The organism is Flavobacterium fryxellicola (assembly GCF_900143245.1).
GTDB classification, from domain to species: domain Bacteria; phylum Bacteroidota; class Bacteroidia; order Flavobacteriales; family Flavobacteriaceae; genus Flavobacterium; species Flavobacterium fryxellicola.
The window spans coordinates 115,344-173,014 of the sequence record NZ_FRDK01000008.1; the positions used below are offsets into that span (position 1 = coordinate 115,344).

General features: G+C 35.1%; 57 protein-coding genes and 1 tRNA gene (1 of these 58 only partly in view). 29 read left to right on the forward strand and 29 right to left on the reverse strand.

Going from position 1 to position 57,671, the window contains the following annotated elements:
* Positions 1-475: the start of a tetratricopeptide repeat protein gene (locus tag BUA03_RS12245; protein WP_066082578.1), read on the reverse strand. The gene continues 2,540 nt to the left of window position 1, outside the view; the window shows 475 of its 3,015 coding nt (coding positions 1-475); the start codon lies at positions 473-475; its stop codon lies beyond the left edge, outside the window.
* A 246-nt stretch (positions 476-721) separates the two neighbouring features.
* Between BUA03_RS12245 and BUA03_RS12250 the strand changes: the two genes are divergently transcribed.
* The gene (locus tag BUA03_RS12250) at positions 722-1,408 is read left to right on the forward strand and encodes a cell division ATP-binding protein FtsE (RefSeq protein ID WP_066082580.1); all 687 of its coding nucleotides are present in this window, start codon (positions 722-724) and stop codon (positions 1,406-1,408) included.
* A complete protein-coding gene (locus BUA03_RS12255; RefSeq protein ID WP_066082582.1) occupies positions 1,408-2,298 on the forward strand; it encodes a glycosyltransferase family 2 protein in 891 nt (296 codons plus the stop codon). The genes BUA03_RS12250 and BUA03_RS12255 overlap by 1 nt, the downstream gene beginning before the upstream one ends.
* Here BUA03_RS12255 and BUA03_RS12260 read toward each other — a convergent pair.
* Genes BUA03_RS12260 through BUA03_RS12270 form a run of 3 tightly spaced genes read right to left on the reverse strand, consistent with a single transcriptional unit; the run spans position 2,295 to position 4,620 of the window.
* Complete coding sequence (locus BUA03_RS12260) at positions 2,295-3,395, reverse strand: glycosyltransferase family 4 protein (RefSeq protein ID WP_066082584.1); 1,101 nt, start codon at positions 3,393-3,395, stop codon at positions 2,295-2,297. The two genes, BUA03_RS12255 and BUA03_RS12260, sit on opposite strands and share 4 nt — an antisense overlap.
* Entirely contained in the window at positions 3,392-3,799 is a 408-nt protein-coding gene (locus BUA03_RS12265; protein ID WP_066082585.1) for a sugar 3,4-ketoisomerase, read from the reverse strand. Before BUA03_RS12265 ends, BUA03_RS12260 begins: the two co-directional genes overlap by 4 nt.
* Positions 3,796-4,620 (reverse strand): glycosyltransferase, encoded by an 825-nt coding sequence (locus tag BUA03_RS12270; RefSeq protein WP_066082588.1) that lies wholly within the window; start codon positions 4,618-4,620, stop codon positions 3,796-3,798. The genes BUA03_RS12265 and BUA03_RS12270 overlap by 4 nt, the downstream gene beginning before the upstream one ends.
* A 44-nt stretch (positions 4,621-4,664) precedes the next feature.
* On the opposite strand from BUA03_RS12270, the gene BUA03_RS12275 reads away from it, so the two are divergent.
* Positions 4,665-5,801, forward strand: a complete 1,137-nt coding sequence (locus BUA03_RS12275; RefSeq protein WP_066082590.1) for a glycosyltransferase family protein — start codon at positions 4,665-4,667, stop codon at positions 5,799-5,801.
* Here the strand turns inward: BUA03_RS12275 and BUA03_RS12280 are convergent.
* From BUA03_RS12280 to BUA03_RS12300, 5 genes are read right to left on the reverse strand one after another with little or no spacing between them, the layout of a single operon-like run.
* Positions 5,764-7,062, reverse strand: coding sequence for an O-antigen translocase (locus BUA03_RS12280; protein ID WP_066082591.1), 1,299 nt, complete (start codon positions 7,060-7,062; stop codon positions 5,764-5,766). The two genes, BUA03_RS12275 and BUA03_RS12280, sit on opposite strands and share 38 nt — an antisense overlap.
* A complete protein-coding gene (locus tag BUA03_RS16960; RefSeq protein ID WP_066082593.1) occupies positions 7,062-7,631 on the reverse strand; it encodes an acyltransferase in 570 nt (189 codons plus the stop codon). The genes BUA03_RS12280 and BUA03_RS16960 overlap by 1 nt, the downstream gene beginning before the upstream one ends.
* Positions 7,632-8,768 carry a DegT/DnrJ/EryC1/StrS family aminotransferase gene (locus tag BUA03_RS12290; RefSeq protein ID WP_066082595.1) on the reverse strand — a complete coding sequence of 379 codons (1,137 nt, stop codon included), beginning with the start codon at positions 8,766-8,768 and terminating at the stop codon, positions 7,632-7,634.
* A complete protein-coding gene (locus BUA03_RS12295) occupies positions 8,765-9,715 on the reverse strand; it encodes a GNAT family N-acetyltransferase (RefSeq protein WP_066082597.1) in 951 nt (316 codons plus the stop codon). Before BUA03_RS12295 ends, BUA03_RS12290 begins: the two co-directional genes overlap by 4 nt.
* Positions 9,716-9,750: 35 nt before the next feature.
* On the reverse strand, positions 9,751-10,353 hold the full coding sequence (locus tag BUA03_RS12300) for a trimeric intracellular cation channel family protein (RefSeq protein ID WP_066082598.1): 603 nt from the start codon (positions 10,351-10,353) through the stop codon (positions 9,751-9,753).
* A gap of 177 nt (positions 10,354-10,530) precedes the next feature.
* Here BUA03_RS12300 and BUA03_RS12305 point away from each other — a divergent pair, with 177 nt between their 5' ends.
* The 7 genes from BUA03_RS12305 to BUA03_RS12335 all read left to right on the forward strand — a co-directional run bounded on the left by BUA03_RS12305 (position 10,531) and on the right by BUA03_RS12335 (position 18,804).
* Positions 10,531-11,316 (forward strand): TrmH family RNA methyltransferase, encoded by a 786-nt coding sequence (locus BUA03_RS12305; RefSeq protein ID WP_066082655.1) that lies wholly within the window; start codon positions 10,531-10,533, stop codon positions 11,314-11,316.
* 90 nt (positions 11,317-11,406) lie between these two features.
* Positions 11,407-12,954: a serine hydrolase gene (locus BUA03_RS12310; RefSeq protein WP_066082600.1), complete on the forward strand. Its 1,548-nt coding sequence runs from the start codon at positions 11,407-11,409 to the stop codon at positions 12,952-12,954.
* A 92-nt stretch (positions 12,955-13,046) separates the two neighbouring features.
* Positions 13,047-15,269 (forward strand): RelA/SpoT family protein, encoded by a 2,223-nt coding sequence (locus BUA03_RS12315; RefSeq protein ID WP_066082656.1) that lies wholly within the window; start codon positions 13,047-13,049, stop codon positions 15,267-15,269.
* Between the two features lie 120 nt (positions 15,270-15,389).
* Complete coding sequence (locus BUA03_RS12320) at positions 15,390-15,857, forward strand: Fur family transcriptional regulator (protein WP_066082602.1); 468 nt, start codon at positions 15,390-15,392, stop codon at positions 15,855-15,857.
* A 43-nt stretch (positions 15,858-15,900) separates the two neighbouring features.
* Entirely contained in the window at positions 15,901-17,172 is a 1,272-nt protein-coding gene (locus BUA03_RS12325) for an adenylosuccinate synthase (RefSeq protein WP_066082603.1), read from the forward strand.
* 169 nt (positions 17,173-17,341) lie between these two features.
* Positions 17,342-17,923, forward strand: a complete 582-nt coding sequence (nudK, locus tag BUA03_RS12330) for a GDP-mannose pyrophosphatase NudK (protein ID WP_066082605.1) — start codon at positions 17,342-17,344, stop codon at positions 17,921-17,923.
* Positions 17,923-18,804 carry a DMT family transporter gene (locus BUA03_RS12335; protein ID WP_066082607.1) on the forward strand — a complete coding sequence of 294 codons (882 nt, stop codon included), beginning with the start codon at positions 17,923-17,925 and terminating at the stop codon, positions 18,802-18,804. The genes nudK and BUA03_RS12335 overlap by 1 nt, the downstream gene beginning before the upstream one ends.
* Positions 18,805-19,071: 267 nt before the next feature.
* Here BUA03_RS12335 and BUA03_RS12340 read toward each other — a convergent pair whose 3' ends face one another.
* The 3 genes from BUA03_RS12340 to BUA03_RS12350 all read right to left on the reverse strand — a co-directional run bounded on the left by BUA03_RS12340 (position 19,072) and on the right by BUA03_RS12350 (position 22,128).
* Positions 19,072-19,710: a peroxiredoxin gene (locus tag BUA03_RS12340; protein WP_066082609.1), complete on the reverse strand. Its 639-nt coding sequence runs from the start codon at positions 19,708-19,710 to the stop codon at positions 19,072-19,074.
* A 255-nt stretch (positions 19,711-19,965) separates the two neighbouring features.
* Positions 19,966-21,177 (reverse strand): MFS transporter, encoded by a 1,212-nt coding sequence (locus tag BUA03_RS12345; protein ID WP_066082612.1) that lies wholly within the window; start codon positions 21,175-21,177, stop codon positions 19,966-19,968.
* Positions 21,178-21,219: 42 nt separating this feature from the next.
* Positions 21,220-22,128 carry an AEC family transporter gene (locus tag BUA03_RS12350; protein ID WP_066082614.1) on the reverse strand — a complete coding sequence of 303 codons (909 nt, stop codon included), beginning with the start codon at positions 22,126-22,128 and terminating at the stop codon, positions 21,220-21,222.
* A 601-nt stretch (positions 22,129-22,729) separates the two neighbouring features.
* Here BUA03_RS12350 and meaB point away from each other — a divergent pair.
* The gene (meaB, locus tag BUA03_RS12355) at positions 22,730-23,821 is read left to right on the forward strand and encodes a methylmalonyl Co-A mutase-associated GTPase MeaB (RefSeq protein WP_066082657.1); all 1,092 of its coding nucleotides are present in this window, start codon (positions 22,730-22,732) and stop codon (positions 23,819-23,821) included.
* 5 nt (positions 23,822-23,826) lie between these two features.
* Here the strand turns inward: meaB and BUA03_RS12360 are convergent, their stop codons facing one another.
* The 3 genes from BUA03_RS12360 to BUA03_RS12370 all read right to left on the reverse strand — a co-directional run bounded on the left by BUA03_RS12360 (position 23,827) and on the right by BUA03_RS12370 (position 25,773).
* Positions 23,827-24,057 carry a hypothetical protein gene (locus BUA03_RS12360; RefSeq protein WP_066082617.1) on the reverse strand — a complete coding sequence of 77 codons (231 nt, stop codon included), beginning with the start codon at positions 24,055-24,057 and terminating at the stop codon, positions 23,827-23,829.
* Positions 24,058-24,129: 72 nt separating this feature from the next.
* Positions 24,130-24,360 (reverse strand): hypothetical protein, encoded by a 231-nt coding sequence (locus BUA03_RS12365; RefSeq protein WP_066082618.1) that lies wholly within the window; start codon positions 24,358-24,360, stop codon positions 24,130-24,132.
* A 30-nt stretch (positions 24,361-24,390) separates the two neighbouring features.
* Positions 24,391-25,773, reverse strand: a complete 1,383-nt coding sequence (locus tag BUA03_RS12370) for an MATE family efflux transporter (RefSeq protein ID WP_066082658.1) — start codon at positions 25,771-25,773, stop codon at positions 24,391-24,393.
* Between the two features lie 145 nt (positions 25,774-25,918).
* Between BUA03_RS12370 and BUA03_RS12375 the strand changes: the two genes are divergently transcribed.
* On the forward strand, positions 25,919-26,581 hold the full coding sequence (locus BUA03_RS12375; protein WP_245792642.1) for a hypothetical protein: 663 nt from the start codon (positions 25,919-25,921) through the stop codon (positions 26,579-26,581).
* A gap of 56 nt (positions 26,582-26,637) precedes the next feature.
* On the opposite strand, the gene BUA03_RS12380 is transcribed toward BUA03_RS12375, so the two are convergent.
* The 3 genes from BUA03_RS12380 to BUA03_RS12390 all read right to left on the reverse strand — a co-directional run bounded on the left by BUA03_RS12380 (position 26,638) and on the right by BUA03_RS12390 (position 31,022).
* Positions 26,638-28,413: a cytochrome-c peroxidase gene (locus tag BUA03_RS12380; RefSeq protein ID WP_066082619.1), complete on the reverse strand. Its 1,776-nt coding sequence runs from the start codon at positions 28,411-28,413 to the stop codon at positions 26,638-26,640.
* Between the two features lie 93 nt (positions 28,414-28,506).
* Positions 28,507-29,955: a PhoX family protein gene (locus BUA03_RS12385; RefSeq protein ID WP_066082620.1), complete on the reverse strand. Its 1,449-nt coding sequence runs from the start codon at positions 29,953-29,955 to the stop codon at positions 28,507-28,509.
* A gap of 185 nt (positions 29,956-30,140) precedes the next feature.
* Positions 30,141-31,022 (reverse strand): PPK2 family polyphosphate kinase, encoded by an 882-nt coding sequence (locus BUA03_RS12390; RefSeq protein ID WP_066082621.1) that lies wholly within the window; start codon positions 31,020-31,022, stop codon positions 30,141-30,143.
* A gap of 138 nt (positions 31,023-31,160) precedes the next feature.
* On the opposite strand from BUA03_RS12390, the gene BUA03_RS12395 reads away from it, so the two are divergent.
* The 3 genes from BUA03_RS12395 to BUA03_RS12405 all read left to right on the forward strand — a co-directional run bounded on the left by BUA03_RS12395 (position 31,161) and on the right by BUA03_RS12405 (position 34,885).
* Complete coding sequence (locus BUA03_RS12395; RefSeq protein WP_066082622.1) at positions 31,161-32,012, forward strand: DUF6929 family protein; 852 nt, start codon at positions 31,161-31,163, stop codon at positions 32,010-32,012.
* Positions 32,013-32,088: 76 nt separating this feature from the next.
* Positions 32,089-33,957 (forward strand): M61 family metallopeptidase, encoded by a 1,869-nt coding sequence (locus BUA03_RS12400; RefSeq protein ID WP_066082623.1) that lies wholly within the window; start codon positions 32,089-32,091, stop codon positions 33,955-33,957.
* 217 nt (positions 33,958-34,174) lie between these two features.
* Positions 34,175-34,885: a DUF4369 domain-containing protein gene (locus BUA03_RS12405; protein WP_066082624.1), complete on the forward strand. Its 711-nt coding sequence runs from the start codon at positions 34,175-34,177 to the stop codon at positions 34,883-34,885.
* Positions 34,886-35,022: 137 nt separating this feature from the next.
* Here BUA03_RS12405 and BUA03_RS12410 read toward each other — a convergent pair whose 3' ends face one another.
* The 6 genes from BUA03_RS12410 to idi all read right to left on the reverse strand — a co-directional run bounded on the left by BUA03_RS12410 (position 35,023) and on the right by idi (position 37,980).
* Positions 35,023-35,487, reverse strand: coding sequence for a hypothetical protein (locus BUA03_RS12410; RefSeq protein WP_066082625.1), 465 nt, complete (start codon positions 35,485-35,487; stop codon positions 35,023-35,025).
* 135 nt (positions 35,488-35,622) lie between these two features.
* Positions 35,623-35,696, reverse strand: a tRNA-Thr gene (locus tag BUA03_RS12415).
* Between the two features lie 78 nt (positions 35,697-35,774).
* Positions 35,775-36,041 (reverse strand): hypothetical protein, encoded by a 267-nt coding sequence (locus BUA03_RS12420; protein WP_066082626.1) that lies wholly within the window; start codon positions 36,039-36,041, stop codon positions 35,775-35,777.
* A 496-nt stretch (positions 36,042-36,537) separates the two neighbouring features.
* The gene (locus BUA03_RS12425; RefSeq protein ID WP_066082627.1) at positions 36,538-36,996 is read right to left on the reverse strand and encodes a peroxiredoxin; all 459 of its coding nucleotides are present in this window, start codon (positions 36,994-36,996) and stop codon (positions 36,538-36,540) included.
* A complete protein-coding gene (locus BUA03_RS12430) occupies positions 36,996-37,406 on the reverse strand; it encodes a 6-pyruvoyl trahydropterin synthase family protein (protein WP_066082628.1) in 411 nt (136 codons plus the stop codon). Before BUA03_RS12430 ends, BUA03_RS12425 begins: the two co-directional genes overlap by 1 nt.
* 13 nt (positions 37,407-37,419) lie before the next feature.
* A complete protein-coding gene (idi, locus tag BUA03_RS12435) occupies positions 37,420-37,980 on the reverse strand; it encodes an isopentenyl-diphosphate Delta-isomerase (RefSeq protein WP_066082629.1) in 561 nt (186 codons plus the stop codon).
* A gap of 166 nt (positions 37,981-38,146) precedes the next feature.
* On the opposite strand from idi, the gene BUA03_RS12440 reads away from it, so the two are divergent.
* The 6 genes from BUA03_RS12440 (at position 38,147) to BUA03_RS12460 (ending at position 43,149) form a co-directional block, all read left to right on the forward strand.
* Positions 38,147-38,608 carry a GNAT family N-acetyltransferase gene (locus tag BUA03_RS12440; RefSeq protein ID WP_066082630.1) on the forward strand — a complete coding sequence of 154 codons (462 nt, stop codon included), beginning with the start codon at positions 38,147-38,149 and terminating at the stop codon, positions 38,606-38,608.
* A 307-nt stretch (positions 38,609-38,915) separates the two neighbouring features.
* Positions 38,916-40,235 (forward strand): amidohydrolase, encoded by a 1,320-nt coding sequence (locus tag BUA03_RS12445; RefSeq protein WP_066082631.1) that lies wholly within the window; start codon positions 38,916-38,918, stop codon positions 40,233-40,235.
* Positions 40,236-40,658: 423 nt separating this feature from the next.
* Positions 40,659-41,444, forward strand: coding sequence for a CHAD domain-containing protein (locus BUA03_RS12450; protein ID WP_066082632.1), 786 nt, complete (start codon positions 40,659-40,661; stop codon positions 41,442-41,444).
* 72 nt (positions 41,445-41,516) lie between these two features.
* Positions 41,517-41,885: a glycoside hydrolase family protein gene (locus BUA03_RS16965; protein ID WP_245792643.1), complete on the forward strand. Its 369-nt coding sequence runs from the start codon at positions 41,517-41,519 to the stop codon at positions 41,883-41,885.
* Positions 41,882-42,622, forward strand: coding sequence for a glycoside hydrolase family 130 protein (locus BUA03_RS16970; RefSeq protein ID WP_245792645.1), 741 nt, complete (start codon positions 41,882-41,884; stop codon positions 42,620-42,622). Before BUA03_RS16965 ends, BUA03_RS16970 begins: the two co-directional genes overlap by 4 nt.
* Positions 42,623-42,663: 41 nt before the next feature.
* Positions 42,664-43,149, forward strand: a complete 486-nt coding sequence (locus BUA03_RS12460) for a nuclear transport factor 2 family protein (RefSeq protein ID WP_066082633.1) — start codon at positions 42,664-42,666, stop codon at positions 43,147-43,149.
* A gap of 63 nt (positions 43,150-43,212) precedes the next feature.
* On the opposite strand, the gene BUA03_RS12465 is transcribed toward BUA03_RS12460, so the two are convergent.
* Positions 43,213-44,775 carry an NAD(P)/FAD-dependent oxidoreductase gene (locus BUA03_RS12465; protein WP_066082634.1) on the reverse strand — a complete coding sequence of 521 codons (1,563 nt, stop codon included), beginning with the start codon at positions 44,773-44,775 and terminating at the stop codon, positions 43,213-43,215.
* A gap of 215 nt (positions 44,776-44,990) precedes the next feature.
* Between BUA03_RS12465 and BUA03_RS12470 the strand changes: the two genes are divergently transcribed.
* Complete coding sequence (locus BUA03_RS12470) at positions 44,991-45,230, forward strand: hypothetical protein (RefSeq protein WP_066082635.1); 240 nt, start codon at positions 44,991-44,993, stop codon at positions 45,228-45,230.
* 76 nt (positions 45,231-45,306) lie between these two features.
* Here the strand turns inward: BUA03_RS12470 and recQ are convergent, their stop codons facing one another.
* Positions 45,307-47,502, reverse strand: a complete 2,196-nt coding sequence (recQ, locus tag BUA03_RS12475) for a DNA helicase RecQ (RefSeq protein WP_066082636.1) — start codon at positions 47,500-47,502, stop codon at positions 45,307-45,309.
* An 85-nt stretch (positions 47,503-47,587) separates the two neighbouring features.
* Here recQ and BUA03_RS12480 point away from each other — a divergent pair, with 85 nt between their 5' ends.
* The 5 genes from BUA03_RS12480 (at position 47,588) to BUA03_RS12500 (ending at position 50,890) form a co-directional block, all read left to right on the forward strand.
* Positions 47,588-48,553 (forward strand): KpsF/GutQ family sugar-phosphate isomerase, encoded by a 966-nt coding sequence (locus BUA03_RS12480; protein ID WP_066082660.1) that lies wholly within the window; start codon positions 47,588-47,590, stop codon positions 48,551-48,553.
* On the forward strand, positions 48,553-49,368 hold the full coding sequence (gene tatC / locus BUA03_RS12485) for a twin-arginine translocase subunit TatC (protein ID WP_066082637.1): 816 nt from the start codon (positions 48,553-48,555) through the stop codon (positions 49,366-49,368). Before BUA03_RS12480 ends, tatC begins: the two co-directional genes overlap by 1 nt.
* A complete protein-coding gene (locus tag BUA03_RS12490) occupies positions 49,361-49,714 on the forward strand; it encodes a carboxymuconolactone decarboxylase family protein (RefSeq protein ID WP_066082638.1) in 354 nt (117 codons plus the stop codon). The genes tatC and BUA03_RS12490 overlap by 8 nt, the downstream gene beginning before the upstream one ends.
* A gap of 142 nt (positions 49,715-49,856) precedes the next feature.
* The gene (lptB, locus tag BUA03_RS12495) at positions 49,857-50,597 is read left to right on the forward strand and encodes an LPS export ABC transporter ATP-binding protein (protein WP_066082639.1); all 741 of its coding nucleotides are present in this window, start codon (positions 49,857-49,859) and stop codon (positions 50,595-50,597) included.
* A gap of 56 nt (positions 50,598-50,653) precedes the next feature.
* The gene (locus tag BUA03_RS12500) at positions 50,654-50,890 is read left to right on the forward strand and encodes a DUF5808 domain-containing protein (protein WP_066082640.1); all 237 of its coding nucleotides are present in this window, start codon (positions 50,654-50,656) and stop codon (positions 50,888-50,890) included.
* 9 nt (positions 50,891-50,899) lie between these two features.
* On the opposite strand, the gene BUA03_RS12505 is transcribed toward BUA03_RS12500, so the two are convergent.
* Both BUA03_RS12505 and BUA03_RS12510 read right to left on the reverse strand, forming a co-directional pair.
* A complete protein-coding gene (locus BUA03_RS12505) occupies positions 50,900-51,763 on the reverse strand; it encodes a glycoside hydrolase family 25 protein (RefSeq protein ID WP_066082641.1) in 864 nt (287 codons plus the stop codon).
* A gap of 9 nt (positions 51,764-51,772) precedes the next feature.
* Entirely contained in the window at positions 51,773-52,489 is a 717-nt protein-coding gene (locus BUA03_RS12510) for a CDP-alcohol phosphatidyltransferase family protein (protein ID WP_066082642.1), read from the reverse strand.
* Positions 52,490-52,964: 475 nt separating this feature from the next.
* Between BUA03_RS12510 and BUA03_RS12515 the strand changes: the two genes are divergently transcribed.
* Both BUA03_RS12515 and BUA03_RS12520 read left to right on the forward strand, forming a co-directional pair.
* Complete coding sequence (locus tag BUA03_RS12515; RefSeq protein WP_449403956.1) at positions 52,965-54,035, forward strand: putative type IX sorting system protein PorV2; 1,071 nt, start codon at positions 52,965-52,967, stop codon at positions 54,033-54,035.
* Between the two features lie 224 nt (positions 54,036-54,259).
* Positions 54,260-55,399 (forward strand): lipoprotein N-acyltransferase Lnb domain-containing protein, encoded by a 1,140-nt coding sequence (locus tag BUA03_RS12520; RefSeq protein WP_066082643.1) that lies wholly within the window; start codon positions 54,260-54,262, stop codon positions 55,397-55,399.
* A 412-nt stretch (positions 55,400-55,811) separates the two neighbouring features.
* Here the strand turns inward: BUA03_RS12520 and BUA03_RS12525 are convergent, their stop codons facing one another.
* On the reverse strand, positions 55,812-57,206 hold the full coding sequence (locus BUA03_RS12525; protein WP_066082644.1) for an exopolysaccharide biosynthesis polyprenyl glycosylphosphotransferase: 1,395 nt from the start codon (positions 57,204-57,206) through the stop codon (positions 55,812-55,814).
* Between the last annotated feature and the right edge of the window lie 465 nt (positions 57,207-57,671).

The window sequence follows — 57,671 nt, forward strand, 5'->3', positions numbered from 1 at the left end:
CTTCTTTTTTCTTTTTGGCATTAAAAAAACTATACCCTTTTTGGAAATTGAATTTATCTTGATCCTTTCTACTCAAACTACTTTCATCCACTTTGTCAAACCATTGCAATGCCTGTGGATAATTTCCTTGAGTAAAATGATACTGTGCTACTTCAATATAAGCTTGATTTTGCTTTACGCTCGTAGGGTAATCTGCAACAAATTGCTCCATCAACGCATCTGCATTTGCCTGATTGGTTCGAATGGCACAATTAGCAGCGTAATAAGCACAATCCGATTTCAATTCCTCTGTAGTGGCCGTTTCCTTTACTTTGTTAAAAATTAGTTGTGCCGATGCATATTGCGCATCTTTAAATAAAGAAACTGCTTTATTAAAATCTTTTGAATCGTGCGTGTAAATAGCCGATTTTTGTGCTGAAAGCACCGCCGTTATTATAAAGAAAGAAAAGAAGTAGATCCAGGATAATTTACGCATTGTGATTTTATTTTAATAATTCAAATATATTATATTCTGAACTCTATAACGAATCACAATTGGTTTTTATTATGAATATTTATTCTCTAAGGCATAATTTGACGTTCTTTCGATACTATTCGTAAAATCTGACATTCTAAAAATACGCCAATATTCCTATTTTCTCTAATTCTGTTTAATACAACAGAATTTATTTTGAATAGAAGCGTTATCTTATTACTTTTACCCCATAAACAAATGCAAATTATGTCACAATCCGTACTGTCTTTAAAAAATGTAACTATTTATCAAGAAGGAAAATCTATTTTAACAGAGGTGAACTTGGAGGTAAATCATGGAGAATTCCTTTACATCATTGGAAAAACAGGATCAGGAAAAAGCAGCTTAATGAAAACTTTATACGCTGATTTGCCGTTAACCGAAGGAGAGGGAAACATTGTAGACTTTGATTTAGCTTCTTTAAAAGAAGATGACATTCCTTTTTTAAGAAGAAAAATTGGAATCGTTTTTCAAGATTTCAAACTGCTTCCAGACCGCACTGTGAATGACAACATGCTTTTTGTACTTAAAGCAACGGGCTGGATCAACAACATAGACATGCAGCATAAAATTGAAGAAGTATTGAATAAAGTAGGGATGAAAGATTTTGGTAAAAAAATGCCTCATCAACTTTCTGGAGGTGAACAACAACGAGTGGCCATCGCTCGTGCTTTACTGAATGATCCCGAATTAATTCTTGCAGATGAACCAACAGGGAACTTGGATCCACAAACGAGTGCTGAAGTATTGGAAGTATTAAAGAAAATCAATGCCAATGGAAAAACCATCATTATGGCGACACACGATTATGCCTTATTGATGAAATTCCCTTCCAAAACATTAAAATGTGAAGACGCTAAAATTTTCGAAGTGATTCAGCAGAGAACAGCGTAATGCTTTCTATTCTGGTGCCAATATACAATTATAATGTATATCCTCTCGTTGTTGAGTTGCACAAGCAATGCATCGAATGCGGAATAGCATTTGAGATTTTATGCCAGGATGATGCGTCACAATCTACCTTGAATGCGATTAATGAGAATGTAAACACTCTATCCAATTGCAGTTTTATTTCCTTAAAACAAAACATTGCGCATCGTACAAACAGAAATTCACTTGCCGAAAAAGCTAAATATGATTATTTGCTTTTTATTGACGGTGACTCGATCATAATTAGTAACGATTACATCAATAAATTCATTTCTAATTTATATGATAATGACGTTGTTTATGGTGGACGGCAACATCCCGCCAAGTGTCCTTCAGACAATCAAAAACTACGTTGGAAATACGGAAAATTTATTGAAGATAAAGCTGCCGAAAACAGAAAGAAAAAACCATATCCATCCGTGCTCTTTAACAACACTATAATTAAAAAAGAGTGTTTCAACCAAGTAAAGTTTGATGCCCATTTAAAAAAATACGGTCACGACGACACCCAAGTTTCGTATCAATTGAGTTTATTAAAATCTAAAGTAAATCACATTGAAAATGCTGTTGAACACGGAGATATCGATTCAAATATGATTTACTTAAACAAAACAAAAGAGTCATTAGAAAATTTGATGGCGCTGTACGAAGCCAAAAAAATTGACGTTGCGTTTGTGAAACTGCTTCGATTCTATGACTTTTTGCGAAGAACAAAATCTACTTTTATTATTGCAAAAATACATTCTGTGTTGGAACAACATCTCTTTCGGAATTTAACCGGAAACCAACCTAATTTATTGCTGTTCAATTGGTTTCGAGTTGGCTATTTATGCTCCATAAATCAGAAGAGTTAATTCTTTTTTATTCCAATGAATAATTCATTCCACGTTTGCATAATAACATCGATGTTGTATTTTTCGCTGGATAATTTTGCCTTTTCACCCATCTGTTGTCTTAGTGTCACATTTTCAATTAGAGCCTCCACGGCTTGAACATAATCAGATTCATTGCCATTTTCGATCAAAAAACCATTTTCGTTCGGAGTCACTATCCCTCTTGGGCCACTGGGGCAATCATAAGCAACGATTGGCAATCCAGCCGCCATCGCTTCAATTAATACCATCCCAAAAGCTTCAAAGCGAGACGTCATTAAATAAAAAGAAGCCTCTAAATACTTCTCTTCAATATTTTGAACTGGCTCAAGAAAAGAAATAGTATTACAAATATCTAGATTTTTAGCGATTAAGCGTAAATCTAGATTTTCAGTTGATTTCCCGTAAATATCCAACGACCAATCCGGATGGTTAATTAGTACTTTTGACCAAATTGCCAGCATCCTGTCAAATCCTTTTTCATAGGTATGTCGACCAACAGCAATTACTTTTTTGTTTTGTAGAGCATTCTGTTTTTCTGTCGTAAACCATAATGGATTTGGAATCACCAGCGTGTTTTTGACATTCCACTCTTTTACACTTTCGCTAGTTAAGACTACAAATTGATCATACTTTTTGATACCCCTAGTTTTCAAAATACTCCTAAAAATCGAAGTGACTTTTGTGAAAATGTTTTTTTTAACTTCTCTTTCCTCAATAAATCTGGAGCTGTGCATTTCTAGAATAAGCGGAATTTTATTTTTTAAAACAAAAGGAATTAAATAGGCTTTTAGACCGTTATCACAAACAATAATAACATCTGGTTGAATGGTTTTTACTTTCGTTTTTAATGCATTTTGGTACAAATTAAAAAAACCAATAGCAGTGCCTGTTAACAGCATATCATGAAAAATAATAGTCTTATTGAAAGGATAAAACAAAGGAGAAAAGCCATCATTTTGGGTTAAAATATGCACTTCATACCCTAACTGTTCTATAAGATAATTCGTTTTGACCGAAAGCACTCTGGCGACTCCGCCCTCGTTATTTATGTTGGGAATTATATAGAGAAGTTTCATTTTTTTGACTCCAAAAATTGATCAAAATCACGTATATAATCGGCTTCTTCAAAAACATCTGAGGCAAAAACCAAACAAACGGCTCCTGAAGAAAAGTTTTGCAATTCTCTCCAAATGCCGATTGGAATAAGTAATCCAACATTTGGTTTATTCAATTGAAAGGACTTTTTTTCAAATCCATCGTGAAGAACGACCTCAAAACTTCCACTCAAAGCAATCAAAACTTCTTGTTGAACAATATGTGAATGACCCCCTCTAAAAGCAGTACTAGGAACATCAAAAAGGTAGTACACCCGTTTGAATTCGAATGGTAAAACGCCTTTTTGAACAAATGCTAGGTTTCCACGCGTATCTTCCACAACGGGAATCTTTAATAATTGAATGGAATTTACAGTTGTTTTCATTTCTTCATTTGTATAAAATCTATCTTGCCTTTATTTGCTGATTTTAGCGCTGCATACAGCTGCTTTATTTTAATTTTATTCTGTTTAAGATCGAAAAAAAGTTTTAAAAAAACACCTTTATAATAACCGTGTTTTGAAACTCTGGTTAAGAAAGCGCCTTGCACGTAATACCTTTGTTTAAAATTTAATTTATCGTCTGTTGACAACCTCGAATGACTTGCAATAACTTTTGGTACACTAATTACGATTTGTTTTTGCTGCTTCCAATCAGATAAAAAAATAGCTTCTTCACCCATCATAAAGGGACTTCCTAAACCAAAATTAGTGTCAAACATACTATTCAATTGGTCGAAAGTTGCTTTTTTAAAACTTATTTCAATTGACAAAATGCTACAAATATCTAGAAAACTCAATTGCAATTTTGTCTTAGAAGGATATTTTTTCAACAAGAAACCATTAAAATCCTCGAGTGCAAAACAAATACTAACTGCTTCAGGATATTTGTTATATGCTTCCAGAATAGTATTCTCGAAACCTTCCTTAAATACTTCATCGTCATCCGCGATTAAAACAATTTTCCCTTTTGCATTTTTGATTCCTGTATTTCTGCTTTTTGACAACCCTTTTTCAAATGAATTGACTATTCGAATTGACGGATAATTGGAAACTACTAGTTTATCTGGTTGGGTTTGATTGACAATTAAAATAGAAAAATTTGAAAAATGAGAGAACGGAAACATCGGAATCAAAAAATCCAAAGAATCTCTATTCATCGTTGATAATACTATTTCCAGGTCTCCTTTTATAAATTCTTTTATCAATTTGTACTTATATTTACACAAATATAAATAATTCAGATTTGTAAATGAAAATACTTTTGATAGGCGAATACAGTCGATTACATAATTCTTTAAAAGAAGGATTATTAGTCCTGGGACATGACGTAATGCTGTTATCCTCCGGTGATCATTTCAAAAAGTTAGACACGGACCATTCCTTTCATTCCTCTTTTTTATCCGATTATTGGTTACCGTTAAAAATAAAAAATGCTTTTTACAAACTCACGAATATTGATTTAGCGAAAGCGGAAAGAGGACTTCGTTTTCACTTTTTAATACAACAATTAAAGCACTTCGATCACGTACAACTTATTAACTCTGATGCCGTTGAAACCTTCCCTTTTCTATCTCGAATACTGTATAAAAAGATATTCAATAAAATTAAAAATCGAAGCTTATTAATCTGTGGTGACGACACCCCAATTATAGATTATTTATTAAAAAAAGAGACAGAGTATAGCATTTTGACTCCTTATTTCGAGAACAAAACTTTAAAAAAACATTTTGAATATCCATTAAAATACACTGGTAAAAACTATCGAAAAACTTTTGAATGGTTATCCAAAAATTGTCAAAATCTTATTACCTCCGATTTAGATTATAAAATTCCAATGGAAAAAATGAAATATAATGCACATTTTATTCCAAATCCTGTTAATATCAATAGAATTGAATTTAAAGAACAAAAAATCGATGACAAGATTGTTATTTTTTTAGGGATAAATCGCTCCAGTTACATCAAAAAAGGAATTCCTTACTTTGAAAAAGCATTGCAAATTATCCAAGAGAAATATCCTGAAAAGGTAACAGTCATCATCACTGAAAACATTCCTTACACCGATTATATTAATAAATACAATACAGCTCAAATTGTATTAGATCAAATTTATGCTCAAGACCAAGGCTATAATGCACTGGAAGCCATGGGAAAAGGTAAAGTTGTTTTTACTGGTGGAGGAAATGAATTTGTTAATCACTATAAATTGACAGAAAAAGTCAATATTAATGCGCTGCCAGATGTAGATTATCTTGTGCGTGAATTATCATTTTTAGTTGAAAATCCTGAAGAAATAATTGCCATTGGCAAACGAGCCAGAGCATTCATAGAGCGAGTACACGACTATATTAGTATTGCGAGTCACTATTTGGCAGCTTGGAAATGAAAAATAGTTTTCGAAACATAAATAAAATTAGCACGAACAATATCAAATTGGCGACAAAATAAGCCATTACAGCACCTTGAAATGAAAAAAGTGTAATTAAATAAAAAGACACTACTAGATAGGAAACATTAAATACTATTTCAAGAATGAAATATTTTTTAACCCTTGCTTTCACAACAATTTGATAGCCAAAAGCCAAAGTCATAATCCTTAAAAAATCACCTAAAAGCTGCCAAATTAATACATCCTTCACCTTTAAAAAAGATTTTGTAAAAGCAATGTCCAAAATAATTCCTTTTAATAAAAAAACAAGCACTATTACTATAAAAAATAGAGGAACAAAAACACCAAAATATGATTTTAATTCTATTTTGAACTCCTCCTCTGTTTTTAAAGAAGATAATTTGGGGAGGTAATATAATGATAAGCCAGAGCTAAAAACCAACATGTAAAAACTGGAAAATTTATTCGTTGCATCCCAAATACCGGCTTCTTGTATAGAATGCGTTTGGATTATGAAATTTCGTATGAGCAATAACGTAACAGGTGTAAGTATGGCACTCAATAAAGCCATTGAAGAAAACCTCTTGATGCTGTCTAAGTATTTCTTTTCTATAATTTTCTGAAGGCTAAATTGAAAATAACTTCTGTCTTTTATGATAAAAGCAAAAGTCACGACCACCAACACTAATTCGCTCAAAGCAATTGCTATCAATCCCCCGTTTATGGCATTATTTACTATCAAAAAAGTTGTTAAACTAAAAATTAATAGATTCGAGACAATCTGCAGAATTACAATTTTTTTATATTTTTCTAAAGCATTATAGATGGCCATCCAAAATGTATTAATAACAATTAAAGGCAACAATAATCCAAAAAAACGAATGGGATACGCAAAAGAATTAGTAAAAAATAAAAATTCGGATATTACATTGGCGAAAACTAAAATTAGCAAACCTAAACCTGTTGAGACAAAAAGGAAAAACCAAAAAAAAGTAGAATAAATGACACCTAATTCATTTTTATTGTCTTTATTTTCCACAAAAACTTTAATGAATGAATTGTTAATTCCTAATGTTGCTATGGACTTCATCATGGATGTAAAATTCCTAAAACTTCCTAACAGTGCCATTCCTGAAGCACCTAAATAAATAGAAATAATTTTTGTGGAAATAATCCCTAGAACAAAACTCACCGCCACTGAAATCGAATTAAGTGATATTACTTTTAAAAGTGGATTTTGTTTGATGGTCTTTAACATTATAAATTTCTTATGACTTTTGCAGGATTGCCTGCCGCGATAACATTTTTGGGAATGTTTTTGCTCACCACAGATCCATTACCTATGACAGAATTTTCTCCTATCGTAACTCCTTTTAAAATAGAAACACTTGAACCAATAAAGACATTTTTACCAATATACACTGGAAAAGAAATTGGATTACTTTCTTTTCTTTTATCAAGATCTAAATGATGCCCGTCGTTATCCATGATCGTACAGTTTCCGCCTATTAAAACATTATCTTTGATTGTAACTTTGGAAGAACAAATAATCGAAAAAGCATTATTAATAGCAACATTACTTCCAATGCTAATTTCGCTACTTTCATATTTTGCTTCCATAAAAGTATATCCTAAATAAAAATAGGGTGACGAGACTACCCCAATTTGTACATTTTCCCCAAAAAAAATTTTCCCTTTTCCTTTTAATAATAAAGGATAGAAAAGGTTTGGCTTACCAGCTACACGTTCGCAATCTGAGAGGAATTCATACTTTTTAATTCGAAAAGTAACAAAGCATAATTGTTTTATTTTGCTAAATAATCCCATTTAATATTTATTTAAAAGTACAACAATATAACTGACCTCCTCCATCGTCAAAACCGGATTCATGGGCAAGCTTAAAACTTCCTCATGTATCATTTCCGTAATTGGAAAAAATAAATTATTGTACTGTTTTAAAGCTTTTTGCTGGTGTGGCGCAATGGGATAATGAATTACAGTTTGTATCCCATTTTTGCTAAGGTAATCTTGAAGCGCTATTCTGTTTTTGGTTCGAATTACAAACAGGTGAAAAACATGATCAGATTGCTTCGTTCCAGGCAATTGCAGTTGTGGCAAGATGATTTTATCGTTTCTTATTTCAGAAAAATAGCGTTTTGCAATGGTTCTTCGCTTTTCATTTTCAGCATCTAAAAACGGTAATTTCACATTCAAGAATGCTGCCTGCAACTCATCTAACCTCGAATTTACACCAACATAATCATTATAATATTTAGTTTCCGAACCATAGTTGCGCATTGAAAAAATCACAGTAGCTAAAGCTGTATCATTTGTGGTAATAGCACCAGCATCTCCCAAACAACCTAAATTTTTTCCAGGATAAAAACTAAAAGCAGCCGCATTACTCAGATTACCTGCTTTCCGCTCTATTGCGTTTGAGATACCATTTTTAGAATCGAGTACTGCTCCATGAGCCTGAGCTGCATCTTCGATTACCAGCAAATTATTTGCCACAGCAATTTCGTTTATCGCATCCATTTCGGCCAATTGTCCATACAAATGAACAGCCAAAACAGCTTTGGTTTTGGGCGTAATTTTAGCTAAAATTAATTCCGAATTTATGTTGTACGTTGCTACTTTTGGCTCGACCAAAACTGGAATTAAATCTGCCTGTAAAATCGACAGAATACTGGCAATATAAGTGTTCGCAGGAACAATAACTTCATCGCCTTTTTGCAGTTTTCCAAGTTGGATATAACCTTTGAAAATCAAAACTAAAGCGTCAAAACCATTTCCAACGCCAATACAGTATTTTACACCACAATATGTAGCAAAATTAGTTTCAAATGCTGCAACCTCATTCCCTAAAATATACCAACCTTTGTATAAAACCGTTTTCAATTTTTCTTGAAAAGCAGTTTCATACGGTTCGTTTATTTTTTTTAAATCAAGAAAAGGGATCATGATAGGTTCATTTTATAAAAATCCTGGTTGTAAACAGAGCAACCTAATTCCTCTTTTTGTTTCAAAAGTCCGGCGTGGTATCCTTTTTCATTATCCTCATTAACGATTCCCATATCAAAAAAAAGTTTTCCTTCTTGTTTGTATTTTTCTATTAAAGTTATAAATAAAAAATCTAAGGCACGCAACTCCTCCCCTTTTTTAGTTGTGGCCCCATATTGCGATTTGACGACAGTTTCCATCTCAAATACTGTAATTCCTGCAACAATTTCATCTTGATAATACACTGAAAATTGTTTTATAGATTCGGGAAAAATTGCCTTCAGTTTTGCCATTTCTTGCACTGTATGAACGGGCTTTGCATCATATTTTTGCAATAATCGTGGCTCTAAAACTAAATTCCAGAACGATTCTATTTGTTGTTCTTCAACTATTTGTAGATCAAGCGCTTCAATTTTCCTAAAATGCTTTAATTTGCTTTTTGAAATCTGCAATGGCATGGCTAAATTTATGGCCAAATTCATTTCTTTACGTTCTAGAAGTGCTCCTTTTTTAAGTAAAAAAAAATCAATCTCCTGATTTCCACCAGAAGTATAAAAACAGGGAATAGGCTTATAATAAAATAAAAGTATCCCATTTCCTTTTAAAAAAGACAAAAGAGTATCAATAATAGAAGCCACTTTTTCACCCTTTATTTTGGAAGAATACACTAAACCGCCGTAAGTCAAGCCTTGATGTGAATAAATTGTACTGCGCACTTTATTAGCAGGAAGTAAGGCAATCAGTTTTTGATCCTCATAAATCAGCAAGGAGTAATCCTCAAATCGATCTTTATGATACTCCATAAAATCGCGATGGAACAAGAATGTAGCATTTTTGGCTTGACCAATAAAGGCATTCCAAGTTCCAAAATCGCTTTCTTGATATTGTTTTACAAAATAATTTTTCACTCTTACATTTTAGACTTTGTGAAAGTACTCCTTTTTTATTTATGTTCTAAAGTAGGCAAATACCATTTGAATTTCACGGCCATCAAACGAACCGAAATGATAACTAGTGACGTGGTTAAATATAAAACATCATTGTCCAGATTCAGTTTTCGAAGCAGAAAAAAAACAATTCCACCTAAAATACATATTGTAGCATAAATTTCTCTTCTAAATATAACGGGAATTTCTGTACACAAAATATCACGAATCACACCACCAAAACAAGCCGTCATGGTGCCTAATGCGATACAAATAATAGGATGTAGACCAATGTTGATTCCTTTTTCAAGACCTATCAATGTAAAAACACCCAATCCAATGGTGTCAAATAAAAACAAAGAAGTGCGCAATCTGTCAAATTTTTTTCTAAAAATAATAGCTAAGATAAAGCCAATTGCTATTACATAGACATACTGTAAATCCAGCATCCAGCCCACAGGAGTCCGGCCAATCATGATGTCCCGTAGCGTTCCACCACCAACAGCAGTGACAAATGCGATGATGAACACCCCAAAAGGATCCAGCTTTTTATTCATGGCCGTCAATGCGCCAGACATAGCAAAAGCCATCGTACCGATGATATCTAATAGGTGAAACATTTGATTTGGGATTTTGATTTTCGAATTCGGACAAAAATAAAGAAATTCCTCGTGAAACAACCTTGAAACTCCCACAATATGACATTCTCTTGGTTTCTAACAAATATTCGAACCCTATTATAAAAACTGGATTATCTCTATGTATCTTTGTAGCTATTAATTAAATAGTTGAACGTCTTGAAACAAATCACTTCCATACAAAATCCATTTATAAAATCTTTAGTGCAATTGCAGGAAAAAGCAAAAGCACGCAAACAATCCGGAACTTTCTTAATGGAAGGAAAACGTGAAATTGCAATAGCCGTTAAAGGGAGTTACGAAATGGAAACACTATTGTTTTTACCTGAAATTTGTTCCGAGGCGGAAGCGCGTCAAATAGCTACGACTGCAGAATTGATAGAAATCAACAAGGAAGTGTATCAAAAACTCGCCTATCGGGATACTACCGAAGGTATTTTGGCTGTTGCCAAAACCAAATCAATGCAATTATCTGATTTGAAATTATCTGCAAATCCTTTGATTCTAGTTGCTGAAGCGCCTGAAAAACCAGGGAATATTGGTGCACTACTTCGTACAGCCGATGCGGCTAATTTAGACGCTGTGATCATTGCCAATCCAAAAAGTGATTTATACAATCCTAACATTGTGCGTTCCAGCGTAGGTTGTTTGTTTACCAACCAAATTGCTACTGGTACAACATCAGAAATTATTGCTTTTTTGAAAGAACGAAAAATCAATTTTTATTGCGCCACTTTACAATATTCGACTTCGTATCACTTGCAAGATTACACCACCCCAACCGCATTAGTTGTTGGCACAGAAGCCACTGGATTAACGGAAGAATGGAGAAAAGAAGCGACACAAAATATTATTATTCCAATGCAAGGTGAAATCGATTCGATGAATGTTTCGGTTGCAGCAGCCATCTTAATTTTTGAAGCCAAAAGACAAAGAGGGTTTTAGATTTTAGATTGCAGATTAACGATTTTAGATTGCACATTAAAAAATAAGAAATAGTTAAGACTTACCCATTTTATTAAACAAAGAGATAATATGAAAAATAAATTCTTCCTTGCGCTAACATTAATTACAACGACACTTTCTTTCGCTCAAATTAGCTCGACGAAAGTTGATGATTTGGTAAATCGTACGCTAAAAACGTTCAATGTTCCTGGAATTGCTGTCGCTATTGTCCAAGATGGTAAGATCATTCACGCTAAAGGATACGGGGTCAAGTCAATTTTGACAAATGAAAAAGTAGACGCCAATACCCTTTTTGGAATTGCATCCAATAGTAAAGCCTTTACCAGCGCAGCCCTGGCCATTTTGGTAGACGAAGGAAAGGTAAAATGGGATGACAAAGTCATCAAATACCTTCCTAATTTCAAAATGTATAACGACTGTGTAACGAATGAGTTTACGATTCGGGATTTACTGACCCACCGCAGCGGATTAGGCCTTGGTGCTGGAGACTTGATGATTTGGCCCGACGGAAGTGATTTTACAGCTACTGATATTATTCAGAATATACAGTATTTAAAACCCGTTTCTGCCTTTAGAACCCAATACGACTATGACAACTTACTATACATTATTGCTGGAGAAGTAATACAAGTAGCAAGCGGCAGGAGCTGGTGCGATTTTGTAGAAGAACGTATGCTGAAACCCTTGGAAATGAATAATAGTGCTGCTTCCTTTGTACGATTGAAAGATACCACCAATGTTATTGCACCACATGTTCCCATTAACGGGGAACTTAAAGTCATCAAACGCTATAAAAACCAACTCTTTGATGCAGCAGCTGGAATTTACTCCAGTGTGAATGATCTGAGTAAATGGACAATCATGCAAATGAACAATGGAAAATATGGCGCGGATAATAAACAATTATTCTCTAAAAAAGAGCATGACGAAATGTGGCAATTGCAAACTATAATTCCTGCAGTGACAAGACCTCCTTACAATACGCATTTTAGCGGCTATGGCTTGGGCTGGTTCCTAAGTGATGTAAAAGGATACAAACAAGTAACCCACACCGGTGGATTGGAAGGCATTGTAACTCAAGTAACGCTCTTGCCAGAGCTGAATTTAGGAATTATTGTCCTGACCAATCAACAATCTGGTGCTGCTTTTAAAGCCATTACAAATACTATAAAAGACAGTTATTTAGGCATTCAATCAGAGGATTATGTGGCTAATTACAGTGCGAGTCTAAAACAAAATGAAGCCTCAGCAGACAAAGTAACGGAGGAAGTTTGGGCAACTGTAGCTAAAAATAAAAAAGACAATATCAAAATTGATTTTAAAAGTTTCACAGGAACCTACCAGGACAATTGGTTTGGTGAGGTGGTACTTTCAGAGAGAAAAGGAAAATTATATTTTACTTCAAAACGCTCTCCACAGCTTACAGGCGAGGTTTTTTTCTACAAGGATGCGAATTATGTAGTAAAATGGGATAATACTTATTTCCATGCGGATGCGCATTTATTTTTTAAATGCGATGCTTCGGGCAAAGCAGTTGAAATAACGATGAAACCCATTTCTGAATTAACTGATTTTAGCTATGATTTTCAAGATTTAGATTTTAAAAGAAAAAATTAAATAAAAAGCTCAATTTCTCAAACCTTAAGTTCAAAGATACATTTGCATATCTCCGAGCTTATTGTTATTTTTAGGAAATGAACCGCGCCGTTATGACAGAAATAGATTTAGAAAAAGAAAACAAAGCAATTGCTCAAGAATACAAAGAATTACTGCGGATCAGTTATCAAACCTTAACTCCCGAAGACAAGAAACTGATTCGAAAAGCATTTGATGTGTCCGTAGAAGCCCATAAAGAACAACGGAGAAAATCAGGCGAGGCCTACATCTTCCACCCTATTGCTGTAGCAAAAATTGTTGCTTCGGAAATAGGCTTGGGAGCTACCTCTATAGCGGCAGCCTTGTTGCACGATGTTGTCGAGGATACACCAACTACTGTGCAGGATATTGAACGCTTGTTTAATCCAAAAGTAGCTCAAATCGTAGAAGGACTGACCAAAATATCATTGGTACAAAGAGATTTAAATGTTTCCATGCAAGCAGAAAATTTCCGTAAAATGATATTAACCCTGAACGATGATGTTCGTGTTATTCTTATCAAACTTGCAGATCGTTTGCACAACATGCAAACTATGGATTCGATGCAAGAGGACAAACAAACAAAAATTGCATCCGAAACTTTGTACATATACGCACCACTAGCACATCGCTTGGGGCTGTATAATATAAAAACCAAGCTGGAAGATTTAGGATTAAAATATACGGAACCTGCAATTTACAACGAAATTGTCAGCAAAATAAGAGAAACTAAAGAAGAACAAGATGCTTACATAAAAGACATTTCTGATATTCTCAAAAAATCATTAGATGCAGAGGAAATTGATTATTTCATAAAAGGTCGACCAAAATCGATCTATTCTATTCGCAGAAAAATGTTAGCGCAAAACGTGAGTTTCGATGAAGTATATGACAAATTTGCATTGCGCATTGTTTATAAATCAAATCCGCATGAAGAGAAATTTATTGCTTGGAAAATATATTCGATAGTAACCGATCATTACAGACCGAGTCCAAGCCGTTTACGTGACTGGATTTCATCACCAAAATCAACGGGTTATGAAGCCTTGCATATTACCGTTATGGGGCCTAAGGGCCGTTGGGTGGAAGTACAGGTTCGGAGCGAACGAATGGATGAAATTGCTGAAAAGGGATATGCAGCGCACTACAAATATAAAAGCGGTGCAACAGAAGAAAGCGGTTTAGATGTCTGGCTTAATTTACTCAAGGAAGCTTTAGAAAATTCAGAGACCAATGCCGTAGACTTTGTGGAAGATTTCAAAATGAATTTATATTCAAAAGAAATCTTTGTGTTTACCCCAAAAGGAGAAATAAAATCATTGCCAAAAGGCGCTACATCCCTTGATTTTGCTTTCAGTATTCACTCTGAAATTGGTATTAGAACCAGAGGAACGCGTGTCAATGGAAAACTTGTTCCTTTAAATTTCGAATTAAAAAGTGGAGATCAAATAGAAGTCATAACATCACAGCATCAAAAGCCTACAATTAACTGGCTTGATTATGTTACCACCTCTCGGGCAAAAACGAAAATAAAAAATGTTTTAAACGAAAATACCAAGAAAATTGGTGAAGAAGGCAAAGAACTACTTACTCGAAAATTAAAGCATCTAAAAATAACCATGAGTGAGCAGGTTATTAATGAGTTAGTCAACTTTTTTAAACTAAAAACGAGTTTAGATTTATTTTATAGAGTAGGAATTGGAGCTATCGAGAACCAGCAACTTAAAGATTACGCCGCGCAAAAAAGCAATACATTCATTAATTTTTTCAAAAATAAAATGAAGCGTTCTTCCAGTACTACTGCTGACGAGGACATTCACAAACCAATAGTTAACAGTAATTATGACATGCTGGTTTTTGGGAAAGAACATGACAAACTAGATTATAAATTATCTCCTTGCTGCAATCCTATTCCTGGTGATGACGTATTTGGGTTTGTAACAATCAATGAAGGGATAAAAGTGCACAAAAAAGATTGCCCTAATGCTATAGGAATGCAATCCAATTATGCCTATCGAATTATGTCGGCCAAGTGGATTGATTCTTCACAGGAAGAGTTCAAAGCCATTATAAACATAACAGGAATGGATGTTTTAGGACTTACAAATCAATTAACAAAAGTGATTTCGAACAATATGCATGTTAATATTCAAAGTATAGCTTTGAGCACTGACGCTGGAATTTTTCATGGCCAAGTTGCGGTAATTGTTCAAAACAATACCATTTTGAAAAAAATGATTAACAATATCAAAAAGATTGACGGAATTGATAAGGTAACTCGGGAGTATAAAACGTAGCACAATTGTGATTTTTGCTCCCTTTTTCATAGGCATTTTGCACTAGCATTGGAACAAACTTGAAACTTAACAAACCGGAAACTTTAAACTTTAAACTAAAAAAATTATCTTTGCCAGTATATGACACTCATTTCCACAGATAACACCAAAAACCAAGAAATTGTAAAAAATGTTTTTACAATGTATCTTGAAAAAAAAGGACATCGCAAAACCCCTGAACGTTATGCTATCCTTCAGGAAATTTACGATAGCGAAGAGCATTTTGATGTAGAAAATTTATATATCAAAATGAAAAATAAAAACTATCGTGTGAGTAGGGCAACGCTTTACAATACAATCGAGTTACTGTTAGATTGTGCTTTAGTTCGCAAACACCAATTTGGACAAAATCAAGCACATTATGAAAAATCGTATTTTGACAAGCAGCACGACCATATTATAATGACTGATACAGGTGAGGTAATTGAGTTTTGTGATCCGAGAATTCAAAGTATCAAAAAAACAATCGAAGAAATTTTTGATATCGAAATTACCAATCATTCGTTATATCTCTACGCAGTGAAGAAACAAAAAGACAACTTGGAATAAGATCGTTTAAAAACATAAAAATTAACTACAAATAACGTACAGAATGACCGTAGATTTATTACTAGGATTACAATGGGGAGATGAAGGAAAAGGAAAAATTGTTGACGTTCTTACCTCTAAATACGATATTATTGCTCGTTTTCAAGGAGGACCAAACGCAGGACATACTTTAGAATTTGACGGAATAAAACACGTACTTAGAACCATTCCTTCTGGAATTTTTCACGGAAATAACATGAATATCATTGGTAATGGTGTTGTGATTGACCCTGTAGTTTTTAAAAGTGAAATTGATGGCTTAGCCAAATTTAACTTGGACTTAAAGGCAAAGCTAATTATTTCTAGAAAAGCTCATTTAATATTACCAACCCATCGTTTACTGGACGCAGCCTCTGAAGCATCAAAAGGAAAAGCGAAAATAGGTTCTACTCTAAAAGGAATTGGTCCCACTTATATGGACAAAACTGGAAGAAACGGTATCCGTGTTGGAGATATCGAACTTGAGGATTTTGCAGATCGTTACAGAGCTTTGGCGGATAAGCATGAAGCTATGATTGCGTTTTACAATGTTGATATTCAGTACAATTTACCCGAATTAGAAAAAGAATTTTTTGAAGCAATCGAAGATTTAAAACAATTAGATTTTATTGATAGCGAAGAGTATTTACACCAAGCTCAAAAGGCAGGTAAATCAATATTATGTGAAGGTGCTCAAGGTTCATTATTGGACGTTGATTTTGGGACTTATCCTTTTGTAACATCCTCTAATACTACTGCTGCTGGTGCTTGTACTGGTTTAGGAATTGCTCCAAATAAAATCAAAGAAGTCTATGGGATTTTTAAAGCGTATGTAACTCGCGTAGGTAGTGGCCCGTTCCCAACGGAACTTTTTGATGAAGACGGAGCTACTATGGCAAGTGTTGGAAATGAATTTGGATCTGTAACGGGAAGACAAAGACGTTGTGGATGGTTAGACTTAGTAGCACTTAAATATGCTATTCAAGTTAATGGTGTTACGCAATTAATGATGATGAAAGGAGATGTGCTTTCCGGATTTGAAACTTTAAAAGTATGTACCGAATACAATTATAAAGGAGAGAAGATTTCTCATTTTCCTTACAACATCGAACCAGAAAATGTAACTCCTGTCTATAAAGAATTCAAAGGTTGGCATGCCGATTTAACCGGAATGACCACCTATGAAGAATTACCAATAGAGTTGAAAGAATATATCGAATTCATTGAAAAAGAAGTTGAAGTGCCTATCAAAATAGTTTCTGTTGGACCAGACAGAAAGCAAACTATTCTAAAATAAGATTACCAAACGCTCTGAAAATTCAGAGCGTTTTTTTTTAAATAATACACACGCTATTACTTACATAAAAAAAACGACTTGAAAAGATTTTTACAGCAGATAACTCAAGTACACATTTATTAAAAATTCTTTCTAATCCTCTTAATCTGTAATAAAAACTATTTTTGAAATGAAAAACCCCGCTATTAAAATACAAAAAACCGAATTGCTCTCAGACAACTGGTACGTTCTGAACAAAGTCACTTTTGACTATCAAAAAAAAGACAATTCTTGGATCACCCAAAAAAGAGAAGTTTATGACCGTGGGAACGGCGCGGCAATTTTATTGTATAATAAACAACAAAAAACGGTTATTTTAACAAGACAATTTAGATTGCCAACCTACCTGAATGGTAATGACTCTGGTATGATGATTGAGGTTTGCGCCGGACTTTTAGATGAAGACAATCCAGAGCAATGCATCATTCGCGAAACAGAAGAAGAAACAGGATACCGACTTACAGCAGTCACTAAAATCATGGAAACCTATATGTCTCCTGGTGCGGTAACTGAAATTTTATACTTGTTTGTTGGAGCCTACGACGACTCTATGAAAGTCAGTGAAGGTGGTGGAGTAGCACACGAACAGGAAAATATTGATGTACTCGAAATGTCCTATGAAGAAGCATACGCTATGATAGCATCAGGTCAAATTCAAGATGCCAAAACAATTATGTTATTACAACATGCCAAAATAAACAATCTTATTTAATGAATAATCAGACCAAAGGAGTTTTATTTGCCTTATTCGCTACACTCCTATGGTCCGTAAATATGGTCATTGCTAGTGGTGTAAAAGAACACATTCCCCCAGTAGGATTGGCTTTTTGGCGCTGGACCATTGCCTGTATTGTTTTAGCTCCTTTTGCTGCTAACAGGACTTTTGAAAGTTTCCCAATAATAAAAAAGCACTTTTGGTATCTTACGCTTACCGCCGTTTTGGGTGTTTCTATTTTTAACACATTGATATACTTTGCAGGAAAAACAACAAGTGCAGTCAATTTATCATTAATTGCGATTTCAATTCCGCTATTTATCATTATCCTCTCCAGAATCATCTACAAAGAGAAAGTGTCAAATTCAAAAATAGTTGGCATACTACTGCTAATTATTGGAGTTCTGGTGCTTATTACTAATGGTTCACTACAAGCATTGCTTACCATCGACTTTACAATTGGAGACGTATTGATGCTTCTCGCCTGTTTCTTTTTTGCATGTTATACTATTTTAGTTCGAAAAAAACCCGAGCAATTAGTTCCAAAAGTGTTTTTGTTTAGTATTTTCAGTATCGGTACAGCATTACTTTTACCTTTTTATATTTGGGAAAATGTTTACTACAAAAAAGTGATTTTTGATTCTAAAACGATACTGATTACTTTATACGTTGGTATTTTTGCTTCGCTAATTTCTTTTTATTTATGGAACGAGGCAATCCGATTAATAGGATCTTCGAAAACAGCTTTAATTTATTATTTGATTCCAATATTTAGTGGCATTCTTGCTTATTTTTTTCTAAATCAAGCTATTGGACTGATCCAAATCATAAGTATGGGAATCATTATTTCTGGCCTATTCATTACAGCTAAAAAGTAACATATGGCCCTTTTTTACCGCTGACTCTGTTTGTAATTCAAACTTTGAGACAAAAGTTAAAGAGCAAATTTTTGAGAAATTCCAACTTGTACTACAAATTTCAATCTGATCAAATTTAACTACTGTGTATTAAAGCTACCCGTTTATCGTGACATATGAATTAAACGATATTCTTTCACTTCTTTATATCAAAGTCTTTGTGCACAAAAAAAGCAACATAAAATCGTTTTTATGCTGCTTTTCAATCTAAAATAGCGCGGTAAATTACTATTTATTAGGCTGTGGCGTCATTCTTAAATACGGCTTAACGCTGTCGTAGCCTTTTGGAAACTTAGCTGCAATATCTTCATCTTTGATAGCAGTAGAAATCACTACATTATCCCCATCTTTCCAGTTGGCTGGTGTCGCTACGCTATATTTAGCCGTTAACTGCAGGCTATCGATTACACGCAGAATTTCATCAAAATTTCTACCAGTAGATGCTGGATAGGTTAAGGTCAATTTTACTTTTTTGTCAGGTCCAATTATAAAAACGGAACGCACGGTAAAACTTTCACTTGCATTAGGATGAATCATATCATATAATGCTGCAATTCGTTTGTCTTCATCGGCGATAATAGGAAAGTTGACGGTAGTGTTTTGCGTTTCATTAATATCTTTAATCCATTCCTTGTGCGAATCAACTCCGTCCACGCTCAAGGCAATAACTTTTACATCCCTCTTTTCAAATTGAGGGTAATAATTGGCTACGGTTCCCAATTCAGTGGTACAAACTGGAGTAAAATCAGCTGGATGTGAGAACAAAACGCCCCACGAGTCTCCAAGCCATTCATGAAATTTTATTTTTCCTAGTGACGTTTCTGCTTCAAAATCGGGAGCAATATCGCCTAATCGTACTGTTGCCATACTTGTTTATTTTATTGATTACTAACACTGTAAGGTATTGAAATAAAAGCAATAAAGGATAAAATTAATCTTAAAATTGTACTTAAATATCACTAAAGTCAGTACAAGATAGTCCGTAAACTAGACCCTAAGAATAATAAGTATCTTAGCATTGATTATCAAGGCACTCTTTTGTTTACCATTCAGATGAAGAAAGAATGTTTAAAAACAGAAATTGTTTATCGCAAGAAAGATTCTAAAAAATAAATTTCGATGCTATTTTTTCTTTAGGTTAGGCAAAAAGAAAGCGATAACCCCTATCAAAGGCAAGTAAGCGCACAGGTGGTAAACATAAGCTATGCTGGTATGATCCGCAAGATTTCCTAACAATGCAGAACCCAAACCTCCCATTCCAAAGGCGAACCCATAGAAAAGGCCAGAGACCATACCTAATTTTTTAGGCAATAATTCTTGCGCAAAGACCAAGATTGCCGGAAATGCAGAAGAAATAATCGTTCCTATTATGACCGACAAAACGCCTGTCCAAAACAAATCGACATACGGCAACAGGAGAGTAAAAGGAGCAGCTCCCAACACTGAAAACCATATTACGTATTTCCTTCCAAATTTATCCCCTAACGGCCCGCCAATTAAAGTTCCAATGGCACAAGATGCCAAAAATAAAACCAAATGAAATTGGGCTTCCTGAACAGACAAATTAAATTTTTCTATCAGGTAAAAAGTAAAGTAACTAGACATGCTAGCCATATAAAAGAATTTCGAAAAGATCAACACCATCAAAATTCCAACCGAAATCTTTATGGTTTTTTGGGATAAATTAGGCAAATCGATTACTGCTTTTTTAGTACTTCTTAAACTCAGATGGTTTTGGTACCAAAGCGCAATTCTACTCAAAACAAGCAAGCCAATGAGCGCAACAACCACGAACCAAATAATGTAATATTGTGAGTTAGGAACAACAATTAAGGCAACCAATAAAGGCCCTATTGCGGTCCCGGCATTGCCCCCTAATTGAAAAATAGATTGTGCTAAGCCACGTTTACCGCCAGATGCCAAAAAGGAGATTCGGGAGGCTTCAGGATGAAAAATTGAAGAACCAATTCCAACCAATATTACCGAAATGATAATCATTGAAAAACTAGAAGCATACGATAAGAATACAATTCCAGATAACGTAAAAAGCATTCCGAAAATTTGAGAAAAGGGCTTTGGTTTTTTATCCGTGTACAACCCAACTACTGGCTGCAGTATGGAAGCGGCTAATTGGTAGGCCAACGTAATTAATCCAATTTGGGTAAACGTTAACTGGAAGTTTTCTTTTAAAATAGGATAAGCCGCAGGAATAACGGCTTGCAATAAATCATTGAGTAAATGGGCAAATGCTATCGAAAATAATATGGAATAAACGGTTTGCTGAGCAACAGGCGCTCTTTCAATTGGTGAAGCGTTATCAGAAGATACATTCATTTTTTTTCTAAAACTATTAATTATTAATGGCTTACATTTGTTTTAAATTTGGAGCACAAAATACCAAAACACCAAGGTTATAAAAGATAGTGGAATTCCAAAACCAATCATCATGCTGCTTAACCGGGGTTTTAAACCGTGGGAAGTCGCTAAGATACTTGCAGTAATCATGGGAGCCATAGCTGACTCCATAATGGCAACCTCAATCATCTTTGAATGTTGTTGCAAAATTACGACATACAATAAATAAAGCAGTGCAGGAGTCAACATTAATTTATATAAAAGTCCTAATCCTAAAAACTTCCAATGTTGGCTTCTTCTATCAAACTTCAATTGTAAACCGACAGAGAGCATCGCCAGAGGAGTCATAACACTTCCCGTTTTCTGCAATACAATTTGAACGTATTCGTGAAAATCAAAATTCAGATAATTCATTAAACAGGCGCCAAGAAAGGTTATAAAAGGCGGAAAGAACATGATTTTTTTGGCAATATGAAATCCGTTTGGCGTTCCTGTAGAATACAAAGTGGCTATTAGAATTCCTAAAGTGGAAAGCACGACAAACGAACCCGGTTGATCAACTAAAATAGCTGTTTTTAAGCCTTCTTCACCATATAAAGCCTCGATTATGGGAAAGCCTAAAAAGGAAGTATTTCCCAAACCAGCGGTAATTATTAAACAGCCGATAAGTTTTCTGGACCAACCGAATTTTTTTCCCAAAAAACCAAACAAGAAGTAGGCACCAGCAAAAGTAATCCAGGCAACTCCAATAGGAAATAACAATTCGTTACTCCACTCAATTTTTGGAATATAATATAAGGCTAAAGCGGGAAGACACACGTAAATAACAATCTTGTTTAACAACTTGTAGATAGAGATGGGAAATCCTTTTATATTTTGGAAAATAATACCTAAAAACAAAAAAACGAAGATTAGAATAAAGTTGTTCATGGCGAAGAATTGATTGTAAAAATACTATTTAAATTCAGTTGCGGAATAAAGAAATTTTATAAATTATAATTCTAACCAAAAGATAGAAATACATTTTATCTAACCTGTTGGATGCAATTATTCAAAACGTCTGTTCGAGTTTTTTTTGTGAAGTAAAACGGAATAAAACTTCTCGATACGCTCCGCTACTAGAAGCGACGTGTATCGAGAACCGTTTTTAATGAAATTTTTCTTGTTCTCGATACATTTTTCTACCGAAAAATACTCGAACTGACGAAAAATTACCATCAAAAACTAATTACACCCAACGGGTTTTAACTACTATAATACTAGGTGCTTTTTTTTTACTGATAAAGTAAAAAACCTACTTAACATGTTTTATTACAGAGAAACAAATAAAATCGCGCTTAAAATAAAATAATTTGAATTAATTAATGCCACATACGCTCGATTCATGGTGAAAAATAGTTTCAGAAACAGGAATAAACAGCATAAACGCTATATTTTTTTTAATTTTTCGAACCAAAATAACGGTTTCTTAGAGAAATCCTTTTTGAAACTATTTTTGTTTTCACTACTTTTACTTTTCAAACCACACGTTTTGTCAAACAGAAAACCCAACCCTAGCGCCTTACACGAGAAAGCAGGAATTCCTAGGCCAGAAATGATTAGCGCAACCGCCGTTGGGAACATCCAGCACTTTAGAAAAATACAACCCTCAGCGGCAGCATTAGTTGAAGGTATTTTAGCAGGAAACATAACGGCTTTAAGTCGCGCGATTACATTGGTAGAAAGTACAAATGGCACTCATTTGGCGAAAGCCACTGAAGTAATTAATGCGTGCTTGCCTCATGCGAGCCAATCCGTACGAATAGGAATTACTGGTGTTCCGGGCGTAGGAAAAAGCACGTTTATCGAAGCTTTTGGGAAATTCTTGACAGGGTTAGGGAAAAAAGTAGCAGTTCTTGCCGTTGATCCCAGCAGTACGATAAGCCACGGGAGTATTCTGGGCGATAAAACCCGAATGGAAGAATTAGTAAAAGATAGAAATGCTTATATTCGACCATCTGCTTCAGGAGACACGTTAGGCGGTGTGGCACGAAAAACCCGCGAAAGCATTACCCTTTGTGAGGCTTGTGGCTTTGACACCATTATCATTGAAACCGTGGGGGTGGGTCAAAGTGAAACTGCCGTTCACAGCATGGTAGATTTCTTTTTGCTATTGAAAATATCCGGTGCTGGGGACGAATTACAAGGCATTAAACGCGGTATTATGGAAATGGCGGATGCAATTGTAATCAACAAAGCGGATGGCGATAACATTAAAAAAGCGCAATTTGCTAAAATGGAATTCAACAGAGCGTTGCATCTTTTTCCAGCTAAAAAATCCGGTTGGACGCCCACGACGGCAACTTGCAGTTCTGTCACACACGAAGGAATACCTGTGGTTTGGGAAACTATTGAAAAATTTCTTGAATTGACAAAGGGGAATAATTACTTCTTTGAAAAACGAAAAGAACAGAATCAATATTGGATGTTAGAAACGATAAACGAGCAATTAAAACTGAGTTTCTACAATCAACCGAATATACAGCAGCTGCTTGAAACCAATAAAAAAGCGGTACAAAATGATGAAATTTCACCCTTTGCAGCCGCTCAGTTTTTGCTGGAAGAATATTTTAAAAAAGATTAATATTTTTACGCTTTGATCTTTCCTTCTAAAGAGGTTTCGTAGCCATATTTTAACATTAGAAGTCCTAAAATAATTTTGATAAACTTACCAATACTATAACCTGCACCATGCCCTAAATTATACGCATTCCCAAAGTTGGTGTTCGATTTAATTTCAAATGGTAAAAAATTAAAAATTCCAGTGATAATTAACATCGTACCAAAAACAAACATGACATACATAAATATATTTTTCATTTCTACATGATTTAGTTAGATGTACAAAAAACAGGAACTAAGATCTACTGCAATTGTCGCTTTCCACAAAGTTTACTCTTTCTCGTAGCGTTCCATTTCTCGGTCGTAGAATTCGTTTGCAAGAACAATAAGCCCTTCCAATTCAGCATTTAATTCGCCTTCATCAAGATCTTCGGCTTCTTCGATAAACTCTACCTCATCATCCTTTAGATTAATAATAAAACGAGGATAATCGAGGTGTATGATAAAAATATCTTCTGGAAAATCAGTGTTGTCGCCTAGTAAAAATTTTGGTAATTCCATGAATTTAATTATTTAAGTAATTTAGTATATTTATTCTTTTTCGTTTTGAATGACTAATCTTCTTGTTAATCGCGCAAAGCGAATATACAAAAATAAAGCGGCAGCAGTCAATCCCGCCAAAAGTCCTATCCAAATCCCAACTGCTTTCAGTTCCGTGTACTTCCCTAAATAATATGAAATAGGAAAACCGATAATCCAGTAGGAGACAAAGGTAATGTACATGGGGATTTTTACATCTTGTAACCCCCGTAAAGCTCCCAAAACAACGACTTGAATTCCATCGGAAATTTGAAAAATGGCAGCAACCAAAAGTAACTTAGAAGTGATAATAATAATTTCTGAATTATCTAGCAGCTCACTCGGATCATTCATATTTAAAAATAGATGGGGTAAAAATTGATGAAAAACCACAAAGATTATCGCAAATAAAGTTTCCAGAATAATGGCTAACAAGAAAATAGATCGAGCAACAACAATCAATTTTTTATAATCATTAATTCCTTTGGTGTGACTGACGCGAATCATTGCAGTAACGCTTAATCCCATTGCAACCATAAAGGTCGACGATGCTAAAATAAGCGCAATCTGATTGGCAGCCTGGCTATTTTTACCTAAAGAACCAGAAAGCCAAATTGCGGCGGTAAACAAGGTTACTTCAAATAACATTTGCATGGCCGAAGGCAAACCAAGATCGATAATTTTCTTCAAAATTGATTTGCGAATTTCTTTAAAGCTAAAGTTCTTAAAATATTTTTTCATGACGGAATTTTTTTTCATTAGATAATGCATAAAAACAACCATCATTATTCTAGAAATCACAGTGCCCAAGGCCGCACCTAAAATACCTAATTTTGGAAAAATCCAAATTCCGTAAATCAATACATAATTAAAAAAGATATGCACCACATTCGCTAATAATATAGCATACATAGAATATTTAGTTTTCGCTAATCCATCCGCAAATTGCTTATAACCTTGATAAATGATTACAGGAATTAAAGAAAAGGCAACCCAATCAATATAAGGCGCCGCTAAATCAGCCACTTCTTTTGGTTGTTGCATTAAATACATAATTTGTTTGGAAAGCACCGTCAAAATAAATAATGCAACGCCTAATACGGTGCACAAAAGCAGTCCATGATGAAAAGTAGTTCGAATTTTTTGATCATCTCTCTCCGCATCAGCTTCAGCAACTAGTGGCGTGATTGCTGTAGAAAATCCAATCCCTAAAGATAAAGCTATAAAAATGAAACTGTTACCTAACGAAACAGCCGCCAGCTCGGTAGAACCCAATTTGCCTACCATAAAATTATCAACTATTCCTATTAAAGTATGGCCTAACATTCCTAAAATAACAGGGTAGGCTAATTTAATATTATAAGAAAACTCTTTGAAGTATATAGAAAAATTCACTTTTTGCTTTTTAGTTGGCAAATATAATTAGAAGCTTTCAATTGCATCTATACAATTGAATATATAACACAGTTATTTTATTCTGCTACCTAAAAAAAACAAGTAATTCTATAACAAAACAGATAAATTATATAACTTTTCCGTTGTGGAGAATATTACATTTGCACTGTTATTTTTGGGAAAATTAAAACCAGAAAAATACAACAAAATAAAAAAAATAATTATGAAAATCGCAGGAAAAATTAAATTTGCACTAGCACTTACAATCTCAATGATGTTTGCTAGCAATGTAGAAGCTCAAGAAACAACAAATAAAGCAACAAATTACGATCAAGGATTCCGTTTAGGTGTAGGTGTTAATGGTGGATATTCAGTACATGACCCATACAAATTAGCGCTTGGAGCTGATGTAAGAGGACAATATGATTTATCAAAAAGATACTCTTTGACTTTGACTACAGGTTACACGAACTTATTTGTAAGCAAAGCGGATGCTTTTCCTGGACAAACAGAAGGAAAAGATTTAGGGATTATCCCAGCAAAAGCAGGTTTTAAAGCTTTTGTATGGAATGATCAATTTTACTTAATGGGAGAAGCTGGTGCTGCATTTGCAGTAAGTAATGTAGATAATACTAGAGAGAAAACTTCTTTATTGTTATCCCCAAGTATAGGTTACGCAACCAAGTACATAGATATTTCTTTGAACTATACACATTACAGTCATTTTGATCGTCTAAACAATAATGGTTCTCTTGGTAAAGGAGTTGGACAAGTAGGTGTTCGTTTAGCTTATGGTTTCAAACTGTAATACTATTTTGAATTAGATATAAAAAATGCGCTGAAATTCAGCGCATTTTTTGTTTATTACAACGAATACTTTTTATCTGTCAAGGTTCGCATAAAGGCTATGAGCTGTTTTTTTTCTAGTTCTGTCAAATTGAGTTTGTCCTCGGGCAATGTTTGATTGGGTAAATTAAAACCCAACCCGTTCCCACCACCATCATTATAAAAATCAATTACTTCTTCTAGTGTTTTAAAAACACCATTATGCATGTATGGCGCCGTCAATTCCACGTTTCTAATCGTTGGTGTTTTGAAAGAATTGCGATGAATCTCCGCTTTAGTTAAATCAAATTTTCCTAAATCAGCATCTACGTTTTTGTATTGGTTTGGAACTCCCAAAACTTCGCTTTCTGACTTCATAAAACTCGGTGGTACAGTCCCGTTTGTCAATGGAATAAAATGGCATGTAGCGCATTTTGCCTTTCCAGCAAATAAATTAAAACCCGCAACTTCATTCCAATCAAACTTTTCATCACCACGCATATAGGCATCAAACTTGGCATCATATGTACTCAGTGATCTGATGTAAGACGCCAATGCGTTCTTGATCCCAAATTCATCTATTTCTTTATTAGGGAATGCCGTTTGAAACTTCGCAACATAACTCACATTATTTTTTAAAGCTAAAACCGATTGTACTAAAGAGCCGTGCATTTCATTTTCATTTTTGATAACCGCTACAGCTTGATCTTCCAGATAATTGACTCTGGAATCATAGAAAAATACGCGCTGAAATGCAATATGAGCCAGTGTGGGTGTATTTCTTTTTACTAAAGATTTACCATCTAATGCCATGGCTTTTTCCAAACCATCCGTAAATGCTTTTTCTGAATGATGACACGAGGCACATGCACGAGAATTATCTCCTGATAAAACAGGATCATTAAACAATAATTTCCCTAATGCTATTTTATCTGGCGTTGTTTCATAATCTGGAAATGCAGAGAAAGCCTCCACGTCAAAAGCATTCGAATCAAAAAGTGTTTTTGCGGTTGTTTTTAGTCCTCTTGTCTCTTTCAAGAAAGGAATTTTTAAGAGGACTTGTGTTTTATGTAAACCGATGCTTAGCGGATTAGCAATTTTGCGAATAAAAAAAGCACGGTCAAAGGCATTAAACGAGGAATTGTTTTTTAAATACTGCTTTCCATCTTCTAGTGTAGTTAAAACCTGCTGCAAAGATGCATCCTCTGAATTAGCTGCATAAATTTTATAATATTTTTCAATACTTTCTAGCGCTGCTTGTGCTTCCGGAATTGATTGTTGCGCAATTGGGGAATCAAATCCAGTTATTCCCAGCGTTATAATTCTAAAAACTTCCAAACGCATCGCATCAAAAACATGCGCATCTGTGAATTCATTTGTTTTTGACACTTTGACCAAGCGCTTTAAGTTTGCTGATAGAATACCCATTTCCGTTAGCAATGTAGCTTTTAACTTTGCATTATATTCGGGGAAAATAAATTCTTCAATCACTTGAAATCCTTCAGGAGGCAACGTCTTTTTATCGTTTTCTTCAAATTCTGCTAAGGCTGGCCCATTTATAGCTTTGGCAACCGCAGGAAAATAATATTCACTAATAGTCTCCACTTGCTTGTAACTGGAGTGTGCTTGCAAAAATTGTTGTTGGAGTACCGCTGTTGCAGCATTCGACTTTAATAAATGTTCCAGTTTAGAAACCTCTTCTATAACTTTTAGAATATCGGCTTTATATACCTTATTTATCGCTTCATGCTTCGGAATAGCTTTTTGGCAAGAGACCAATACGATAAGAACCAATAAAATACAACTGTTTTTCATGATAAAGGGGGAGTAATTTAAAAATTATAAATAGCAAAAACCACGGTTCCTAAAAATTGAAACCGTGGCTACTTGCAATTATTTGATTGGTATTTATCGAGCTAATCCTTTGATCAAAACGATTTGACTTGCCTGATCTTCATTTGGACGATTTGTTCCTCCATCCACTCCTTTATACTTTGTCCCTCTCCAAGTGTGAGGTTGAACGCTCAGTAAAAAAGTATCATCAATTCCTACTTGTTCGGACACATCAATCATGGCTCCGTATTCCCAATCTCCAAATTTACTTATTCCTCCAACATTATACTTAGCCGCATCAATAGCGGTACGACGGTGGTCTAACTCTACCACTACTTTCAATTGTTTCGTCGCCATATTGTACTGATAAATGTAGGCGTCGTGCGTTTCATCACCATATCCATTGGCATCTTCCTGAACATAAACGTAATTTTTTGTCACGCAGATATTATCTGGATTTTGAAATTTTCCTGCAATTCCGGTGCGATCATCGCCATCAAGAAGTACTTGAAGGGTTCCAGCCAAAGGATTGTTTGCCTCTAAATTCAGTTTGTATACTCTACCATATTTTGTTCTGGAAGCATCTGCATTATTTCCAGTAGTGTTTTGTCCTGTAACATTAAAGTAAATTTCTCTTGCTCCTGCATCCGAACCTTTTTTATAATCCAAGTCCTCTACTCTGCCAAATTTGATTCCTTTCAATGTATTTACAGCGGCATTGATAGCAGCTCCAGTCATTGTGGTGTGGTTTTCAATTTTTACAAAAGAAACACCATAGGATTGATTCACAACCATATCTTTTTCTCTCTGATTGTCGTTTGTTCTTTTCATCATGTACAGAGCGCCATTTGTTAAATCTCCAACAGTATTTGAAACATACATAAATAGTTGACCTCCATAGGTTCCTGAATCATCATCCCCAATTACAATCACAGTTTTACCTGCAAAGGCTGACGCTTTTAATGGCAATGCATTTTCAGCACTAATTCTCCCTAAAGCAGGTAACTCCTTAGAAACTGATGCTGATGCAACATCTGCAAACGGATTTATACCATGCGTACGAGATTCCTCACCAGATTCTCCACAAGTCAAAAATAAGGGACCAAAACCATGTTCAGCTACAGTTGCCATCGTAGCGCCACATAATCTCCAAGTACCTCCATTAGAATTCAATAAATATTCTCCTTTTGTTGGTTTGAATGTTTGGTCCAAAGTGACTCTTGATACCGCAAAATTGTCCTCGTGATTTACCAAAAAAGTAAAAGTCCCATCCGCATTTTTAAGTAATCCTGATCCATCCGCAGAACCTCCAAAAACAAAATTTGGACTTCCTACCAAAACATCATCTGAAGTGATTAGTGAAAAAAGTTCTACGTTTTCAAAACCCGGTTGCTTTTTCAACAACACCGGAGTTACGGATTGATTTGCTAAAACAACACTCGTTGTTTGACTAGAAGATTTAGAATCATTCTCACAGGAGAATAATGATGCTAAAAATAACATTGGTAAAATAGTTCTTTTCATTTTGGTTGTTTGTTTAAATTTTAAGCAAAGTAATGCCGTGAATTTAAACTCTGAATGAATTGAACATTAACAAAAAGCTAAGAGTTGCCTGTTTTTTAAAGCATTAAAAACAATAAATTTACATCCTAACCGTATCATAATAAAATCATAAACTTCAAGTAACTTTCGTCCAGAAATTAATTAAATCAAACCTCTTTCTTCAATATTTCCTTATACATTTCAATATTCGCTTTGACTTTTTCATCCATTTTTGGCTCTTGGATATCCGTGTATTGCTGCATTTCTTCCCAAATAATTTTACCTACAATATAACGCGCCATTTCCTTATCATCAGCGGGAACGACATACCAAGGTGCTTTTTCTGTAGAGGTGTTATTTATTGCCTCTTCGTAATAATGCATGTATTCATCCCAATGTTCTCGTTCTTTTAAATCTCCTGTGGAGAATTTCCAATTGTGTTTTCCCTCTTCTAACCGCCGCAACAATCGTTGTCTTTGCTCTTCCTTGCTCAAATGCAGAAAGAACTTCAACACGATAACTCCGTTTTGGGTAATGTGCTTCTCAAAATTCCTAATTTGTTCCATGCGGTCGTTCCAGAACTGAGGTGTAATATCCGCTACCGTTTCTATCCCAGGCAAATTTTCATTCAGGATATATTCAGGATGTACCCTCGTAACTAAAACATTCTCATAATGGGTCCTGTTAAAAATAGTAAATTTTCCTTTTTCGGGCAAAGCCAAATAATGGCGCCATAAGTAATCATGTTCCAGTTCTGCAGAATGAGGCGTTTTAAAACTGTGCACTACTACTCCACGGGAATTGAATCCTTTAAAAACTTCGCGTATCAAACTGTCCTTTCCTGAAGTATCCATTCCTTGCAAACAAATCAAAACACCGTACCGATTGTGCGCATACATTACGTCCTGTAATTCGCTCAATTTATTACTTACGCTTTCTAACTTGTCTTCTTTTTTATCATCACTTGCTCCACTATCTAAATTGGTTGGTAATGTTGACAATTCAATGGGACTCACGGCTTTAAAATCGTTGGGATTTATAGACTTCATAAGAAATAATTTATCTTTACTCCTCAAATATAGTAAATTATAATAAGCCTATTCCAGCTGTACTCTTGTATCTTTCCTTTTTTAAAATAAAAAAGAGAAAAGATTAGGATTAGGGACTCTTTTATATAACACGTACAAATGGAAAAATTTACATTGGAACAACTGTTTCGAATCAGCGGAATTGGGGCTGCATCGGGACTGATTTACAAAGACAATGTGCTACTGATTATTGGTGATAACAGCAGCTATGTCTATGAATATTTCATGGATTCTCAAAATTTAAAGCGCCATCCATTACTGGAAAATCCATCCGAAAATATTCTTAAAAAGGAAAAACCAGATTTTGAAGCCATAACGACTTGTGGCCACAGCATTTATGTTTTGGGTTCGGGTTCTACCGAAAAAAGAAACAAAATGGTGCAAATCAATGTTGCCGATAAAAAAATAGTAGCTACAAATGACATCGCAGATTTGTATACAATCCTGCAAAATTCTGCAGAAATAAAAGCCGAAGATTTTAATATCGAAGGTGCAATTTATAATGGAAAGAGTTGGTATTTATTCAACCGTGGCAATGGAAGTTCCAATAAGAATATCCTTTTCGCACTACACGGAGAACTACTAACAACCCAACTTACTGTTCTATCTTACGCCTATCAACTACCCACTATAAACGGAGTTCAAACCAGTTTCACTGATGGAATTCTAGTAGAAAACACCATTTATTTTTTGGCCACAGCCGAAGATACTATCTCTACTTATCATGACGGCGAAGTATTAGGAAGCCTAATTGGAAGCATTGATTTGAAAACTATGAGAATTAAGTTTACAAAAAAAATCAGTGATAGTCATAAATTTGAAGGCCTAACAGTATATACCCATTCTAAAGAAAAAATTGAATTCCTATTGTGTGAAGATAAAGATACCGATATTTTGGAAACTGACATTTATAAACTAAGTCTCGACTTGGACTGCGCTACGATCAATTAAGACGGCTTGAAAAATTTCTCTGAAGTGTAACAATTGTTCAGTAACAGAGTCTAACAACTAAAAATAAATAAGACCAATGAAAAGAATATTTTTTGCATTAGCATTTGCATCCGTTTTTTGGAGCTGCAAAACTACCGGAACAGGCACGACGATGTCAAAACCAGCTATGGAAAAAGTGGCTGTTACTATCGATTTAAACGATGTTAAAGAGGATAAGGTTATGGTTACTGTTACATCCCCTAAAATAAGCAGGGATGAAGTGACCTACAGCGTTCCTAAAATTGTCCCTGGAACCTATTCTGTCGATGATTATGGGAAATACATTGAAGATTTCAAAGCATTTGATAACAACGGCACTTTACTTTCAACGACCAAAACAGATGAGAATACTTGGACCATCAAAAATGCGAAAACACTAGCAAAAGTCACCTACCTTGTTAACGATACTTTTGACACTGAAAAAGGAAGTGGTTTTGGAAATGCTGATATTTTTTCACCTGCTGGAACAAATATTGATGCTGGTAAAAATTTTATGCTCAATATGCATGGTTTCGTAGGCTATTTTCAAGATAAAAAAGACCTTCCGTACACCGTATGTATTTCACATCCTGAAACACTTTGGGGAGCTACATCAATGACCGACATGGATGCAAGCATTACAAATGATTTATTTACGACAGCGCGTTACGCAGAATTGGTCGAAAATCCAATTATGTATGCTAAACCGGACTACACCACTTTTACAGTGGATGGTATGGAAATCTTAATTGGTGTCTACTCCCCAACTGGAAAAGTAACTGCTGAAAGTATAACTCCAGAAATGAAAACGATGATGACGGCTCAGAAAACGTTTTTAGGAAAAATCAACGCTACAAAAAAATACAGTGTTTTATTGTATTTATCAAGCATGACTCCTACTGATGCCAAAGGATTTGGAGCCTTAGAGCACCCAACGGCAACTACCGTAGTATTGCCGGAAATGATGCCAAAGGAAGAATTAGTAAAATCAATGCAAGATGTGGTTTCGCATGAATTTTTCCATATTGTAACCCCATTGTCGATTCATTCTAAAGAAATTCATTATTTTGATTATAACGCTCCAAAAATGTCACAACACTTATGGATGTATGAAGGAGTTACGGAGTATTTCGCTAATCTTTTTCAAATCAATCAAGGATTGATTACCGAAGAAGAGTTCTACACTCGCATGTCTGAAAAAATTGAGCATGCAAATGCGATGAATGATACCCTGCCATTCACAACGATGAGTGCTAATGTTTTGATAGCACCTTATAAAGAACAGTATTTGAACGTTTATGAAAAAGGAGCTCTTATAGGAATGTGCCTAGACATCATCATTAGAGAAAAAAGTAACGGTCAAAGAGGAATTCTTGATTTGATGCAAAAATTAACTAATGAATACGGTGCTGCTAAACCTTTTAATGATGAGGAGCTTTTTGCTAAAATCACATCATTAACGTATCCTGAAGTTGGGACTTTTTTAACAACTTACGTTTCTGGAACTAGTCCAATTCCGTATTACACCTACCTGTCCAAAGTAGGAGTTACAAAATCCATGAAGCAAGTAGCAGGGAATGTATTCTTAAAAGGACAATCACCATACATAACGGTAGACCAACAAACAAAAGAAATTATCGTGATTCCAGCAATAGAATTAAACGATTTTTATAAAAATTTAGGAATAAAAGGCGGTGATATTTTAGTATCCATCAATGATAAAGCATACTCTCTAGATAACATCTACGAAATGATTGCTGTCAGCCAAACTTGGAAAGAAAACGACGCGATCTCAATTAAAATAAAACGAGACGGTAAAGAACAAGTGATTAAAGGCACAGTAAAACTTCCTTACGAAGAAAAAGAAGGACTGAACGCTACTGATGCAACAAAAATGACCTTAAAAGAAGCTTGGCTTAAAGCATAAACCAAAATATAAATTGAGAAATCCCAATGTAGCAATAGATTGGGATTTTTTTTGTGAAATTTGGAAGCATAACTAAATTCTTTCCAACAATTTTCTTTATTTTGCGGCCAAATCTAAACACTATTGAAATCGGCATGATTTAATTCAGAAGCTCCGGCACAAATCATAAAAACAAGTACGAAGTCATGCTCCAAAAAAAAACAAATTTTACCTTCCCATGAAAAAATCAATTATTGCATTCGTTGCACTTTTATTATTATCCGCGTGTAACAAAAACGAATCTAAAGGCAACGTACACATTACTGGAAATATCAAAGGATTAAAAAAAGGAACGTTGTATATTCAACGAATTGTGGATACAGCATTGGTTGCCATTGACACCATCAATATCGATGGCAAAGCTACTTTTGAAAGTAATCTAAATTTGGAATCACCTGAAATGCTTTATTTGTTTCTAGACCGCGGTGTTAGTAATTCTCTTGACAATAATCTTTCTTTCTTTGCTGAACCAGGAGCTATAACTATTGAAACTAGCTTGGACCACTATTTATCAGACGCAAAAATTACAGGTTCAAAAAACAATGAGATATTTGAAGAATATAAAAAAATTAACACGCGTTTCACAGATGAAAACTTAACGTTAATTGAGAAAAAATTTAATGCCATCAAAAATCAAAACTTAAAAGCAGTTGACAGTATCAATGCCAAACAAGATTCAAACATAAAAAGGAAATATTTATTTGCTACTAACTTCGCCTTAAACAATAGAAACTACGAAGTTTCCCCATATATTGCTTTATCTGAAATTTACGATATTAATGTAAAGTATTTAGACACCATTCAAAAAGCAATGTCCCCAAAAGTGGCAAAATCACTGTATGGTAAGAAACTGACAGCGTATGTTACTAGTGTAAAAAATCAAAAATAAATCCTTTTCTTTTTTTTTAAAGTATAAAAAAAACCATCTTGTCATTCGCAAGATGGTTTTTTGTTACAACAAATAAGAGGGTATAAACCTAATGGAATTAAAGCATCAATCCCTTAGGTTACAGTATATCCTATTTTCTATGTGTTAGTATAGGCAATTCCAGTTATTATCATTCCCACAAGCATTAAAAGGTAGAGCGAAAAAACAACTACTGTCATAATTCCAATATACTTGTAATGTGATTTTAAATATCCTAAAGAGATTGTCAAAGTTTCGGAATCATTATTTTTAATTGCTGCCTTAGCCTTCGTTGCAAATTTATTTAAGTAATAGACTGGAAAGAAATAGAGAACAGCTAAAAGGATGTAAACAAAAGCCATTATAATGCCAAAGGACGAACCCATCATTCCCATAGCAGGATTTATTTTCCCCATTGCAGAAAATAGCGTTCCGGCAAATAAAGCAGCCAAAATAATAAAACCAATTCCTATGTACCCTAGAATGGATAAAAAATAGGCCCATTTTGCCGTTTCCTTTAAAAAGTCTTTCGCGGACTCATTTAGTTTCATTTCGAAACTTTCACTTACTGAATGCTCTTCCATAATTATTTTATGTTTAGGTTAGATTTCAAATTTAACAAAAAAATTATGACATATCAACAAAAAGAAGAGGCAATTAATAATTTCACACCCTAAAACAAAAAACCACCTAACAAAAGTTAGGTGGTTTTATTAAAGAGCCGGCGGAGGGACTCGAACCCACGACCTGCTGATTACAAATCAGCTGCTCTAGCCAACTGAGCTACGCTGGCGACTCATTACGGGTGCAAATATAAGTCTGAATTTCTGTTTTCCAAAACAAATTCAAACTTTTTTTGCTTTTTTTTTGACTACAAATCGTTGATTTTGGCAATCAATTGATTAGCAGTTTGTTCCAATTCAACATTGATTTGTTTGAAGTGTGCTTTTTTATCTTCTACCTTTTTTGCATTCACTTTTGTGATCAAAGCGTCAAAAGCGGCGATAGCTTCGTCGATTAAATCATTTGTTTCCGTTGTTGGTTTTCCTGTAGTAGAAATTTCGAACAAGTAAACTGCTTCAATAATATCTCCTAAAACGTAGTTGATGTCTTTTTTTAAATTCTTAATGTTTGCCATTTTTATTTTTTTAAAATTTGAATTTTAATTTGCGTCTGCAAAAGTACACATAATCTTTCTATTACCGACTATGAAATGTAAATTTCTAAAATTGAAGCTTCTCCTTTGAGAATGAAGACATTCCTTCCCTTTGAAATCAAAACAGGAATCGGTTTGCAATAGTTTTCTGTTTCGTTCTCACATTCCAATTCTAAGCCATTATAAAGTATATCCTTTTTTTACTATTTGATAGCTCGCAGTACTTCCTACAAAACCGTGAAATCAGGACCAAGATAGGAGCTGTATACCTAAATGTATTGATGATATCTATTTCCAGAATAGTTAATTTGCTTCTCTAACATGATAAACAATCGTTTCAACTAGGAAATAAATAGGTATTTCTCCTGCAGTTCAAAAAGCATTACTATTTCAAATACTTTCGATTAATCCGTAATATACTCTAGAAATCAATCGAATCAAAAAAATAGTGATCAACAACTGTCTCAAGTAAGAGATCTTAGATCGCTAATTTTTTGATTGCTTGTAGTGCTTTAGGAATGTGTTTTGTAGCCAGCATACTGTCGAAAATCATTTGAATAATTCCATTTTTATCGGTTACATAGGTTACTCTTCCTGGAAGCAAACCAAACATACCAGTAGGAACTCCAAACAATTTTCTAATTTTTTTATCATAATCTGACAAAAGAATAAAGGGTAACTTATATTGCTTACTAAACTTTAGATGCGATGCTACACTATCACTACTAATCCCTATAACTTCAGCACCCAAATCTTTAAAATCTTCATATTGATCCCTAAAACTGCAGGCTTGTGTAGTACAACCTGGCGTATTGTCTTTAGGATAAAAATAAATAACTAAGGGTTTTTGTCCCACAATGTTTTGACTGTCAAAATCAATTCCATCTGCATCTTTTGCCGTAAATTTAGGGATTTTGTCCCCTACTTTTAGTTCCATTATTCTCCTTTATACGTTACAAAATTTCGAGGTGTTTCGTATAGAACTACTTCTAATTCAAATTCTGACTTTATTTTTTTTCTGATCTTGTTCCAAATCACAACTACTATATTTTCAGCTGTTGGATTTAAATCTTGAAATTCGGGAACGTCTAAATTTAAGTTTTTATGATCAAATTGATTCTCAACATCCTCTTTGATTATATCACTTAAAAACTTCACATCCATAACATAGCCGGTTTCAGGATCAATCTCACCCGTTACGCTGACTATCAGTTCATAATTATGTCCATGGAAATTAGGATTATTACACTTCCCAAAAATCGCATCGTTTTGTTCAAAACTCCAATCTTTCCTGTGCAATCTGTGTGCCGCATTAAAATGGGCTTTTCTCGAAATGGTAACTTTCATATAATAGAATGATTTAGGTATTATGCTTTCCCTCTTCTGAAGAAAGAGGGCTTTTATGTTCTTCCAAAAAATGATAAAACTCTTCAAAAATGATTTTAAACCAAATAGTATATACTAAAGGATGAAGCTCCATATCCTTTTTGACATCCACAATTTTCATCCATTTCCAACTTTCAACTTCCTCCGGATTGATAACGGGCTCTCCATTATAATACCCTATCATCACGTGATCCAGCTCATGTTCTGTCAAGCCGTTATCAAAAGGAGCTTTATAGATAAAATGAAACAGTTCCTTAAGTTCTGTTTTAAAGCCCATTTCTTCAAATAATCGTCGGCTTCCGGCTTGAATATTTGTTTCTCCCTCACGCTGATGACTGCAACACGTATTGGTCCACAACAAAGGGGAATGGTATTTTTGACCTGCCCGCTGTTGCAGCATGATTTCATTTTTACTATTCAAAACAAAGACAGAAAAGGCCCGATGTAACACCGCTTTTTCATGTGCTTCAAGCTTAGGCATAAGTCCTATTTGCTCGTCATTTTTATTAACTAAGATTACATTTTCTTCTATCATAGTGGTGAATTTCAGGTCAAAAATACAAAAAAGATAAATAGCGACAGGGGCTTTAACGTTCTCTTTCGATTTGTTGAAGTTGAATTATTAAAAAAATATCTAAATAAAATGATGCTACACCGTTCAAAATTCTGTTGTATTTTTATAAATATTTAAAAATTACACCATGTCTCCTATAACCATCAGAAAAGCACGCCATACCGACTTAGAGAAACTTCTTGTATTTGAACAAGGAATTATTACTGCCGAACGCCCTTACGACCCAACTTTAAAAGAAGATCCGATTCATTATTATGATATTGAAAAAATGATTGCTGCCCCTCATATAGAAGTATTGGTAGCTGAAATAAATGCAGAAATTATTGCCTCCGGATACGCTAGAATAGAGGCTTCAAAACCTTATTTGAATCACGAAACGTATGGATATCTTGGATTCATGTATACCGATCCTGATCACAGAGGAAAGGGAGTAAACGCGTCAATCATAAAAGCACTTAAATCTTGGTGTAACTTACACGAAGTGTTCGAACTTCAATTAGACGTTTACAGTGAAAATGCTTCAGCCATCAAGGCGTATGAAAAGGCAGGATTCAAAAAACACCTTGTAAATATGAGAATGATTTTATGAACCGTACGAATTCGTTCTTTCTAAATCAAAACCTCTTTTTATGCTGTCAAAATTTATAATCAAAACTTACTGTACTCATCTGTTTATTGTTACGTAGCAGTAGCACACAGATTCTTTAGGGATTTATATTTTCAGTGGAAAAAACTTTTCTTTTTAACATTTTTTCCAAGTGGAGTTTAGTTGTCTAAATACCAAAACTATAAACTATTAATTTATATATTTGTTTTTAACAAAATTTAGGTTTTTTTCCAAAAATCTAATTAAAATATGCATTTTAAGCATGTCATTCTTTACTAAAACACCACTCATGAAAAAAACATTCATTTCTGCAGTTCTATTTTCTTTCGCCTGTGTAGCTTCAGCACAAAACACCACCCTAAAAACTAAGATTAGCAAGAAAGCCGAGTCTTTAGAATCCAAAGTCATTTCATGGCGTAGGGACTTTCATCAAAATCCAGAATTAGGGAATAGAGAATTTAAAACCGCCGAAAAAATAGCGACACATTTACGCGCTTTAGGTATCGAAGTACAAACAGGAGTCGCTAAAACAGGAGTTGTTGGAATTTTAAAAGGAGGGAAACCCGGACCAGTTGTCGCCCTTAGAGCAGATATAGATGCCTTACCAATAAAGGAGCGGGTAGCTATTCCATTTGCTTCTAAAGTGGAAGGAGAATACAATCAAAAAGTAGTGCCAGTGATGCATGCGTGTGGACATGACACCCATATTGCTATTTTGATGGGAACTGCCGAAATTTTAGCTTCTATAAAAAGCGAATTAAAAGGGACTGTTAAATTTATTTTTCAACCCGCTGAAGAAGGTGCACCTGAAGGAGAAGAAGGAGGAGCAAAATTGATGGTAAAAGAAGGCGTTTTAGAAAATCCTAAAGTTGATGTTATTTTTGGACTACACATCAATGCCCAAACAGAAGTGGGCAAAATAAAATACCGTCCAAGGGGAACTATGGCAGCTTCGGATTGGTTCACGATTAAAATTAAAGGCAAACAAACACACGGTGCTTATCCATGGCTGGGTGTTGATCCAATCGTCACAGCTGCTCAAATTGTGATGGGAATCCAAACGATTGTAAGCCGAAATGTTAACATAACTGAGTCTGCTGCAGTTATTAGTGTGGGGCAAATCAACGCCGGAGTAAGAAGTAATGTTATTCCAGAGGAACTAATTATGACCGGTACCATTCGTTCGCTAGACCGCAAAGTGCAAGACATGATGCATTCCCGACTAAAACAAGTTGTAAATTCAATTGCTGAAAGTGCCGGAACCACAGCTGATATAACTATAACTAATCAAACTCTTATTACCTACAATGACCCATTATTGACAGAAAAAATGGTTCCCACACTGGAAGCAACTGCTGGCAAAGAGAACGTCTCTATTACACCTGCCGTAACTGGCGCAGAAGACTTTTCCTATTTTCAGGAAAAGATTCCAGGGCTGTACTTTTTTCTTGGTGGCGCTCCTAAAGGCAAGGCCATTTCAGAAACTGCCCCTCATCATACGCCCGATTTCTATATCGATGAAAGTGGTTTTGTATTAGGAATGAAGGCGTTGTCTGACCTAACAGTAGATTACATGGAAATGAATAGTAAAATAAATAACACCAACTAGGAATTGGTATTATTAGGATGAATTTTGTCAAAGCAAGTAATTGTTTTACCTTCTTTAGCAAAAAGTGGTGCGGCTTCCTTACGCTAAAAAAGTTTTCGTAGCTTGTCTAAAATCAGGATGGTACGCACCGCCCGACCAAAAGTCAAAAAGTTCAAAATACGCGTGCGACTAGTTTAGTAAAGACCCAATTGTAGTAGCAATACAAAATCAATTAGCACAGCAACCGATAACAAATTTTCTCTTTTTCAACTCTTGTTGGATTTTATTTTTAACTATAATAACAATTTGATTTTAAACACCATAATCATTTTATTCTATGGTTTTTCATTAAATTTACTTCACTATTTTTAGCTAACCTTTCATTAGGGAAAATCTAAGGATAGGCCCTACGATTCGTAAAATTACCAACTCAAGTTCCACAAAATGAAAGTACTTGAAACCTATTTTAATAACCATAAAAGTGCTGTAAACCGCCTATTGGAAACAGCACCTGTAGTTTATACTGTCGAAACTTTCCATGAACTACGGGTTGAACTTAAAAGATTTAAGGCATTATTTGAATTGGTTGCCTTTTGCTCAAAGACATTTAAACTTAAAAAAACCTTTGCACCATTTAAAATTATTTTTAAAAAAGCAGGAAAACTTAGGGAAATTCAAGTAGTTCAAGCTATTCTAGAACAGCAGCCCAATTTTCATTTAATCAAAAGCTATTCCTATCGCTTAAAGAAACGAGAGGAGAGAGAACGAAAAGACTTCTTTTCAATTGCCAATACGCGCTTCATCAAAAAGTTAAAACAAAAGTATCCCATGATCATTCGTTTTCTTAAAAAAACAAGGTCAAAGAAAACGAATCGATATTTGAACAAAATCAGCAAGGAGAAAAAAAAAATAATTAGTAGGAACGCTTTTAAAAAGAAACAAATTCATGCCTTTCGGAAAAGATTAAAAGTACATGGATACAATACAAAAATCTTTGATTTAAATCATCAAAGTAAACTAGTTCCTGAAAAGATTACGCTAACGGATATGCTTGGAGAATGGCATGATTATGAAATGGTCATTCATTTTTTAAAAAAGGCTGTTAAGTCCAATAAGACAATTCCAAGGGAAACGAAACAACTAGAAGCAACCAAAAAACTAGTACTTTTAAAAAGCGAATTGTTATTCAATAAAATAAATCGAACTTTACCCTATCACACTCTTGTATAACTATTAGAGACTACGAAACACTACTAACTGCGGGAATCAGGCGGTTCCTCCTTCTTTAACTTTACAAACATTATGAAACTAACCATTACACTGTTATTAGTAGTAATTCTAGATGGTTGCGGCAGTGTTTCAGAATACCGCTTGGAAACTAAAACAAAGGATTGGGCGGTGCTCCACTTTCTAAAAGTAGACAGCCTCAACTCTATTTTGGAACCTGAATTCCATCAAGTTTTTCAATCTCCAATCAGTAACAAACAAGTACATTGGGAAGAACGAAATGTACTGAATCCCTCTGTAATTGTCAAAAACGGAAAGGCATATCTCATTTACAGAGCACAAGACAAAGACCTGACATCAAAACTGGGACTGACCATTAACGATGACGGACTTCATTTTAAAAAACAACCACTGCCTATATTCTACCCAGCAACGATACGATGAAAAAGTACGAATGGCAAGGTGGCGTTGAGGAAACACGAATTATAGAAAGTGAGAATGGCACATACATCATGACCTATATTTCTTTCGATGGTAAAATTGCCCGACTTTGTTTAGCCAGCTCAAAAGATTTATACACCTGGACCAAACACGGCTTAATTATAAAGGAAGAAAAATACAAAGATTTACGGTCTCAATCTGGTGCTATCGTTTGTAAATTAGCCGGCAACAAGATAATCGCTGCAAAAATAAAAGGCAAATATTGGATGTATTTTGGGGATACTGATTTGTATCTATTATATTACGAAGATCTCATCCATTGGAACGTTGCAGAAAATGATGAAAATAGAAAAATGATTACCATTTTAAATCCTCGCATGGGGTTTTTCGATAGCCGTTTAGTTGAACGCGGCCCTCTTGCTTTGGTACAGAAAGAAGGTATTCTACTAATTTATAATGATAGCAACGCCGCTAATTATAATGATTCAAATTTGCCTAAATTCACTATTGCTGTAAGTCAAGCCCTTTTTGACAAAGAAAACCCCTATAAGTTTATAGACCGAATGGACGATTATTTTAGTCATCCAGACAAACCCTATGAACAAACAGGCGAGGTAAATGAAGTGTACTTTGTTGAAGGCTTGGTTTATTTTAAAAAAAAAATAGTTTCTGTATTATGGAACTGCCGATTCATAAATTGCCGTTGCTGTAAAAAAACAAAAGAAATAGTTGCCATTTGACCAAAACCAATTACAAACCTATCCTCTCAAAAATAATTATTATGAAACAAGACGGCTACAAAATTCATTTATTTTTATATTTAATTGTTGCTTTAGTATATTTTAATGCTGCTACTGCACAAGAAAAAAAAGTTGCACCAACATCCGCTGCACTCTATAAGGAAATCGAACAAATGGATGCGATTATGTTTGAAGCATTCAACAATAAAGATTTGGAAAAATTCAAGTCTCTATTTACGGAAGATTTAGAATGGTTTCAAGACAATGGGGGATTGCTTTCGTATGAAACCGTTTTTACCAATTTTTCGACTATGTTTAAAAATGAAAATAAACTCACCCGAAAACTAATCAAAGGAACTCTGGAGGTTCATCCAATTAAAGACTATGGAGCAATTGAAATCGGCGTTCACGAATTTCGCCATGTTGAAAATGGAATAGAAGAAATTGGCACATTTAAATTTCTTATGATTTGGAAGAAACAAGACACGCAATGGAAAATAGCTCGAGTCATCAGTTACGATCATTAAGTCTATTCCTTATTGTGGGTATTTTGATTTATTTTACAGTGCAAAATTCCTAATTCCAGTCTTTTATTTGTTCAAAATCGCACCAATCATCAAAGCGCATTTTTCTCCATCAATGGCAGCAGATATAATTCCGCCCGCGTAACCAGCACCTTCTCCACACGGATACAATCCTTTTATTTGGACATGTTCGTATGTCAATGGATCTCTAGGAATACGCACCGGCGAAGATGTTCTGGATTCAGGTGCATGAAGAACAGCTTCATTTGTTAAATAACCTCGCATGGATTTCCCAAATTCGGTAAATCCTTCTCGTAAAATCTGACTTAAAAAACCAGGAAAAACTTGCCCCATTTCTACCGAAGTGGTTCCTGGAACATAAGAGGTTTTAGGAATATCCGCTGATACTTTGTTTTGAGTAAAATCAATCATCCGCTGTGCTGGTACTTTTTGAGTTTCTCCAGCTAAATGCCACGCGCGTTGCTCGATACTTTTTTGGAATTCCATTCCGGCCAAAGCACCAAATTTGGCAAATGGTTTAAAATCTTCTAATTTCAATTCGATTACAATTCCAGAATTGGCCGTCGCCTGATCCCTTTTTGATGGTGACCAACCGTTCGTCACTACTTCGCCTGGACTCGTAGCACAAGGCGCTATAACACCACCGGGGCACATACAAAACGAATACATTCCGCGACCATTAACCTGCTTCACAATAGAATAAGGTGCTGGAGGTAAATGTTCACCACGGTAATCGCAACTGTACTGAATGCTATCGATTAAAGATTGTGGGTGCTCCGCTCTAACGCCCAAGGCAAAAGGCTTAGCTTCTATGAAAACTTTCTTTCTATCCAATAATTCAAAAATATCACGAGCTGAATGTCCTGTAGCCAGAATGATTTTACGAGCAAGAATCGTGTCTCCTTTTTGAGTAACGATTCCCTGAACTTCATTGTTTTTTATTAAAATATCTGTCAATCGGGTTTCAAACAAAACTTGTCCACCACATTCGATGATTTTCTCCCTAATATCCTGAATGATTTGTGGTAATTTATTAGTCCCAATATGAGGATGCGCTTCAATCATTATATCCTCCGAAGCCCCAAAAGCAACAAACAGTTCGAGAATCCGAGTGACATCACCACGCTTTTTAGAACGCGTGTACAACTTCCCGTCAGAATAGGTTCCCGCACCCCCTTCACCAAAACAATAATTAGAATCTTCATTCACGAGATGATCGACATTAATGGCTTTCAAATCGCGACGACGTCCACGAACCTCTTTTCCGCGTTCAATCACTACAGGTTTCAATCCCAACTCTATCAATTGCAAAGCAGCAAAAAGCCCTGCTGGTCCTGCCCCTATTACGATTACTTCTTGTGCGCTTGCCACATTTTTGTAATCAGGAAGTTGGATTTTGTTTTCCTGAAAAGGCTCTCCTTTTAAATATATCGCCACTTTCAAATTGATTTTAATCGCTTTCTGACGCGCATCTACAGAGCGTTTTAATATAGAAACATGCTGAATATTGGCTACCGAAACTTTGATTTGTTTCGATAAATAGTCTTTTAGCAACAATTCGTTTGTAGCTATTTCTGGAGTAACCTGTAATAAAAGTTCTTGAGGCATTGTCTTTGATTGTTCGATTTTTAGATTATCAGACGTTTAAAAGTGTCTTACATAATTCTGGTACAAAAGTAGTATTTTGAACTGACTTCTTCTCATTGAAAGAACAATCCGTTTTCAATTTTTAAAATTGACCTCTTTTCGAATTAGACTTTGTAACTTTGCCTCCTCAACACCAATAAACCTGATCATAGGCAACACACTAATCATATCGAAAAATGTCAAGAAAAATAAAATTAATTTGGGATTTCCGTGGGCCTGCTTCTGCAAAAACGGCAGAGCATCACGAAATTCATTTGAAAGAATACATCGCAATTGAAAAACTTGCTTTAAATATCACCGGTTTTGAGATTCAAAGCGAAATGCAAGCAATTGCTTTCATGGTGGTCACCGATGAAAATATGATTCAGGTTCGCGATGCTTTGAAGCCGCATCGAGGTGAAGTTTATGAGGGATAATTTCCAGCAAAAAAAATTCCAAATTACAATTAGGTTACGAATTGGAATTTGGAATTTCTATTATTGGAATTTTACTTTAATTCGCTACTTCACTAATGAATTTAATTCGCATCAAACGCAATTCGTCAAGATCATAATCTCCATCAAATTCTTTAAGTGCAGATTCTATATTATCAGATTCGGATTCCATAAAATAGTCATGAATTTCTTCTTGTTGGTCATCGTCCAACATATCGTCAATCCAGTATTTTATATTGAGTTTGGTTCCCGAATATACAATTTGTTCCATTTCTTTAATCAAAGCATCCATGTTGATTCCTTTGGCGGAAGCGATATCATCCAAAGACAATTTTCTATCGATATTTTGAATAATATAAAGCTTATTTACAGAATTAACTCCAGTGGATTTCACTACTAAATCTTCTGGACGGGTAATATCATTTTCGCTAACATAGCGGCTAATTAATTCTAAGAATTCCTTTCCGTATTTTTTTGCTTTTCCTTCGCCAACTCCATGAATATTAATCAGCTCTTCTTGAGACATAGGGTATTTCAAAGCCATATCTTCCAGTGAAGGATCTTGAAAAACCACAAATGGAGGAACGCCTACTTTTTTAGCTACTTTTTTTCGCAAATCACGCAACATTCCCATGAGAACTTCATCGGCGACTGCTGTAGATTTTGAAGCTGTTACAATCGCTTCGTCTACCGTTTCATTGTATTCATGATCCTCAGACATCATAAAAGATTGTGGTTTTTTAATAAAATCCAATCCTTTATCTGTGATTTTTACAATGCCATAGGTCTCAATATCCTTCGATAAAAACCCGGCGACTAATACTTGGCGCAATAAGGCCATCCAATATTTTTCATCATGACCTGCACCACATCCAAAAAAGGATTGTGCATCCGTTCTATGTGCTTTAATTACTGCATTTACGCGACCAATTAAAGTAAAGACAACTTCTTTAGATTTGTATAAATGTTTGGTATCCCGCACCACTTCTAACAGCTTTGCGACTTGTGCTTTGGCCTCTACTTTCGCTTTTGGATTGCGAATATTGTCATCCATATCAGCACCTTCGCCATGTACATCATCAAATTCCTCACCGAAATAATGCAGTAAAAATTTCCGTCTTGACATGGAAGTTTCGGCATAAGCCACAACCTCCTGTAATAAAGCGAAACCAATTTCCTGCTCAGCAACTGGTTTACCGGACATGAATTTCTCTAATTTTTCCACATCTTTATAGGAATAATAAGCTAAGCAATGCCCTTCTCCGCCGTCGCGACCAGCACGACCCGTTTCTTGGTAATAACTTTCCAACGATTTTGGAATGTCATGATGAATTACAAAGCGCACATCTGGTTTATCAATTCCCATTCCAAAAGCGATTGTAGCCACCACCACATCTACATCTTCCATCAAAAACATATCTTGATGTCTGGCTCGGGTTTTAGCATCTAATCCTGCGTGATAAGGCACAGCGCTTATGCCGTTTACTTGCAAAACTTCGGCAATAGCTTCCACTTTTTTGCGACTCAAACAATAAATAATTCCTGATTTCCCTTTGTGTTGTTTTATAAATCGAATAATATCCGATTCAATATTTTTTGTTTTTGTGCGAACTTCGTAGTATAAATTAGGTCTATTGAAAGAGGCTTTAAAAGTTGTAGCATCGGTCATATCCAAGTTTTTCAGAATATCTTCCTGCACTTTTGGTGTAGCCGTAGCAGTCAAACCTATAATGGCCACATCGCCAAGTTGCTTGATAATGTGTTTCAAATTTCGATATTCTGGTCTAAAATCATGTCCCCACTCTGAAATACAATGGGCTTCATCAATTGCTACAAAAGAAATGGTAACATTTTTAAGGAAATTAACATACTCCTCTTTAGTCAAAGACTCCGGAGCTACATAGAGCAACTTGGTCAATCCGGACGTGATGTCTTTTTTTACTTGCGTAATTTCAGTTTTAGTAAGGGAAGAGTTTAAAACATGAGCCACTCCGTTTTCAGAAGACAAACTTCGGATTGCGTCGACCTGATTTTTCATTAAAGCAATTAGGGGGGAAACGACTATGGCCGTTCCTTCTTGAATTAAGGCAGGCAATTGATAACAAAGCGATTTTCCTCCTCCAGTAGGCATAATCACAAATGTATTCTGTTGATTCAGTATACTTTTTATGACTTGTTCCTGCAATCCTTTAAATTGGCTAAAGCCAAAATACTTCTTTAATTCTTTGTGTATGTCAATTTCGTTTGGATTCATTCTTTATTATGTGGTATTTTGTATAAATTTGCGACACCTAAAGGTACAAATTTCTTTTACACATACAAATTTTAATTATTCTGTTTTGATCACTAAAGAAAACATATTGGCCAGTGCCAAAAAAACCATCTTATCGGAAAGCCAATCCATAGCTAAACTAATTGATTTACTAGACAATAACTTCATTGAAGCCACACAAAAAATCTATAATTCAAAGGGGCGATTAGTCGTGACAGGAATAGGAAAAAGCGCAATCATAGCTCAAAAAATGGTCGCTTCCTTCAATTCTACTGGGACGCCATCCCTTTTTCTGCATGCTTCGGAAGCCATTCATGGAGATTTAGGCATGATTCAAAGCGAGGATGTTATCATTTGTATTTCAAAAAGTGGCAACAGTCCAGAAATAAAAGTTTTGGTTCCGCTTTTAAAACGATTTGGAAACACGCTGATTGCAATAACAGGCAACATGACCTCCTTCTTAGCTAAAGGTTCCGACTATATTTTAAATACTACTATCGATGCGGAATCTTGCCCGAACAACCTAGCGCCCACCAATAGCACTACGGCACAATTAGTCATGGGCGATGCGATTGCGGTATGCCTAATGGAAATGCGGGATTTTAAACCCGAAGATTTTGCGGTGTATCATCCTGGTGGTGCGTTAGGCAAAAAATTATTGCTCCGTGTAAAAGACATGTTAGAGCACAGCCTAAAACCTATGGTTACTCCAAACGCCTCTATAAAAAAGGTTATATTTGAAATTTCCGAAAAACGTCTTGGCGTAACTGCCGTAGTCGAAAATGACACAGTAATTGGTATTATTACTGATGGCGACATTCGAAGAATGCTAAACGACCGCGATACTTTTGCTGATTTAACGGCTCGAGATATTATGACCATAAACCCAAAAATGACTTCTTCCAATGCAATGGCAGTAGAAGCATTAAATATAATGGAAGATTTTTCCATTACTCAATTGGTAGTTGTTGACGATACGCACTACAAAGGCATACTGCATTTACACGATATTTTAAAAGAAGGAATAGTATAATGGCAAAAAAAAACTTAAACGAAATGTCGTTTTTAGATCATCTTGAAGAATTAAGATGGTTATTGGTTCGAAGTACAATTGCGATATTAATTTTGGCTACATTCACCTTTTTTGTGAGTGACTACATTTTTGATGTGATCATTTTTGGGCCCACCAATGCTAATTTTATCACCTACCGCTTTTTTTGTGATCTCTCCAATCAATTGGGCTTCGCCGAAACTATTTGCGTTACAGAAATGCCTTTTATCATTCAAAACACCAATATGGAAGGGCAAATCAATGTTTTGATTTGGACCTGTATAACGGCTGGATTCATTCTTGGATTTCCGTTTATACTGTGGGAAGTATGGAAATTCATAAGTCCCGCTTTATATGCATCAGAGAAAAAACACGCGAAACTATTTATTTTTTCGTCTTCCTTACTTTTCTTCATAGGCGTCTTGTTTGGGTACTATGTAATTGTGCCTATGTCTGTCAACTTTTTTGCAACATTTACTATCAGTGACGTCGTAAAGAACCAATTTAGTATTGATTCTTACATTGGACTCGTAAAAACCAGCGTGATTGCTTGCGGACTGTTTTTCGAATTGCCTATAATCATCTATTTCTTGACTAAACTTGGGCTGGTAACACCCGTTTTCTTGAGGAAATATTGGAAATACGCGGTAATCATCATTCTTATAGTCGCCGCTATAGTAACGCCACCGGATGTCGTGAGTCAGATAATAGTCACGATTCCAATGTTATTAATCTATGAAGCAAGTATCTTAATTTCAAAAATAGTAGTAAAAAATCAAAAAAAAATAAATGGCTGATATAATCGAAGAATTCAATGAATACCGTTCTAAAATGAACGAAAAATTACTAGCAGACAACAATAAAATTGTGAAACGAATTTTTAATTTGGATACCAATGCATACGCTGCTGGCGCACTAGATGTAAAAACTAAAGAGTTGCTAGGATTAGTCGCATCGGCAGTTTTAAGATGCGATGACTGTGTGAAATACCATTTGGAAACCAGCCATAAAGAAGGCGTTACCAAAGAAGAAATGATGGAAGCCATGGGAATCGCAACACTTGTAGGAGGAACTATTGTAGTACCTCATCTTAGAAGAGCCTATGAATTTTGGGAAGCCTTAGAAGAAATGGCTACCAAATAATTGTTAACAAGTGAAACCGTTTAATTGTTTATTCGTTTATTTGATCCATAAATAATGATACCATCAAAGGGTTAAACAATTAAGCGCTTCACCAATTAAACATTTAATCCGCTAACTTTTTCAACAAATAAACCATCAAACGATGAAATTAAGAGCCGAAAATCTAATCAAAACCTATAAAGGGCGCAGTGTTGTAAAAGGCATTTCGGTAGAGGTGAACCAAGGAGAAATCGTTGGACTCTTAGGTCCTAATGGTGCCGGAAAAACAACCTCTTTTTACATGATTGTGGGATTGGTTAAACCAAATTCAGGCAATATTTTTCTTGATGACTTGAACATCACCGATTATCCGATGTACAAAAGAGCACAGCAGGGAATTGGGTATTTAGCACAAGAAGCCTCTGTTTTCAGAAAGTTGAGTATCGAGGACAATATACTGAGCGTTTTGCAATTGACCAAACTTTCCAAAGCGGAACAAGAAGCAAAAATGGAAAGCCTGATTGATGAGTTTAGCTTGGAACACATTCGGACTAACCGTGGCGATTTGCTTTCTGGAGGAGAACGCCGTCGTACTGAAATTGCTCGTTGCCTAGCCACTGACCCTAAATTTATATTGCTGGATGAACCTTTTGCAGGTGTCGATCCAGTAGCGGTGGAAGACATTCAGCGTATTGTAGCGCAATTAAAAAACAAGAATATCGGAATTTTGATTACGGATCATAATGTTCAAGAAACCCTAGCCATTACCGATAAAACGTACCTTATGTTTGAAGGTGGAATCTTAAAAGCAGGGATTCCTGAAGAATTAGTAGAAGATGAAATGGTACGTCGCGTCTATCTTGGACAAAATTTTGAACTAAGAAAAAAGAAGCTCGAATTTTAAATTGGTAGTTTTATGTGTTTAGATCCTGGTTTTTAGTATCCAAATAATATAGCAAGATGTCATCATACCAAGAACCTTCAAAAGAAACTTCAGACCGATGGAAAAATGATCCCAAAAATTGGGTTTGGGGAATTTTCTATTATAATAAAGAAGATCCACGCATTTTACCTCCTAAGAAAGTAGCGGAAATGGGTTTTACCATCAACTTTGCAAATCCAAAATCAGTTTTGATTTTTTTAGCTGCTTTGGCTTTTTTTGCGATGGTAGTCTTTTTTATTTCGAATAAAAGGTAGATTAGAGCACTATTCTACTGTTATAAACTGCAATTGCTGTAAATCACCATTATAAATATTGACATCGACATTGCCTTTGATTCCGGGAATTGATGCTTTCTCCGTGAACTGCCAGAAAAGCCAATCCGTTCCTATTTCCTCTCTATAAAAGTTATAATTAGCAATCCAAAAAAGGTAATCGCTGAATTCTTCTTTTAAAAAATCATCATAATAGCGCTCTCCCGTATAAATAATAGGCTTTACACCGTAGTGCCATTCCACGGCTTTCAACCAGCGCTTCAGTCCTAATTTCAGATTGGCAATCGATTGGTTTTTTGGTAACTTTTCGATATCCAAAACAGGTGGCAAATCCCCTTTTTGAAGATGAACAGTAGTAATAAAGAGTTCGGCCTGTTCCAATGAATTCTCATTGGGACGGTAATAATGATAGGCTCCCCGAATCATTTTGTTTTCTTTGGCGCCAAGCCAATTCGTATCAAACTGACGGTCTTTGCGATCTTTACCTACCGTAGCACGAATAAATACAAAATGTATCGGATACTTTTTTTCTAATGTATCTACATAAGACCAACTGATTTTACCTTGGTATTCTGACACATCTATCCCAATACTTTTACCCTGGTGTTTTTCGAGAACCTGAAAATTACGGACATCAGAAATCCGTTTGTCTTCACTCTCGGCTCTACTGGTTTTGTCCGACTTAAACCCTAAATAATAGGCCAAACCATTTCGATAATGAAAACCGATACCGATTAACAATGCAATCGAAAAAGCAACAATCAAATAGCGTACAAGCTTCCCAGAGAAAACGGCTGCTTTCTTTTTTGGCTTACGTACCACCGTCGCTTTTCTTCGGACTGCTTGTTTTCTCATTTATAAAAGCTACTTTTTGAGTACTTTGTTATTCACCACGGACAAACAAACATAAAAAAGAATTAATAAAGGAATTCCTAAGTACTGAAAGAAAACTAACAATAAAAGGGACACCATTAAAAAGGCAAATTGAAGCGCATTTTCTTTGAAACTAAATTTCTTGATTTTCAAAGAAAACAAGGGGATTTCAGCATTCAACATGTAAGCACTCAAAAAGGTAAGTACCAACAAAAACCAAGGATTAGTCAAAAGCTCCACTATAATTAAGGAGTCGGTATATTTTAAAACTAAGGGCAGGCTTAAAATAAACAGCGCATTAGCCGGCGTGGGCAAGCCAATAAAAGAATCTGTTTGACGAGTATCAATATTAAAATTAGCCAAACGGTAGCAAGAGCCCAGCGCAATTATAAATCCCAAATAAGGAAAAAACTGCAAATGACCTGCCGCTGCAGTTGTCGCGTGACTGACCATCATTTGGAACATCACTAAACCTGGAACCACTCCGCTGGTTATCATATCTGCTAAGGAATCCAACTGCAATCCTAACGGACTGGAAACGTGGAATAATCGAGCAAAAAAGCCATCAAAAAAGTCTAAAAATATACCCAGACAAACAAAATAAAAAGCCATCTCAAAGTCTTCGTTAAAAGCAAACACCAAGGCGATACAGCCACAAAAAAGATTAAGTAAAGTAATTATATTCGGGATCTGCTTTTTAATATTCATCATAATGTAGTTTAAGGAACCAAAGTTGGCAAATTTAATATAATAAGTTGCGCGAAAGAACGTTTTTTACTGGAGATTTTTAACCTAAACGTTCCACACAAGCCTTTACAAGTTTTAAAAAACAAAAAAAGCCCTTTCCGTAAAAGATAAAAAGTAAGTGAGGCACCTTGATTTTATAGAATAAACATTCTTATTTTAAATCCTAGTTCAATGGAATGGTGGCTTCTAAAAAAGTTTTAATGGCATGCTTTACCCATCGCGCTTCTTCTTTTTGAAATGAAACGGCTCACAGATTAAAGGACTATAAATGCAGTCATCTAAAGGAGTATGCTATTTTAAAAAGTATTTTTCACCCCTTTATTTGAGGATTCTTATTTCATTGTTAGTTTATTTGGTAAAAGGAATAAATAACCTCATTAAAAAATTATATTTTTGATAAAAATTAAACAGACTTTCCATTTGTAAAATGATACCCTTGAAAAAAAGAATACTCTTAGCGCTACTTTTGGTCAGTGCGGTAACGTACAGTCAAGCCGTCAGGAAATACTCGAATGAGTTTATGAACATTGGCGTTGATGCCGCTGCATTGGGTATGTCCAATACCGTCGTGGCTTCTTCAAACGATGTCAATTCTGGCTATTGGAATCCCGCTGGGCTTACCCATCTGGAAGACCATCAGGCAGCTGTCATGCACGCAAATTACTTTGCTAACATCGCCCAATATGATTATTTGGCTTATGCCAGCCCAATTGATGATCGCAGTGCGTGGGGAATTTCGTTAATTCGGTTTGGGGTAGATGACATTTTAAATACCACCGAATTAATAGACAGTCAAGGCAATATCGATTATAACCGCATTAGTCTCTTTTCAACCGCTGATTACGGATTTACTTTTTCATATGCGAGAAAACTTCCTGTTCCTGGATTTCAATATGGTGTCAACGCCAAAGTGATTCGGCGCATTATTGGAAACTTTGCTAATTCTTGGGGATTTGGTTTTGATTTTGGACTGCAATTCGAAAAAAACAATTGGCAATTTGGATTGATGCTCCGCGATATCACAACAACGTATAATGTTTGGAATATAGATGAAGACGAATATGGGAAAATCGCGAATGCCATTCCCGGAGAAAATCAGGAACTACCAGAAAGCACCGAGATTACGGCTCCAAAAGCACAATTAGGAATCGCTAAGAAATTCATTATTCGGTACGATTATAGTATTTTGGCTGCAGCCAATATGAATATGCGTTTTACTAGAACTAATGATCTTCTTGCTACTGATTTTGTTAGCATCGATCCTGCATTGGGATTGGAATTTGGTTATACCGATTTGGTTTTCGTTCGTGCAGGCGTTGGAAATTTCCAAAACATACAGCAATTAGACAGCACTGAAAAGGTAGGTTTCCAACCCAATATTGGTTTGGGTTTTAAATACAAAGGCATACAAATAGATTATGCATTAACCGATTTAGGCAATCAAAGCGCGGCCTTGTATTCTAATATCTTTTCCGTAAAAGTTGATTTGGGACTGTTTAGAAACTAATTCACAAGCACCTTTGTAAGTAAAAAGCACTACTGTATCTTCTCCTATTTCCAGTACCTTGATTTGAAACCCGTGCGACACAATCGGTTTCCTGTATAACTTGAAAACTTTGTCTGTGTATTTTCTTTCTTTGAGTATCTTTGCATGAAAAACACCGATAGAACAGTGGTAATTTTAATTTCATAATAATAACCACTGACTTTTACCCTTTTAACTACCAACGAATGAACGCTTCTTTATTAAAAAAAATTACATTAGTAGTACTTCTTTTTTTCAGTATAAATTATAGTTTCGGACAAAATATCCAATTATCAGAAAACACAAAAGTCAGCGTAATTACCTGTGGAACGGGCAACGAATCGTACTCTCTTTTTGGACATACTGCCATTCGAGTTCAGGATTCGACCAGTTCCGTTGATGTAGTTTATAATTATGGCGCTTTTGACTTTAACACATCTAATTTTGTAATGAAATTTATAAAAGGAGACCTGCAATATTTTGCTGTAGCGCATTCCTTTCCTGATTTTATCAATCAGTATCAGTATGAAAAAAGATCCGTTTATGAACAGGAACTCAACATTGCGACTCCCTTAAAACAAAAACTGTTTGACAATTTAAATACCTCTTTAGCTTCGGGAGAGAGTCACTACACCTACAAATTTATTGACAAAAACTGTACTTCGATGGTCGTTGCAATCATAAATAAAACACTTGGAACTGCAGCTATTGTAAAAAATGCAGATACTGACATTACGTACAGAACCATATTGTATCCGTATTTTTACGGACATTTCTATGAAAAATTAGGAACTAGTATCATCTTTGGCAAAAAAGTAGATCAATTGGGAACGCAACTATTCTTGCCTTTTGAACTGCTAAAAAGCCTGAAAAAAGCTTCTTTTGAGAGCCATCTTTTAGCCCAAGAAAGCAAAACGATTATCGAGTTTAAAAATGAGGCGCCCTTTTCTTGGTGGAACAATCCCTACACGCACATCGTACTGCTTATGTTTATTATTTTCATAAAAAAGAAAAGCGTGACATTGTTCTACCTAAGCTTCATAGCGGTAATAGGGCTTTTCTTCACTTTTGTAGGGTTCTATTCGTCCCATCTCGAATTAGGATACAACTACAATATTTTATTGTTTAACCCTACTCTATTAGGTCTTCTTTATTTTTATTGGACAAAAAACAAAAAAGGAATCTATAGATTGGCTTTATTTAATTTGCTTACGCTACTAGTCTATTTCTTTTTGATCATCAACAAAGCCCATCTGATTTTGGTTTTACCCCTGGTCATTACAAGCGGTATACTTTTAGTCAAACTGGCGATTCAAAATAAAAAACGCATTCCCATTATAATTTAAGAAAATATGCTAATGATTTGCCATGTGCTTAATTGAGGCTACTTTTTAAACACGGTTAACTCCTTTTTAAGCTAAACCAAGGGTCTGAAAGTGTATAGATTTAGATGAAAGACTACACTTTTACGAAGTTGGATTCCGATCCATCAGCACACTTTATTCCTGATTCACCGATTACAAATGATGTTGAACGCTATAAACTGATGGCTTTTCTTTATAACAGGTAAAGCGCGAGATACGGAAAGTGCATCCTTTTAAACGCTATGGAAGACCAGTACATCTTGTTTTACTGTTTTCCCGACAACCTTTAGTAAGAAACTGTTTTCGATTGCACGAGAAGGCCTATCCCTCTAATTAACATCTTAACTAAAGATAAACCTAAGGCAACAACAAGTACTTTATGGTGTTGCTATTCTTATTGTCCCCTATAAAACAAAACCGTGGTTATGGTTTTAAAAGCAATATTTAAATCCAAGTAAATACTACGGTGCTTGATATAATACAAGTCATACTGTAGCTTAATCAAACTATCATTAATTGTTTCTCCGTACGAATAATTGACTTGTGCCCAACCAGTAAGCCCTGGTTTGATAATGTGCCTCGTTTCATAAAAAGGCATTATTTCAGCAATTTCTTTTACAAAAAAGGGACGTTCTGGACGCGGTCCTATGACTGCCATGTCTCCTTTTAAAATATTAATGAATTGAGGAAATTCATCGATGCGGGTTTTACGTAAAAACCGCCCAAAAACAGTCACGCGAGAATCATTTGTAGCGGTAAAAACAGCTCCATTGGTTTCGGCATTTTTCACCATCGTACGAAATTTCAAGATTTCAAAAACAATCCCATCTTTACCAACACGTTGCTGTGTATAAAATAAACGACCTCTATTTCCTATGGCATTGCCCACCAAAATAAGCGGAAAGAGGAACAGGCCTATAACCACACCTACCAGTGAAACGGCAATCTCAAAAAGGCGCGCAGTGAGCAAGTATAATTTATTTTGATTGCTTCGGCTGAAAGGGAAAAAGCGATAAAAATCCCGAGACATGTACTGTACTGGAATGCGCTGGGTCATACTCTCATACACCTGTGTATATTCACGGATGATATTTCCCGACTCTAGCAAATGCAATAATTGTTGGTATAAATCAGGTGTAATTCCTTCTGTTTTCTGTGAGGCAATCACAATTTCAGAAATCCCATTTTCTTTTACAAAAGAAAACAAATCATCTCTTCTGATGTGTTGTACATAATGATATTCTTCGATATCTTCTTCACTGGCATCGGTATTAACGAAGCCAATTATTTTATAATGGGGATCGATATTTTCCAATCCTAAAATTAACTCCTGCACTTGTTCTTGATCACAAATTAAAATGGCTTTTTGGAAAAATCGATGCGATGCCAAAAATGTAACATACAGCATGCGCCACGTAAATAAAGCCAGAAAGATGACGAGAAAAAACAATAGGATTTGAAGACGGTTGGAAGGCAACTGTGGCGAAAAAAAAGGTGTTAACAAATACACTAAAACAGTAGTAGAAACGGTGATAAGGGTACTTTTTAATACTTGAAATTGGTTGCTGGCCACTTGAAGATTGTACATTTCGAAAATAGTACCAAACACATTAATGTAGATTGCCAAAACGATTGTCCAGTAATAATTAGTGGCCGAAATCGCAAAATAGTCAAACGCAAATAAATTTCCGGTTACATATAAAGCCGTCAAAACGAACAGAACATCAAAAAGTCGAAGAATCATCTTTCGCTCTGATATTTCAAAATGCATTTTGTCAACTGAAAACATGGTAGGTCTTTACTTATGTGGGTGCAATTTAATGTTTTTGTCCCGAAGAAAATTTAAGATATGTTAAATTTTTTAACAAACTTAGCTTTTTAATGATGTAATTTCATTCTGTTCGAAAATGACCACGGAAATACCTTTCAAACAAGCCGTTTACTTTACTATGAGCTTGCTACTTTTAAACGATTTCTAGATTAAGTTATGATTCTAAAAGTAGTTCACTTTCTTTTTTGGCCCCAGCTTTAAAGGGAGAAAAAAAGAAAGAACACGTTCCATCGTTGCAGTATTTGATTGTTGGAAAACGGGATTAAGTATCTTTTTTTTTGGCCCCAGCCCTAAAGGGAGAAAAAAAGAACGAATACTTTTCGTTGTTACACGATTTAATGGTTGGGACAGAAGAGCAACTTTCTTTTTTTTGGCCCCAGCCCTAAAGGGAGAAAAAAAGAAAGAGACAGAATCTCGTTGCAG

Coding starts and splice junctions, on each gene's coding strand:
- BUA03_RS12410 (WP_066082625.1), bottom strand. CDS start 35,487: ATGGAAGAGCATTCAGTAAGTGAAAGTTTCGAAATGAAACTAAATGAG.
- BUA03_RS12260 (WP_066082584.1), bottom strand. CDS start 3,395: ATGAAACTTCTCTATATAATTCCCAACATAAATAACGAGGGCGGAGTC.
- recQ (WP_066082636.1), bottom strand. CDS start 47,502: ATGAATCCAAACGAAATTGACATACACAAAGAATTAAAGAAGTATTTT.
- BUA03_RS12390 (WP_066082621.1), bottom strand. CDS start 31,022: ATGAAGTCTATAAATCCCAACGATTTTAAAGCCGTGAGTCCCATTGAA.
- BUA03_RS12395 (WP_066082622.1), top strand. CDS start 31,161: ATGGAAAAATTTACATTGGAACAACTGTTTCGAATCAGCGGAATTGGG.
- BUA03_RS12320 (WP_066082602.1), top strand. CDS start 15,390: ATGACACTCATTTCCACAGATAACACCAAAAACCAAGAAATTGTAAAA.
- BUA03_RS12315 (WP_066082656.1), top strand. CDS start 13,047: ATGACAGAAATAGATTTAGAAAAAGAAAACAAAGCAATTGCTCAAGAA.
- BUA03_RS12335 (WP_066082607.1), top strand. CDS start 17,923: ATGAATAATCAGACCAAAGGAGTTTTATTTGCCTTATTCGCTACACTC.
- BUA03_RS12430 (WP_066082628.1), bottom strand. CDS start 37,406: ATGAAAGTTACCATTTCGAGAAAAGCCCATTTTAATGCGGCACACAGA.
- idi (WP_066082629.1), bottom strand. CDS start 37,980: ATGATAGAAGAAAATGTAATCTTAGTTAATAAAAATGACGAGCAAATA.
- BUA03_RS12445 (WP_066082631.1), top strand. CDS start 38,916: ATGAAAAAAACATTCATTTCTGCAGTTCTATTTTCTTTCGCCTGTGTA.
- BUA03_RS12365 (WP_066082618.1), bottom strand. CDS start 24,360: ATGGAATTACCAAAATTTTTACTAGGCGACAACACTGATTTTCCAGAA.
- lptB (WP_066082639.1), top strand. CDS start 49,857: ATGAAATTAAGAGCCGAAAATCTAATCAAAACCTATAAAGGGCGCAGT.
- BUA03_RS12275 (WP_066082590.1), top strand. CDS start 4,665: ATGAAAATACTTTTGATAGGCGAATACAGTCGATTACATAATTCTTTA.
- BUA03_RS12360 (WP_066082617.1), bottom strand. CDS start 24,057: ATGAAAAATATATTTATGTATGTCATGTTTGTTTTTGGTACGATGTTA.
- BUA03_RS12460 (WP_066082633.1), top strand. CDS start 42,664: ATGAAACAAGACGGCTACAAAATTCATTTATTTTTATATTTAATTGTT.
- BUA03_RS12340 (WP_066082609.1), bottom strand. CDS start 19,710: ATGGCAACAGTACGATTAGGCGATATTGCTCCCGATTTTGAAGCAGAA.
- BUA03_RS12520 (WP_066082643.1), top strand. CDS start 54,260: ATGAACGCTTCTTTATTAAAAAAAATTACATTAGTAGTACTTCTTTTT.
- BUA03_RS12300 (WP_066082598.1), bottom strand. CDS start 10,353: ATGTTTCACCTATTAGATATCATCGGTACGATGGCTTTTGCTATGTCT.
- BUA03_RS12350 (WP_066082614.1), bottom strand. CDS start 22,128: ATGAACAACTTTATTCTAATCTTCGTTTTTTTGTTTTTAGGTATTATT.
- BUA03_RS12425 (WP_066082627.1), bottom strand. CDS start 36,996: ATGGAACTAAAAGTAGGGGACAAAATCCCTAAATTTACGGCAAAAGAT.
- nudK (WP_066082605.1), top strand. CDS start 17,342: ATGAAAAACCCCGCTATTAAAATACAAAAAACCGAATTGCTCTCAGAC.
- BUA03_RS12440 (WP_066082630.1), top strand. CDS start 38,147: ATGTCTCCTATAACCATCAGAAAAGCACGCCATACCGACTTAGAGAAA.
- BUA03_RS12450 (WP_066082632.1), top strand. CDS start 40,659: ATGAAAGTACTTGAAACCTATTTTAATAACCATAAAAGTGCTGTAAAC.
- BUA03_RS12325 (WP_066082603.1), top strand. CDS start 15,901: ATGACCGTAGATTTATTACTAGGATTACAATGGGGAGATGAAGGAAAA.
- BUA03_RS16960 (WP_066082593.1), bottom strand. CDS start 7,631: ATGGGATTATTTAGCAAAATAAAACAATTATGCTTTGTTACTTTTCGA.
- BUA03_RS12250 (WP_066082580.1), top strand. CDS start 722: ATGTCACAATCCGTACTGTCTTTAAAAAATGTAACTATTTATCAAGAA.
- BUA03_RS12385 (WP_066082620.1), bottom strand. CDS start 29,955: ATGAAAAGAACTATTTTACCAATGTTATTTTTAGCATCATTATTCTCC.
- BUA03_RS12345 (WP_066082612.1), bottom strand. CDS start 21,177: ATGAATGTATCTTCTGATAACGCTTCACCAATTGAAAGAGCGCCTGTT.
- BUA03_RS12280 (WP_066082591.1), bottom strand. CDS start 7,062: ATGTTAAAGACCATCAAACAAAATCCACTTTTAAAAGTAATATCACTT.
- BUA03_RS12380 (WP_066082619.1), bottom strand. CDS start 28,413: ATGAAAAACAGTTGTATTTTATTGGTTCTTATCGTATTGGTCTCTTGC.
- BUA03_RS12525 (WP_066082644.1), bottom strand. CDS start 57,206: ATGTTTTCAGTTGACAAAATGCATTTTGAAATATCAGAGCGAAAGATG.
- BUA03_RS12420 (WP_066082626.1), bottom strand. CDS start 36,041: ATGGCAAACATTAAGAATTTAAAAAAAGACATCAACTACGTTTTAGGA.
- BUA03_RS12310 (WP_066082600.1), top strand. CDS start 11,407: ATGAAAAATAAATTCTTCCTTGCGCTAACATTAATTACAACGACACTT.
- BUA03_RS12505 (WP_066082641.1), bottom strand. CDS start 51,763: ATGAGAAAACAAGCAGTCCGAAGAAAAGCGACGGTGGTACGTAAGCCA.
- BUA03_RS16970 (WP_245792645.1), top strand. CDS start 41,882: ATGAAAAAGTACGAATGGCAAGGTGGCGTTGAGGAAACACGAATTATA.
- BUA03_RS12500 (WP_066082640.1), top strand. CDS start 50,654: ATGTCATCATACCAAGAACCTTCAAAAGAAACTTCAGACCGATGGAAA.
- BUA03_RS16965 (WP_245792643.1), top strand. CDS start 41,517: ATGAAACTAACCATTACACTGTTATTAGTAGTAATTCTAGATGGTTGC.
- BUA03_RS12510 (WP_066082642.1), bottom strand. CDS start 52,489: ATGAATATTAAAAAGCAGATCCCGAATATAATTACTTTACTTAATCTT.
- BUA03_RS12405 (WP_066082624.1), top strand. CDS start 34,175: ATGAAAAAATCAATTATTGCATTCGTTGCACTTTTATTATTATCCGCG.
- BUA03_RS12470 (WP_066082635.1), top strand. CDS start 44,991: ATGTCAAGAAAAATAAAATTAATTTGGGATTTCCGTGGGCCTGCTTCT.
- BUA03_RS12490 (WP_066082638.1), top strand. CDS start 49,361: ATGGCTGATATAATCGAAGAATTCAATGAATACCGTTCTAAAATGAAC.
- BUA03_RS12400 (WP_066082623.1), top strand. CDS start 32,089: ATGAAAAGAATATTTTTTGCATTAGCATTTGCATCCGTTTTTTGGAGC.
- BUA03_RS12255 (WP_066082582.1), top strand. CDS start 1,408: ATGCTTTCTATTCTGGTGCCAATATACAATTATAATGTATATCCTCTC.
- BUA03_RS12465 (WP_066082634.1), bottom strand. CDS start 44,775: ATGCCTCAAGAACTTTTATTACAGGTTACTCCAGAAATAGCTACAAAC.
- tatC (WP_066082637.1), top strand. CDS start 48,553: ATGGCAAAAAAAAACTTAAACGAAATGTCGTTTTTAGATCATCTTGAA.
- BUA03_RS12265 (WP_066082585.1), bottom strand. CDS start 3,799: ATGAAAACAACTGTAAATTCCATTCAATTATTAAAGATTCCCGTTGTG.
- BUA03_RS12290 (WP_066082595.1), bottom strand. CDS start 8,768: ATGATCCCTTTTCTTGATTTAAAAAAAATAAACGAACCGTATGAAACT.